Source organism: Mucilaginibacter gynuensis (genome assembly GCF_039541195.1).
Lineage (GTDB): Bacteria > Bacteroidota > Bacteroidia > Sphingobacteriales > Sphingobacteriaceae > Mucilaginibacter > Mucilaginibacter gynuensis.
In genome coordinates, this window is record NZ_BAABFT010000001.1 from 807,400 (window position 1) to 851,797 (window position 44,398).

A 44,398-nucleotide genomic window follows, 5' to 3' on the forward strand; every position below is an offset into this window, starting at 1 on the left:
CCAATACGGCCTGCAATGGCCAGCAGGTGGATCACAAAATTGGTTGAGCCGCCGATGGCAGCATTGGTGATAATAGCATTTTCAAAAGCCTGCCTCGTAAGGATATCAGATAGCTTTAAATTCTCTTTCACCATCTCCACAATACGTACACCCGACAGATGCGCCAAAACCTTACGTGCCGAATCTGCCGCGGGAATGGCCGCGTTGCCCGGCAACGATACCCCAAGCGACTCTACCATGCAAGCCATAGTTGATGCCGTGCCCATTACCGCGCAATGGCCGTTACTGCGGCACATGCCCGCCTCAATGGCAAACATTTCCTGCTGCGAAATATCACCGGTACGCTGCTCTTCGCTGAACCGCCAGAGATCTGACGTGCCGATACTTTTGCCGCGATATTTACCCGTAAGCATCGGGCCACCGCTTACTACTATGGTGGGCAGGTTTACGCTGGCCGCGCCCATTAATAATGATGGCGTGGTTTTATCGCAGCCACAAAGCAGCACCACCCCATCCAGCGGATTAGCGCGGATACTCTCTTCTACATCCATACTCGCCAAATTACGGTAAAGCATGGCGGTTGGCTTCATTAATGATTCGCCGAGCGACATCACCGGAAACTCTACCGGGAAACCGCCCGCTTCCAATATGCCGTTCTTTACGCTTTGCGCCAGTTCGCGAAAGTGCGAATTGCAAGGTGTAAGTTCGCTCCAGGTATTGCAAATGCCTATTACCGGTTTACCGCTAAAAAAATTGGATGGTATGCCCTGTTTTTGGATCCATGACCGGTAAATGAAACCATCTTTACCGGTACGGCCAAACCAATCGGCACTGCGAAGCTCGTTATTATCCATGTAGTAGCTTTATAATTTTGTCAGGACTTAAAATTAGTTAATGCAAGTTATGGCATATTATTAAATAATACCCATTGCTAAAAAATTGTTTATGCAAAAAGTGGAAAGGGAAAAATTAAAGATTGATGGGTGTTAAAGAATAGCGAATATAAAAAGTGTTTAAATAGGTCATCCTGAGCTTGTCGAAGGATCGTGCGCGGAGGTCATCACCCACGCACCCTTCGACAAGCTCAGGGTGATAGTCCTGGTCTTTAATCATTTCAGATCAAGCAATTACGAACATTAAAGAAACAGCATGTAGTTCACATGCTTCAATATTTTACGGAGTTTTTCGAGGGCGATACCCATGTGGCGTTCTACCGTTTTGGGGGAGATGTTGAGCTGATCGGCAATTTCTTTATAACGCATATCGCTAAAACGGCTCATCACAAATACTTCGCGGCATTTTTCGGGCAGGGTGCTTATGGCTTGTTTTATTTGCAGGGCGAGTTCTTTTTCTTCGTAGCCATTTTCTACAGCGCTCATTACCTCATCAAGCAGTTTGTTCTTTTCTAAATAGTTAACATAAAGGTTCTCTATTTTTTGATGCTTCAGATGATTTAAACATCGGTTTTTAACGGTAGTAAACAGGTACGATTTTAAAGAGGTGGTAAAAACTATCTCGTGCCCCCTCTCCCACAATAAGGTAAATACATCGGCTACAATTTCTTCAGCCACAGCCAAATCATTGGTAAAACGATTGGCAAATAAAGTAAGCCTGGTATAGTATAATTTAAAAAGCGCCTCAAATACCTTGGTATCTCCCTGGGCAAACTTGGCTTTAAATATACTGGCTTCTGTATTCATAAAAACCTATGGTTATAAAAGGTAGAGGTACTTAATAAAATTTTTAACAAGTTATTAATTATTTGAACACATTACAAATTAATGTTAAAGAATTTTGAACTAAATAACATCAAATCACCCAACCATACAGAAAGTATAATATTTCGCCATACCTTATTATACAGTTTCAAATAATTGTTTTTAATAAAAATATAAAATTTATCACTGCACATTGAGGGTAGGTCAGCTTTTAATTGTCTTAGGGGTATAAGAGCATGAGTAACGAGGATATTAAGACATTATTAGTAAAGTATATTACCGGCGAAGCTACCGCAGAGGAAGCCCAACAGGTAACATCATGGGTGAACGCACACCCCGAGAACGAGCAGTACTTTGCCCAGTTATACGAAACCTGGCAAAACATGCTTTACCTGGAGCCGGGCCTTATTGATGAAGACAAGGCTTACGAGCGTTTTGTAGAAAGCCACACACCTGTTAAAGAGGTAAAACCTAAAGAATATGTACGTTGGCTTAAGGTAGCCGCTATTATAACAATCGTCACTTTTTTAGGTATCAATGTAATTAAACACTATACCACCAACCAGCAAAATAAACGTTTGGTAGCGGCGAAGAAAGGTACCATCCGTAAGGTAACGTTAACCGATGGAACCATTGTTTGGCTTAACGCTGGCAGCACGCTTAATTATACAGCCGATTTTGGCGTTAGCAATCGCACCGTATACCTCGAAGGCGAAGGCTTTTTTGATATAGCGCCGGGTAAAAAAGACCTGCCTTTCATCGTAAATACTAAAAACTATACCATAAGGGACATCGGTACTAAATTCAACCTGAAGGCTTATCCGGAAGACCCAATATTTGAAGCCGCGGTGGTAAGCGGTGAGGTATCGGTAGAGAACAACGTTAACAGTAACGCTCACGATAACAGCCGCATCCATATTAAACAACGGCAGGTACTGCGCATATTAAACAAGCCAAAACCCGAAGGTTATACCTACAAGCAGGACGCTACGCAAAACTCCGACCTGAACGATATACAGGTTTTACAAATAGATTCGGCAAAATTGAACCGCTACGACGGCTGGAAGCAAGATCTGCTGGTGTTTGACGGCAACACCCTTGCCGAAATCACCAACATACTGGAGCGCAGGTACGATGTTAAGATAAACATGAAAGATGCAGAACTGCAAAACCTGCGCTATTACGGCAGCTTTAAAAATATAGATAGTATACAAAACGTGCTGGAGATAATAAAAGCCAATACACCTATCAATTACACCATCGATAACAACACTATTAACATTATAAAAACCAACGCTAACAACAAAAAATAAAATATGGAGAAACTTTAAAAGGCCGAAAAAACAAAACCCGGAATGCGCTAACACTCCGGGTAATTTAAAATTCTAATAGCTAATACCCTACGCTTGGGGAAGCATCGTATTAACTAATTAAAAAAACAAATTTATGATATTTTTTTACAGAACCTCTGGAAAGGCTACGCATACGTGGCAAAAAATAATCACCATTATGAAGCTTGTAACTATTCTGCTCTTTACAGGTATTTTGCAAATTCACGCAACGGCATTCTCACAGAATGTTTACAGCTTTAACCTTAACAATATAACCGTTAAGGAGATGTTTAAACAGATAGAAAAGAACAGCAACTATACTGTTTTTTATCGTCTCGACCAGGTTAATGTTGATCAAAAGATCCAGCTTACCGTACAGGATGCTTCTATTGAAACCGTAATGAAACAGGTACTGCAAAAACAGCATCTGGCGTTCAAGGTGATCGGCGATATCATTATTATAAAACCCGGCGACGATAAGGATATCTCGGCCTTAACGGTAACGGGCGCGGTAACATCCGAAAGCGGCGAAACCCTGCCCGGCGTAAGTGTATCGCTCAAGGGCAGCGAACTGGGTACCACCACCGATGCCAGCGGCAAATACAGCATTACAATACCCGACGGCAGCGGAACGCTCATTTTCACTTACATAGGTTACAGCAGTCAGCAAGTGGCGGTGAACGGGCAAACGGTGATTAACGTTAAGCTGAAGGAGGAAGCCAAGGCGCTTAATGAAGTGGTTGTGGTGGGTTATTCTACCCAGCGCAAAAAAGACCTTACCGGCGCGGTATCAGTGGTTGATGTAAAAAACTTAAATAAAACGGCCTCATCTTCAGTAAATACACAGTTACAGGGCCAGGCATCGGGTGTGTCGGTAATTGGTTCGGGGCAGCCGGGCGAAGAACCGCAGGTGCGCATCCGTGGGTTTAACACCTTTGGCAACAATACACCGCTATACGTGGTTGATGGCGTACCAACGCAGGATGTAAGCACACTGAACCCTAACGATGTAGAAACCTTTCAGATTTTGAAGGATGCCAGCTCGGCCTCTATTTATGGCGCGAGGGCATCAAACGGGGTAATTATTATCACCACAAAAAAAGGTAAAGGCAAGGTAAACGTACAATACGATGCCTATTACGGCTCGCAGGTACCTAAAGGCGGCAATGTATGGAACACTTTAAATCCGCAGGAAATGGCCGACCTTAAACGGGTAGCCAAAACCAACCACGGCGATACCGATTTCAGCGATGACCTTTACGGCAACGGAGCAAAATACGTACTGCCCGACTATATTTTCCCTACCGGGGCAATGGCAGGCGATCCGTCGGTTGATCCATCAAAATATTATGTAAACCCTTACTATACTTCGCCCGATGATTTGAACAGTTTTTACCGCATTGTAAAAGCCAACAAGGCCGGTACGGATTGGTACCATGCCATATTTAAAACCGCGCCTATTACCAGTCATAATTTGAGTGTAAGCGGCGGCAGCGACCAAGGCAGCTACTTGTTCTCGTTAAACTATTTTAACCAGCGTGGGACACTGATAGAAACTTATCAAAAGCGCTATACCCTGCGTTCTAACTCATCTTATAACATCAGCAAAAATATTCGCATTGGCGAAAATCTGGCTTACTCTATCACCAGCAACCCCAAAGTGGGCGGTAACGATCCGGATGGAGTGATCACCATGGCTATCAGGCAAATGCCTATTATTCCGGTTTATGATATTATGGGTAATTACGCGGGCAGCTACGGCAGTGGCTTGGGCGATGCCAATAACCCGGTAGCCATTCAACAACGTACACGCACCAGCGGCCAAACAGATTACAGGCTTTTCGGTAACATGTTCGCCGAGGCGGACATCATCAAAGGCTTAACCCTGCGTACCTCTTTCGGTGGTGAAACTTCTTCGGGTAACTCGCATTATTTCACCTATCCGTCGTACGAAAACGTGGAAAACCAATCGAGGAACGGTTATAATGAAGACTCGTACAGTAACTACGTTTACAACTGGACCAACACTTTATCGTACCATAAAACCATTGATAAGCACGATATAAAGATATTGGTAGGTACCGAATCGAACCAGGAAAACTACAGCTCGTTGGGCGGCAGCAGGCAAAATTATTACACTTTCGACCCTAATTACGTTAACCTTTCTACCGGTGATGCCGCCGGTCAGAATAACTATAGCGACCGCAGCTCTACCTCGCTTTTCTCGGAATTTGCCCGCTTAGATTATATTTTTAACGACAAGTATCTCTTCAATGCCACCATACGTCACGATGGTACATCTAACTTCTCTAAAAACAAGCAATACGGTTACTTCCCGGCATTCAGTTTGGGCTGGCGCATATCGCAGGAGAATTTTATGAAGAGCCTTACCTGGCTTAATGACCTGAAGATTCGCGGCGGTTACGGTATAATGGGTAACCAGCTTAACCTTACCAATGCTAACCGGTTTGATACCTTTAGCAGCACCATTGGTCAATCGTACTACGCCATTGGCGGCGATGGTGTAATTACCCCAGGCTACTACCAGGCACATATAGGTAATGCCGATGCCCGTTGGGAAAAGGATGCCAATACCAACATTGGTTTTGATGCTACTATTTTAAATAACGCCTTATCATTCACCATTGATTATTACCGCAAGGATATCCGCGACCTGTTATTTAACCCCGAGCTATTGGGTACGGCAGGTAACGGCGAAGTGCCTTACCGCAATATAGCCAAAATGAAAACCGACGGTTTAGATGCATCGGTAACGGGTAATTTTAAGATCAGTAAAGATTTCACTTTTAACTCTACCCTTACCCTTACCACCTACAACAATAAGATAATCAAGCTGTCGGATAATACGAACAACTTCCCATCGGACATAGCCCGCCGTTTCGGTACCAGCTTTGTGCGCAACGAGGTAGGCCATTCGGTAGGTGAGTTTTACGGTTACAAGATAGCAGGTTTTTGGAACAGCCAGGACGAAATTGACGCTGCCGACGCCCATGCTAAAGCGGTAACCGGTAACCCCGACGAGTTTTTTCAGCAGGATGTTAAGCCGGGTCGTTTCCGTTATGTGGATGTGAACGGCGATGGGCTGATCACCGATGCCGATAAAACCTTTCTGGGTAACCCCAGCCCTAAATTCAGCGGGGGCTTAAACCTGGGCGGCACCTATAAAAACTTCGATTTTAATATTTTACTGTACGGAACTTTCGGAAACAAGGTATGGAACAATGTGAAGTACTGGCGCGATTTTTACGCCAACTACGAAACTGCCAAAAGCAAAACCGCCCTCTACGATTCATGGACGCCCGATAACCACAATGCCAAAGCCCCTATCCAGGAGTTAGATGCCTCGTTCAGCAGTGGCTCGGTGCCTAACTCCTACTTTGTAGAGAACGGCACTTACCTGCGTGCACGTAACGCGCAAATTGGCTACACCTTTGGCGGCGAGTGGTTAAAGAAAGCCAACATTCAAAAATTGCACGTGTATGTATCGGCTACTAACTTGTTCACCATTACCGGCTACAGTGGTATCGATCCCGAGCTTAATGGCGGCGTAACCAATTTTGGTATTGACGAAGGCTCTTATGCCACTCCGCGCACCTTCTTATTTGGCGTTAACTTTTCATTATAAATGATATTAAAAAAGATCAAGATGAAAGCAAGAATATATATCACCTTAACGATAGTAACTGCACTGGCATTAGCATCATGTAAAAAATCGTATTTAGATAAACCGCTCACCGGCGCGCTCGAAACACCCTTACTTGAAACCAAAGAAGGCGTTAAGGGTGTACTGATAGGCGCGTATGCCGCGCTCGACGGGCAACAGGGCGGAGACGCGGCCATTGGCGGCGGTAATGCCTGGGAAACCCCGCCCGATAACTGGATATATGGCGGCCTTACCGGCGGCGATGCCTCAAAAGGCAGTAATGCCGGCGATATTACCGAGATCAACTCTATATTAAAATTCACCAGCGATGCCAGCAACGGCTTTTATAACAGTAAGTGGAAGGCCGATTATGAAGGCCTATCCCGCGCTAACACGGTTTTAAAGTTGGTAGCCAAAGTAAGCGCCTTTACCGATGATGAGAAGAAGAACATTATTGGCCAAGCCCGCTTTCTGCGCGCGCATTATTATTTCGACCTCAAGAAGATGTTTAATAATGTGCCATATATCGACGAAACCACTACCGACTTTAATCAACCCAATACCGATGATATTTGGCCTAAAATAACAGATGACCTGAAGTACGCTTACGAAAACCTGCCCAATACACAACCTGATGCAGGTCGTGCTAATAAATGGGCGGCAGGCGCATATTTGGGCAAAGCTTATCTGTACCAAAAGCTATATGCCGAAGCAAGGCCGGTTTTTGATGCGGTGATAGCGCAAGGCGTTACCGCCAACGGCAAAAAGTATGACTTGAACGAACTGTTCGACGACAACTTCAGGGCGGCTACCAATAACAGCAAAGAATCTGTTTTCGCGGTGCAAACCGCTGCCAATGCCGATCCGGATGGGCCATCTAATGCCAATAACGGCGATATGCTGAACTTTCCGTATGGCAACAGCAGTCCGTTTAGTTGCTGCGGGTTTTACCAGCCGTCGATTGACTTGGTAAATCATTTCCGTACTGATGCAGCAGGTTTGCCATTTTTAGATGCCTATAATGATAATGCCATCAAGAATGACATGAATTTAGGATCGGACGACAACTTTACACCGGATACCAAAAACATCGACCCAAGGCTCGACTGGACCGTTGGCCGCAGGGGAATCCCTTACCTTGACTGGGGTATACACCCGGGTAACGACTGGATCCGCGATCAGGCTTACGGTGGTCCGTATTCGCCATTGAAAAATGTTTATGGCCAGGAGTTACAGGATACCGAGGGCGATAACCATTCCTGGGCGCCGGGCTCGGGTATTAACTATAACATTATCCGCTTTGCCGATGTATTGCTGATGGCCGCCGAGGTGGAAGCTCAGCTGGGTGATTTTGCCAAAGCCGAAAGCTACGTTAACCGGGTACGCGAACGAGCGGCACTACCCGAGGGCTGGGTGCATAAATACCTCGACGATGAAGACCCAACAGGTGGCTTTAGCGACGAACCGGCGGCTAATTATAAAATAGGTACTTATCCGCTTGGCTATTTTTCATCAAAGGAGCTATCGCTAAAAGCCATCTACTTTGAACGCAAGATAGAGCTTGCCATGGAAGGTCACCGCTTTTTTGATTTGGTGCGATGGGGTATTGCCGATACCGAGCTGAACGCATACTTTACCTACCAGGGCAAACTGACCAATGATGTGCGTGGCGGTCGTTTCACCAAAAATAAGAATGAGTATTACCCTATACCACAACGCCAGATTGACCTAAGCGCGGCGGGTGGTGCTGCTAAGTTAAAGCAGAATCCGGGGTATCATTGATTAAAAACTCGTCATTGGTGATGACGAGAGTGCAATAAGGGGCAATGTGCGATTCCCTCCCTTGGGAGGGTGTAGGGAGGGGTTTTATCAGCTATTTTGAAATACTGCATAAACCCCTCCCTGCCACCGCACTTTCCATCACACCCCTCCCCAAGGAGGGATTTGAAAAAAGTTCCGCTTATAGCGGGCATAATAAAAAGCTCGTCATTGCGAGGTACGAAGCAATCTCTACATATACAGAGCGGCTCTGCTAATTGGGGATTGCTTCGTTGCTCGCAATGACGTGAGTTAGTGGTGCGGTGATAACACCGACCACAGGCTAAACAGGCTGAAACATTAATGAACAATTTTTCGCCGGCTTTAAACCGGCTTCGTATAACCTATTATAAACTAATATGACTCAATCCTCATCGCGGTTTTTATCGCTGGATGTGTTTCGCGGAATGACCATTTGTTTTATGATCATCGTGAACACCCCCGGAAGCGGCGCTACGCCTTTTGCTCCGCTGGAGCACGCGGCATGGCATGGCTTCACCCCTACAGATCTTGTGTTTCCATCGTTCCTGTTCGCGGTGGGTAACGCCATGAGCTTTTCAATGAAACGTTACCAGCAAATTGGCAACGCGGCTGTGTTAGGTAAAATATTTAAACGCACCCTGCTGATATTTTTGATAGGCTACCTTATGTACTGGTTCCCCTTCTTTAATTTTGGCGGCGATCACATTACCTTGTCGCCTATAGGCAACACACGTATTATGGGCGTATTACAGCGCATCGCGTTGTGCTATTGCTTCGCTTCGCTCATGATCCATTATTTATCCAAACGCAGTGTTATCATCGCATCGGTATTGTTATTAGTAGGCTATTGGGTATTGCTGCTTATCTACGGCAACCCGGTTGATCCGCTGAGCATGACGGGCAATGCGGGCATCTATCTTGATAAATTTATACTCGGCGATAGTCACCTTTACCATGGCGAAGGCATCGCTTTCGATCCGGAAGGAATATTGAGCACCTTGCCTGCAATTGTAAACGTGGTGGTAGGCTATTATGCGGGCAAATTTATTCAGGATAAAGGCAAGGGTTATGATACCATTGCCAAACTGCTGCTTGTGGGCTGCCTGTTTATCTTTTTAGCCCTATGCTGGAACATGGTATTCCCTATCAATAAAAAATTATGGTCGAGTTCATTTGTACTGGTTACTACCGGGCTTGATCTGGTTATCCTATCGACCCTTGTTTACGCCCTTGAAATAAAGGCGTGGAACAAATATAACTGGACAAGCTTCTTCATCACCTTTGGCAAAAACCCCTTGTTTATTTACCTGCTCTCCGAAATACTGGTGCAATTCTTCTGGATGATACATGTAAGAAAGGGGCTTAACCTGTATAGTTGGATAAATGACACCATTTACCAGGTAATAGCTCCGGGTGCCATAGGTTCGCTGTTATTTGCTTTAAGCTATATGCTGATATGCTGGCTGGTGGGTTTGGTGCTTGATAAAAAGCACATTTATGTGAGGGTTTAATTTTATACGATAACGATTTACAGCATGAAACTAATAGCTGACAGCGGCTCAACTAAAACAAGCTGGTGCTTAATAAACAATAACCAACCCGAGATTTACTTTGACACAGAGGGCTTTAATCCGTACTATGTAGATAGCGAATACATAAGGGCCTGTATTATTGAAAAGCTCCCGGCTGTTATAGCCGCGAAAAACATAGCCGAAATACACTTTTATGGCGCAGGGTGTAGCGGCGATAAAAACCATATTGTAAGCACCGCCTTAAAAAGCGTATTCCCTGCAGCAGCTATTACGGTGGACCACGACCTGCTGGCCGCCGCAAGGGCGGTATTGGGCCGATCAGCGGGTTTTGTAGCTATACTGGGCACCGGCATGGCCAGCTGCATTTACAACGGCGAAAATATAACACACCAGATAGATTCATTGGGTTTTATATTGGGCGATGAAGGCAGCGGTGCTTACATCGGTAAAAAACTGCTGATAGATTACGGCCGCGACAGGATGCCAAAAGATTTGAAAACCGAGTTTTTTGAAACCTACAAACTATCGCCCGATGATATTATTAACGAGGTATACACCAAGCCAATGCCTAACAGGTTTTGCGCAGGATTTTGCCGCTTTATTATACTGCATATCCAGCATCCGTATATATCGGCCTTAGTAAAAAGCGCTTTTGCCGATTGCTTCAACAACCTGATCAGTTTATATCCGGCTTACAAAACTTACACCTTGAACTGTGTGGGTTCTATAGGTTACAAATTTTCGGACTTATTAAGTACAGTGGCTGCCGGTTACGGCATGCGTACCGGCAATATTATTAAAACACCTATTGAAGGGCTGGTGAAATACCACAGCCAAAATAATTGATAGAACTATGAAAAAAACACCATTATATATCCTGTTGCTGTTATTGTTCGCAGTAAATACATCGGCCCAGAACAAAACACCTTTTAATGTTGCCGATCTTAAACTCACCTGGCAATCAGCCGAAGAAAACCATTTGAACAGCGGCGATACCCACGTAATTTTAACCTTGAGTAATAAAGGCAAAAAGCCTATCCCCGCTTCGGGATGGTCAATTTACTTTAACACCGGCGGCGCAAAAAGCGCGGGTATTGATAGCAACATTATTGTAAAGCAGGTAAACGGCGATGTGTTTAAATTATCGCCGGGCAAAAGCTTCGCGCTGCGGGCAGGCGGAGTTTTAAAGTCAGACCTGCGGACCGGCAATATTAAAAACGCCACTGATTTCCCGAAAGGTTTTTACCTCGTTTTTGATAAGCAACCCGGCAAAGGCTTCCCCATAAAAACAGAATTTGACAATACGGCCAATATTGATGAGCGTGAAAAGCAACTGGCCGAAAAGGTATACAATCAAAACCAACTGATTAAAAGCGTGCCTGAAAACGAATTGCCACCGGTATTGCCCACACCAGTAAAATACACCCGGGAGCTGGGGACGTTCAATCTTACATCAGCCGTTAAGATCAGTACGGCAGCGGTGTTTGCAAAAGAGGCCCGTTATTTGGCAAGCGAATTAAGCAAAGTATTGGGTAAAGCCCCGGCAGTTGCCACAGGTGATAAATCTGCCGGGATTATGATTGAGCAGGATAAAGCTATTGCGCCGGAAGCTTACGAGTTAAAGGTAACCTCATCGCAAATCACCATTATGGCATCAACCGCTACAGGTGCTTTTTATGGCATTCAATCGTTAAAACTTTTGTTACCGCCAACTGCATGGGCAAGTGTGCAGCAGGATCTTAAGATATCCAACGTAATCATAACGGATGCCCCGCGTTTTGGTCACCGTGCGTTTATGATGGATATAGCCCGTAATTTTCAGCAAAAGCAAGAGGTTATAAAACTGATAGACCTGCTATCGCTATATAAGTTCAATGTGCTACACCTCCACTTAAACGATGATGAAGGCTGGCGCATACAAATCCCCGGTTTGCCTGAACTGACCGAAATAGGATCGCAAAGGGGACATACCATAAACGCTAAAAACCGCCTGCATCCATCCTATGGTTCGGGGCCCGATGCCGCCAACAAAGCCGGAAGTGGTTTCTATACCCGTGCCGATTATATCGAGATCTTGAAATACGCCAATGATCGCCATATTAAAGTGATCCCCGAATTTGAAACACCGGGGCATGCACGCGCGGCCATCAAATCAATGGATGTGCGGTATGATCGCCTGATGAAAGCCGGGAAAGCTGCCGAGGCCAATAAATATTTGCTGCGCGATGTAAACGATAAATCAGTATACCGTTCGGTACAGGGCTGGGATGATAACGTGATCAATGTGGCGCTGCCATCGGTATACACCTTTTTAACTAAGGTGACCGACGAAATTATTGCCATGCACAAGGAAGCAGGCGTACCGCTGGAAACTATCCACTTTGGCGGCGATGAAGTACCGGCGGGTGTCTGGGAGAAATCGCCCGCTGTGGCCAATGTGCTGAAGCAGGATACCTCTGTAAAAAATGTAGACGAAATGTGGCATTACTATTTTTCAAAGATCAATACCATGCTAAAAGCCCGCAAACTGTATTTATCTGGCTGGGAAGAAGTTGGCTTGCGAAAAGTAACGATCGACGGTAAAAAACAAATGATAGTTGATACCCGCATGGCCGATCAAAATATCCATGTAGATGTATGGAACAATTTATCGGGCAACGAAGAGCTGGCTTACAAACTGGCCAATGCCGGGTATAAGGTGGTGCTTACCAATGTTACCAACCTGTATCTCGACCTTGCCTACAACGAAAGCATCAGCGAACGCGGGCAATATTGGGGCGGCTATGTAGATATGAATAAACCATACGCGTTTATCCCCTACAATTATTATAAAAACCAAAAGGAAAACGAGGAGGGCAAACCCATCCCGGCAGGGTATTTTGATAATAAGCTGCAACTGACAGATGCGGGACGTGCCAATATATTGGGTATACAAGCCCCTTTATGGAGCGAAACCCTTATCAGCGCCGATAAGTTTGAATACCTGCTATTGCCCAAGCTATTTGCCGTAGCCGAACGTGCCTGGGCTGTTGACCCTGATTGGGCGACCGAAAAAGACGTGGCGCTAAGCGAAAGCATGTATAATACGGCATGGTCGACGTTTGCTAATAAAGTAGCCCGTGAGTTACCAAGATTAAACAATTATGCCGGAGGTTTCAACTACCGGGTGCCTACACCGGGCGCTATAATAAAAGACGGAAATATTGAGGCCAATATGCAATTACCGGGCTTTGTTTTACGTTATACAACCAACGGAAGCATACCCACCAACACCAGTAAAATATTTTCAGGCAAGATACCTGCCGCCGGCAACACCATTAAGCTAAGGGCTTTTGGCGCCAACGGCAGGAGCAGCAGCGTATTAAAGCTTAATTAAAAACAGGTGATGCTTTTGTTATATAATTTTGTTGATACATAACAAAAGCATCGTTTGTATTATTTAGTTTTGCATCACCACGCCGGATCATTATCCAACAGTACTAAACCCGATATGTTCAATACAAATAAGAAAACCGCGAAGTTGTATGCTGAAATTATTCAGCAATTGTATTATGGTGAACAACTTTCAAGTGTTGAATTAAGCATCAGAATTGATAAAAGCATACCACTGGTAACCAAAGCCATCAATCATCTTATTGAGGCTGGTTTTGTTATTGAGCAGGGTTACGCCCCTTCAAGCGGTGGCCGCAGGCCGCTTATTTATTCGGTAAGGCACGATAGGTTGTACATTGTAACCGTGGCGATGGATCAGCTAAGCACCCGCATAGCCATAGTTGACCTGCTGAACAATTATGTATCGCCGGTAGAGATCATCAACCTTAAACTAAAGGATAATCCTGATGCTTTAAATACGCTTACCGATCTATTGGTTAAGCATATTGCCAACTCGGGCGTTGATAAGGAGAAAATTATTGGCGTAGGTATTGGTATGCCCGGCTTTGTAAATGTACACGAAGGCATAAACTACACCTACCTTGATGCAGGCGATAAAAGCCTTACCCAGCACATAAGCGATGTTATTGGTTTGCCTGTATATATCGATAACGATTCGAGCTTGATCACCCTATCCGAACTGAAATTTGGTGTGGCCAAATCAATTAAAGATGTAATGGTGATCAATATTGGCTGGGGTATTGGTTTGGGTATGATATTGAACGGGCAGATCTTCCGTGGTGAAAACGGTTTCGCAGGTGAGTTTAGCCATATACCGATCACCGAAGATGGCACCCTTTGCGCCTGCGGTAAACAAGGCTGTTTAGAAGCCGAAGCTTCTTTACTTGCTGTGGCCGAAAAAGCCATAGATGGCGTTAAGAACGGACAAAAAACAAGTCTGCAATTCATATCAGACGACGACTCAAAACTGGCTGTTGGCGATGAAGTAATGGACGCGGCCAACAAAGGCGATCAGTTTGCTATCGAATTACTGTCGGATGCCGCTTATAAGATAGGTCGCGGATTGTCAATCCTCATCCATATACTTAACCCGAAAGCTATTGTACTAAGCGGCCGTGGTGTTAAGGTTGGTAAGTTGTTGCTTGCCCCTATTCAGCAGGCCTTAAATAAATACTGTATCCCCCGCTTGGCTGGTGGTACCGAGATCTTTATTTCAGATATCGGTTTTGATGCCGAACTGATAGGCGCGGCTGTACTGGTTATGGAAAACTTCAACAACGAACAACAAAATGTACCCGCTCACGCTTAATTAAACTTCCGCATTACTTAGTTTTACGCACGGCGGATGGTACAACAGGTAAGCTCTCGTTACCATCTTCGCTTACGGCTTGCACAGCAAAAAAGTAATTATCTTTTGAGTATGGCAGCGTAATGCTTTTATCCGTAGTAAATATCTTTTTTTGCCAAACCGGGCTGGTGGTTTCGCGCATCATTACATAGTATCCTTTTACCTTGCCGGTTACCGGTGCTTCCCAGCTTAAAGCGGTAGAATTGCTAAGATTAGCCAGCAGCATGTTTATCTGTTGCGGTACAGCCGGGGCTTTAGCCAAATTAGCCAGGTTGCTCAAATTCATGCAGGTATTTTTGCGCAGGTATTCAAAGTCCATAAATTCGGGCAGGTCGCCATATTGTATACCATTTTCTTTGCGCACATCCTGGTGCTGGTGGTAAAAATTCTCGTTCATCTCCGTGATTCGCACCGCGGTAAAACCTTGCTGCTGATAAGGCAGGTGATCGCCGCCGCGTAAAAAACGATCCGGACGATAGATCATCACCACATCCAGATTATCTACATAACGCTCCCCTATTTCTTTTACATAACGCGCCAGTTGGCGCGATGGCCCGTCGTTCTCTAAACCCAAACTGCGAATTGCTGCCGCTTTCTTTTCATCAAGGCCAAAGGCAGGCAGCCCCTCACTGAATACTCGCACTTTAGTATTTTCAATGATATTGGTTTCGTTGCTGTTATTGCTGCCCATAATATCGTTATTAAGCACAGCGGTAATTTCAATATTGTTCTTTTTAGCGTTAGATGCCATGAACGACGCGCCTAACAAACCCTGCTCCTCGCCGCAAACGGTAACAAAAATTATAGTACCTGGAAAGCTGTGTTTACTCATTACCCGCACACATTCAATAACCGCGGCACTGCCGCTGCCATCGTCATTAGCGCCGGGCGCGTCGCCGGTTCTGTCCATTACGCTGGTACGCATGTTATCCATGTGTCCGCTAATAACAAACACACGATGGTCTGCCGGGTCGGTACCTTTTAGCGTAGCTACTACATTGGTTAGTACGGTAACGGCATCTATTCTTTTACCATCAGGCTGATAGATACTGGTATCAAAATTAACCGACAAACGGCCATTACTGCCAGCCACATAACTTTGCATTTTATTGAGCAACCACTGCCTTGCCGCGCCTATGCCCCGCTTTTTATCGGTAACGCTGCTTAGCGTATTACGCGTACCAAAGGAAACCAGTTTATTTACATGCGCGTGCAGGGAATCTGCCGATACCTCGCTTACCATTTTTTCAATCACAGGGTCGCGATGTATGGTGGTTTGGGTAAACCCGGCAAAAAATAATGAAGAAATAAGCGTAGTAAGTAGTAATTTTTTCATGAGGCGGCTTTATGTGCTGATAAAAATAGCTTGAAATGAACTTACAAACTTGTTTTACATGTAACAATTTAATTATCGGAATTTAAAACGGCATTTATTAGCTCCGAAATCCAGCTGCTACAAATTCACCATAGATAAACACGCTAACAATTGCGTTATTTACAAAATTGTCAAACAAATAAAACAATATCAGTTTTAAATATTTAAAACAGGTTTAAACATGCATAATTCAGCTATTTATGTTTTATAAATTTTAGCAATTTTATCAAAAGCACTAAAATATATTATCAATACAATAATTAAATTGTCTTTTTTATAAATTATATTGATTTATGAATAAATAATATCGCTAAATTTGAGCTTTTAACTGACAAATGATCAAAAAAAATTCACCTTGCGATTTAAACAGTTGCTATTTAACAAAAAACTGTTTACCCGAGTGGCTTCCGGCTATTGAAGCACACAAAAAGAACTTTAAAGTAAAAAAGGGAGAAGTAATTTTTAGAGAGGGCGATCCTGTTACAGGTGTATACTTTGTTCATTCGGGCAATTTCAAGGTGTACAAAAAATGGGATGCCGACAAGGAGCTCATCATCCGTTTCGCTAATGAAGGATCGATATTTGGCCACAGGGGTTTAGGCAGCGATGGTGTTTACGCCATATCTGCATCAGCACTCGAACCCGGTGTAGTTTGCTATATCGACCTCGCGTTTTTTGAGGCCACACTTAAGGTAAACCCCCAGTTTACCTACAACCTGCTGATGTTTTTCGCCAAAGAGCTTGCCCAGTCCGAAAAAAAGATGCGTAACCTGGCCCACATGCCTGTTAAAGGCCGTGTAGCCGAAGCGCTTATTTTACTGCAAAATCAATTCGGCGTTACAAAAGATGGGCTTATCAATATCGACCTGAGTCGTCAGGATCTTGCCTCCTACTCTGGTGCCACTTACGAAACAGTTTTCAGAGTGATCAACGAACTGGTTAAAGACAAACTCATTAAACTATCGGGCAAAAGCATCGCCATTGCCAACCAAAAAGGGCTTGAAAAATTGACACAGGAAGCGGGTGCGTAGGGTTTGGTGCAAGTTAGGTTACTTTGAGTTATGAAACACGGGGCATTATGGCGGCGAGATGCTGTTATGATGCTTAATTAGTAACAGCTTATAAATCATCGTCATTGCGAGGCACGAAGCAATCTCTACGTAGGTTTGTGCTTATGCTATGATTAACGTTAGCCTGCTCTTGGGCGCTTGCCCCATTACTTTTGAGGGCAAAAGTAACAAAACCCTTTGTCCAGCAATAGGCTTCTTTGCCGCACAAGGCCATTGCCCTGCAAACCGAACAGAACTTAGGGCTGGAACTTTTGCCCCGACGCGCTATCCCCACCCCATGCAACAAGTTCCTATGCCCGCCTTTGCGCTCATGGCCCAACACAGTTCTGCCCGCTTTCGTCCGAAGCTGTTTGCTGACGGTGGGAGTTTAGCATAGCGTGACTCGTGATACAGCATGACGTAAACCTTTCAGCTTACACTATAAATACATTAATTGACATAGTACGGCCGGAGGCCGCGTAATAGTTGCCACTTGGCCGGAGCCAAGCGGCTGCGGAGGCGGCGGAGTGATGGGCTAACGTAATGCAAAAGCACAAACGTAAATAACCGACAAAATGCGGCATCGTAAGGAACGGGGAGCACAGACCCTGCCCAAGCACAACCTTTAATAGTTCCTTGCGCAGCCGCGACTTTTTTCTTTGGTGACTTTCTTTTTTGAGAGAAAAAAGAAAGTTACATCCACTAACGTTCAATAAAGCAAAAACATTCCTAACGAAGAACTAACTAAAAAAATGCCCCTCCCTAATTGTATCGCTTGCGAACAAATAATTGTTCGATAGCGAACAGTTTTATCACATATTAAAATCACAAAATACTAATTATCAATATTTTACAATTCTGGTATTAATATTATACTCTTCAGCATGAAAACCATCACTATCATTGATTACTATGCTGAAGAATTACATAATTATTGCCTGGCGAAACCTGCTCAACAATAAACTATACAGCGCTATAAACATTGGCGGTCTTGCCTTGGGTATGGCCATTAGCTTTATGTTGCTGCTGTATGTGTATAACGAGTTTAGTTACGACAAGTTCCATGCTAATAATGATCGCCTTTACCGGGTAATGAACAACCAACCGGTTGATGGCGAGGTGCGTACCGGTTCTTCAACACCTAAACCACTTGCCGAAGCTTTACTGAAAGACTACCCCGAGTTTGACAAGGTTGCCCGTACTACCGGCCCTTACCCTACCCTTGTAAATTATAAAGACAAAGCTTTAAAGCTGGCCATCATGTCGAGCGATCCGTCGTTGTTGGATATGTTTAGCTTTGAGGTTGTTAGCGGACCAAAAGGCAGCAGCGCGCTGGCCGATATTTCATCGGTAGTGATTACCCAATCGGCAGCAAAATCATTGTTCGGCGATGCCAATCCTTTAGGCCAAACCATAAAAATTGATAACGACCGTAGCTACAAAGTAGGCAGTGTAATAAAAGATCAGCCATTAAACTCATCATTCAGGTTCAAGGTTTTAATGTCGTGGAAAGCGCTCGAAGCAAAAATGCCGTGGTTGGTTACTTCAGGTTGGGGCAACTATTCGTTCAGCACATTTGCCATGCTGAAGCCTGGTGTAAGCGCCGATGTGGCAAACAACAAAATAAAAGGCCTAATAGCCAAATATGATCCTAATAACAAGGCCAACAATGTATCGTTATACCCATTCGCGTCACTGCATTTGTATAATGAGTTTAAAAACTATAAGGCTGTAGGCGGTCGTATTGAGTATGTGCGCTTGTTCCTGATGCTGGCCATTGGCATATTACTGGTAGCTTGTATCAACTTCATGAACCTTTCTACCGCGCGGTCAGAACGCCGGGCGCGTGAGGTGGGTGTACGCAAGGCTATCGGCGCAGGCAGGTTCTCGCTCATCATCCAGTTCATGGGCGAATCTTTAATGATGGCTTTCTTCGCGTTAGGCTTATCACTGATTATCATCAGCCTGTTGCTAACTTCTTTTAGTCAGATAATAGGGATAAAACTAACCATGCCCTACACTAATACATGGGCTTGGGTTGGCGCACTCGCACTTACCTTGGTTACCGGCCTTGTAGCGGGCAGCTACCCTTCACTTTTCCTGTCGTCGTTTAAACCGGTAAAGGTTTTAAAAGGGCAGCTGATAAGCACTAAAAGCGCGGTACGCCCAAGGCAGGTTTTGGTTGTGGTACAGTTCACTTTTGCTATATGCCTTATTCTGTCGAGCATATTTATATATAAACAGATCAGCTTTATAAAGGACAAACCCGTTGGTTACGAACAAAACGGACTGGTAGAAATTGAGGTGGAAGGCAGCATTGATAAAAACTTTGACGCCTTCAGGCGTGATGCCATCAGCAGCGGAGCCATTACGGATGCCGCTTTAACATCGGGCAGTATTACCAATACCAATGGTAACTCCTGGGGTATTGTATGGCCCGGCCAATTACAGGGCGAGGATAAGATCCCTATCGACCAGATGGTGGTTAATTACAACTTTGTGAGCACTTTTGGTTTGACGTTGGCACAAGGGCGCGATTTTGACCGCGGCCGCCCGGCAGATAGCCTTGGCCTCATCGTTAATGAGGCAGCGGTGAAACTGATGCGCATGAAAGAGCCGCTGGGTCAAATAGTAAAATGGCAGGGCGAAAACCGCACCATTATTGGTGTAGTAAAAGATTTTGTGTGGGGCTCCCCTTTTGAACCTATTAAACCCGCTATGATGGGCCAGGTTAAAGGATGGGTTGGCGGCATAACCATGCGCCTAACCCCTAACGCTTCCGTATCAAAAAGCATGGCGACCGTGCAGGCCATCTACAAAAAATATAATCCCGACTACCCTTTCGAATATAAATTTACTGATGAAGTATTCGGCGAAAAGCTAAACACCGAGCAGTTGCTGGGTAATATGGCAACCGGTTTTACAGCGCTGGCCATTGTTATTTCATGCCTGGGCCTGTTTGGGTTGGCATCATTCTCGGCAGAGCAGCGCAAAAAAGAGATAGGTATACGTAAGGTATTAGGGGCAAGTACGGCCAATATATGGTTCAAGCTATCGCAGGAGTTTGTTAAGCTGGTGCTTGTATCTTTTGTTATCGGCGCGTGCATCAGTTATTATAATGTAGATAACTGGCTATCTAAATACACCTATCATACCGAAATAAGTGGCTGGGTATTTGTAGTAACTATGCTATTGAGTGTGGTGATATGCCTGCTTACGGTTAGTTGGCAAGCCATTAAGTCGGCTTGGACCAATCCTGTGAAAAACTTACGCAGCGAATAAAACCATCATCACATATCGTTTAAATCCATTCCGCCTGCGGCTCAACTCCGCAGGCGGTTTTTTATGCGATTATTTATCGTCATCCATTTTCATTTCAGTTAAATACATCGTAATATTGATGTTGTAAACCAATTATACCTGATACAAAATGAGAGCATTTACCTGTATCATAATTTTATTTATCATGAGCTTTAACGCCATCGACCAGGATGCCCTTGCGCAAACACCTGCAAAAGAAACTGCTTTAACATGGGTTAAGGGTAAAACCTGGGCCAACGGGCTTACCATAAAACTTAGCCCCGATGTGGATGTTGTAGCGTTTTATAAACAATACCACGCTAACAAGGCGCTTTGGGACAAAGCATTCGCTTACCTGAAAAATACAGACCTGGGTACCATCGCTCCCGGCAAATACCCTATTGATGGCGACGACGTGTACGCTGCAATTACCGAAGGTCCATCAAAAGAACCCGACAGCGCCCGTTGGGAAGCACACCAAAATTACATCGACCTGCAATATGTAATTAAGGGCAAAGAACAAATTGAGGTGATGCCACTTAAAAGCGCCACGGTTACTGTGCCTTACGATGTTGTTAAAGATGTAGCCAAATACTCCGGCAATGGCAAATATTACAATGCCGAACCAAGCATATTCTTTTTGTTTTTCCCTAATGATGTGCACCGCCCAAGTATTAAAGTAGATGGTGTTGACGTAGTGAAGAAACTGGTAATTAAAGTAAAAGCCGCGAAATGAGTTACAGAGGTGTAATAACCGGCGTACTGCTTGGCCTCGCCATTGGCGGATACGCCCAAAACCAAACCAAAAGCGGCTTTGCCTTTGCCGAAGATCAAACCCGGCTGATACTGAAAAATATAGACAGCGCGCAGAAGGCCGGTGATAAGAACAGTATCCCGAGGTCGTTAAAGGAAGATGGCAGCCTGAAACTTATACCGTCGCCGGATTGGTGCAGTGGATTTTTTCCCGGCGAACTTTGGTTTTTGTATGACTACACCAAAAATGACCAGTGGCTTAAAGAAGCCAAACTATATACAACTATAGTTGAAAAAGAGAAAACCAATGGCGGCACGCACGACCTGGGTTTTATGCTATATTGCAGCGTGGGTAATGCCTACAAAGCAACTAAAGATCCGCATTACAAAGAGGTAATTATTGAATCGGCCAAAACGCTCATCACCCGCTTTAACCCGAAGGTAGGCTGCATTAAATCGTGGGATGGCAGGCCCGAATGGAAGTACCCGGTCATTATTGATAATATGATGAACTTGGAATTGCTTTTTGAAGCGACCAAGCTCACCGGTGATTCTACCTATTACAAAGTGGCCGTTACGCATGCCAATACTACACTTAAAAATCATTTCAGGGCTAATAATAGCTCGTATCATGTAGTTGATTACGATACCGAAACCGGGAAGGTAGCGCACCGCCAAACGCACCAGGGTTATGCTGATGAATCGGCATGGGCACGCGGACAAGCATGGGGCTTGTATGGGTATACCATGAGCTACCGCGAAACCAAAAATCCGGCTTATTTACAACAGGCCGATAAAATCGCGGCATTCATTTTCAACAACCCATCCGTAACTAAAGACCTTATACCCTACTGGGATTACAACGCGCCCGATATTCCGAATGCCCCGCGCGATGCTTCTGCTGCAGCCATAGCAGCATCGGCATTGTATGAGTTATCAACCTACAGCAAAAACTGGAAGCAGTATCGAGCCTTAGCGGATAAAATTGTAAAGAACCTGCACGACCATTACCAGGCACAACCCGGAACAAACAAAGGCTTTATTTTACTACACAGCACCGGCCATAAACCCGCCAAAAGCGAAATAGATGTACCGATAATTTACGCGGATTATTATTATTTGGAGGCGCTGCTACGTCAGCAACGTTTGCAAAAAGGGTTGTCGCCTTTGTTGTAGGCAGTTGTAGAAAACATGGCTGTTAATGAAAAGCGGCTATATCGACTCACCCCGACATCGCTTTGCTCGTCACCCCTCTCTCCGCAAGCGGAAAGAGGGGTTTTGAAGATATTTACTTTGCAAGATTCTCCAACCCTCTTTGCGAAGCAGAGAGGGTGGTCCAGCGAAGCGTAGACCGGGTGAGTTGACTATACGATTACTTAAATATCGAGACTATACCTCCTGTTGCAATTCCGCATCCATCCAGTTTTTGCCATGCGTAAAGCGGGCTACCAACATGGCGGCTACGGTATCGCCAGTGGCATTGAGCAAAGTCGCCAACGGATCCACCAGCGTGCCGATGATCATTGCCGGAGGTAGGGCTTCGGGTGGGAAACCATAGGCGGAGATGAATAATAGTTCGCCCACATATCCGCCGTTGGGGATGCCGCCCTCAACCATACTTACCAGTACCGTCATGGCTAAGGCGATGAGTACTGCTTCGGCACTGTCAAAACTTTTACCGAACATGGCAAACACCACCGCCATCTTAACGATGGATGAGATACTTGATCCATCCTTATGCAAAGTAGCCCCTAAGGGGATGGTTACATTGGTGATAATATCCGGGATACCAATTTTTCGGGCGGCATCTAAATTGGCCGGGATGGTGGCAATACTGCTGCAAGTTCCTACCGCCGTAGCAGATGGTATAATGTTGTTTCGCCAGTATTTTCTTACACCTTTTACTCCGCCTGCAATAAAAGCGTATACGCTGAACAGCGCAACAAAATAAAAGGCGCCCACGCCATAGTAAAGCCCCATAGCGTGCGCGTAAGTACCAAACAATTGCGGACCAAATACGCCTACCTGGTAAGCAAAATAAGCACCTAAACCTATCGGTCCGAGTTTCATTATAAGGGTAAACAGGTTTTTAAACACCTCGTTACCTCCATTTAAAAAACGAGCGAACGCTGCTCCCTTTTCACCCGAACGCAGCGTAGCGAAGCCGATGAGTACCGAGAATACCATCATGGCCATCATGCTTTTGCGCGATAGCAGATCGAAAAATTCGCTGGTGGTAAAAAGTAGCACCAATTGGTCGCCGAATGGTTTTTTAACTATATTTTCGGTAAGCGGGGTTACTGCCACCTGCTGATGTACCGGGAAGATCCAAACGGCTACAATGGTTAAAAATGCCGATATCAGCACCGTACATAAAAACACCAGCGACATGGCTCCCATTATCCGGCTCAGTTTATTAGAGCCGCTCAGGTTGGCAATGGCCGATGATATAGCGAAAAACACCAAAGGAATTACCGCTGTAAACAACAGATTCAGGAAGATATCGCCGATAGGTTTTAATACTTCGGCTTGTTTGCCCAGTACGGCGCCGGCAATACTGCCTATGATAATACCCGTTATTAACCAAATTATCCCTTTGTAATTTTTAAACCAACTATTCATGTATCTGTGTATAGTAAATGCGATAAACGGTAATAATACGCATTAGTTTATTGTATCGGCGTCATTTAAAACCAATATAAGAACATTAAATTTACGGGGTTGCAAAATCTTTCAGTATTATCGCAATATCAACACAAAAGCTTTATGGCCGAACGCACTTTTAAACCCGCTAAAAACTCTGAAACCGTTATCACCGAACTGATGATTCCCTCCTACACCAACTTTGGAGGTAAGATACACGGAGGCGTGCTGCTATCTATGATGGATAAGGTGGCTTATGCCTGCGCCATGAAACATACCGGTTATTATTGCGTAACCGCTTCTATTGATGAGGTGAATTTTATTGCCCCGGTGGAGATCGGTCAGCTGGTATCAATGCTGGCTTCGGTGAATTACACGGGTAATACCTCGGTTGTGGTGGGCATCAGGGTACAATCTGAAGATGTGCGTACCAATATCATCACCCATACTAACACGAGTTATTTCACCATGGTGGCTATGGACAATAACAAAACCGTACCTGTGCCCGGCCTTATACTGGAAACCCAAACCGAATTGAGACGATACTTTGAGGCAATGCAGCGCAAGGTGCTTAAAAAATACTATCGCGATGAATTTGCCCGCATTAAAACACCCGACGATATTGCCGAATACAAGAACCTGATGGAATCGGAAAATTGCAGGATAAAATTCTGATGCTGAAACTTATCAGGCGCTGTGTAGTTTTACCAAGCGTATACAATTGCAATACCATTATATAGTACCTTTGCTCATCATTTGATATTACATGCTATCTGAACCTACATACCTGGCTGCGCGAATGGTAGCTTCTACTATTGAGAACCATTTTGCCAAGCATATTACCGCCGCAAGGGTTTTCAGCGACCTTAATTTGTCGCGGGATTTGAGCGCGCGCATTATTGAGGCAGTTATTGATGTAGCATTTTGGGCCAGCCTGCGCCGAGAAGAAGGCAAACCACCTAAAATATCAATGGCACTGCTGCACCCTTCACAATCAGAACAACCGCTTTTATTTGAGAACCGCATCAGGCTAACACCGCAAAACTTAATAAAACTTGCCCCCGCTGTTGAGCAGCCGGGCATACATTTAGGCATTTGGCACGAGGAAGATGACATTTACATCTGGGGAACTACCAACTCTATACCGGGCATTTGCTTTGTGCTGGAAGTGGTGGAACCGGGTCTGCTGGTAATAAAACATAAACGCATTGATGGCTTTGGCAAGTTTGTAAATATTGCCATTTTAAAAGGCGACGAGATAAAAATTGTTGACGAAGAAACATCCGGCGTGGGCGATTGCCCGAGCTTATTGACTTCGTTGCTTGGTTTGCCCCTGCCCTCATCTACCGAAGAAGGTGTAAACGTATTGGTTGAGCTGGCTTCATCTATGCGGAGCCATGGCCGGGGCGGTATATTACTGATAGTACCGCAGGGTTCGGCAACCTGGCGCAATTCTATTGTGCAGCCTATGAACTATCCTGTTACGCCTGCGTATACGGTGATCACTAACCTGATGCAGATGGACTTGGAAGAACGTGATACACTGGAATGGCAGGAAGCTTTACTGGATGCCATAAAGGTGATCGGTGGTTTTACCGCTGTAGATGGCGCTACCGTAATTACCGACCAGCACGAGCTAATGGCCTTTGGCGCAAAGATAGCCCGATCAGAAAACAGCGTGCCGGTAGAACAATTAATTGTTACCGAACCTGTTGTGGATGGCAAGGCTACCCGCCGCCACCCTGCTCAAAACGGGGGTACAAGGCATTTGGCCGCGGCACAGTTTGTGCACGATCAGCATGATGCATTGGCTTTGGTTGCCTCACAGGACGGGCATTTTACTGTCTTCTCCTGGTCGAACCAATTAAACTTGGTGCACGCCCATAAAATTGATATCCTGCTGTTATAAATTTATCCCCTACTGTTGTTATTATAATGGACGATCACGACCCGCTAAGCGCTTCGCTGTACGAGATGAAGCTTGAAGAAATTTACCACAAGCACGATTGGTTGAGCTACGAAATATCCCTCAAAGGTTTCATCGATCTTTTCCCGGTTTATTACAAAGAAGACACGCCGCTTAAACCCGAAATGCCCGAAGATTTTGGCTTGGGTAAAAATATATTTCTCGAAGTGCTTGTCGCTTTTAATCAAACATTCCGTTAACGGGCAATTAGCCCATTAACTCTTTCATCAGTTTGTTAAAGGCTTCTTTAAGTTCGGCAAGCTCCTGCTCTAATATAGCTACTCGGTTTTCCAGTTCGCCTGACGATCTGCGTACGGGTTCGGCAAAACTTTCCTCATCGTTCACGTCAAACGAACCGCCTAATAAGTGCATGTAACGCGCCTCCTTTTGACCGGGGCGTTTGGGCAACTGTTGCAGGTAATGCGGTTCTTCGGTAGCTAATTTATCCAGTATTTCCTGTACTTCGTCCAGCGTTTCAAACTCGTATAAACGGCCCGAATTGGTATTCAGTTCGCCGGGCGTTTGCGGTCCGCGGAGTATCAATAAACTGATAATGGCCAGTTCTGCAGGCACTACCGGGAATACAATGGCAAAGTTATGCTTGTATTTAGTAGCACGGCTTGAACCACCTGTTGCGGTAGAGATCAACCCTTTTCTTTTTAATGTATCAAGTGCTGTTATAACCACTTCATCGTCATAATCAACTACCGGCTTACGGGCAGTTTTTTGGTTACAGGCAATGGTAAGGCTATTCAAAGTAAGCGGATAATATTCGGGCGTGGTACGCGATTTTTCTATCAGTACGCCTAATACCCTAAGCTCGCTATCATTTAATACAGGTAAGGTTTGTGTTTGATCCATGGTCAAATATAACATTCCGGTTAAATGTGTAACAAAAAAGCCCGGATGAAATTTTTCAACCGGGCCAATATATGTTTGGATTTTTATGGGGCTTAATAAACCTTAACCATGAAAATATACTTTTGCAGTTTTGCAAGCTGTTGCGTGCGGCTTAAACCTGCCAGTGAGCTTTTGGTTTTATTTTTAGTGTTAAGGCTGAGCTTACGTTTCAGCGAGTCAGAAGGAATATCCTGAATAGCTTTCAACAAATAGTTTGATTTAATGGCGTAAGCAGAACTTTCGTATTGCGTTTGTTTACCGCTGATAATACCGATCAGGTTGCCTTTGCTATCCAGTAACGGACCACCGCTATTACCCGGACGTGCCGCTATAGATACCTCGTAAGCAGTAGTATCGCCGTTAAAGCCTGCTGCCGATGTTAAAAAGCCCGGTCCGAAAGCGATAGCATCACTTGGATAACCTATAGTATATACATCCTCACCTAAATCACTTTTTGATTTTTTGAAGTTGTACGGTACAGCGCCTAAATTTTTAAATTCCGAATCGTTGATCTCCAATACTGCAATATCATGTTCCGGCTCGCTGTATACCACCTTTGCATGGTACGAATCGCCGTTTACATTTTGTACATAAAGCGAATCGGCACCTTTAATTACGTGGTAATTAGTAACGATATAACCGTTTGATGTAAGCGCGAAACCGGTACCCCGAAAATTACCCGGGTTAATAACAGGTTTCGGCTTGTCCGATTTATTGATATTATTAAGTATGCGGTTATTGGTAGCGTTAATTCTTGCGGTTGAAGTTTGCAAACTACCTATCTTATCGCGCAGTTCGAGGTATTTCGAATCCTTATTGTTGAACTTACCGGTAAAGAACAAAGTGCTCAACATAGCAAAAATAGCTATAGACGCCGCTACAGAGATTTTTGAGTGATGATGGCGCCACATGCTCACAATCCACGACGGATGAACCATCAGTTCTTCCTTCAGTGTATTTACATCAATTTCATCATGAATAGCGTTCAGCCTGGTCTCCAGGTCTAAACGTTCGCCGTAATGTTTTAACAGGCCAACAAAAGCCTGGTGCTCAACAACCTGACTATCGATAACCGCGTTCTCTTTACGCAATTGCTCAAACTGCGCGCGTTCTTCAAGGCTCATTTCGCCGTTGAGGTAGCGTTCAATCTGTTCTAACATTTTAGTATCGCTCATCACTTTAATCTTGCTGAAAAAATAATTTCTTTAACCGTTGTAAACATTTATACTTCTGGGTTTTGGCATTATCGGCATTGGTATAACCAAAGCGTTCGCAAATTTCCTGCATAGACCGGTTATGGATATAAAAATCTTCCATAATGGTTTTGCAGGGCTCACCCAGCAGTTTTAAGGCATTTTCCATTTTGCTGAACTGTATATCCCTGTCGCTGTGTGCTTCCGCCTCATCTTCCTCAACCGGGGCATACTCCTGAAAATCCTTTATATCGCCTCCGTAACGGCTCATTTGCGTTAGGCGTTTAAGCCATAAGCGCCTGCTTACCGAGTATATATAGGTTTTAAGCTTACTGCTCAGCTCAAAATTACCTGCCTTAACCTTATTATAAAGAACGATAATGGCTTCCTGATAAATATCTTTAGCGTCATCAGCGCTGCCATTGTTATTTATGATCAACTGCAACACCATCGGGAAATACGCCAGATACAGCTTTTTTAAAACCGTTTCCGAATTATTAAGGATACCGAGAATCACCTCGCTATCTGTTGGTGTTGAACTGTTTAAATGTTTATTCACTACTTAATACAATTTATATTAAAATGTAACCCATACCCGCAAAAAATATTTTTATTATCGGCATTACATAATACAGGCAAACATAACGTTCAAAAACACAAGTATAGCATTAAAATATAAATCATTGATTTATAAACGATTGTAATATTTTTCTCATTATTTTCTAATTTAGTGGGTTACCTTTTTCATTTACCGGTATAAAAGGCTCACAACTAACAATTAAAAAGATATTAACATGAAAAATGCATTCAAATTCGGTTTCTTGGCTTTAGCTATCTCTGTTTCTTTAGCTGCTTGCGGTGGTAAAGGTGGTGCTGCTAATGATTCAGCTGCTGCTGATTCTCCAGCTGTTGATACTGTAGTTAAAACTGACTCTCCAGCTGTTGATACAACTGTAGTTAAAGTTGACACTACTAAAGCTGATACAACTAAAAAATAATTATCTCCCTTAGGGGAAATAATCTTTAAAAAAGGTAATCTTATTTTTTTTCAAAAAAATTGGGTTACCTTTTTTAGTTTCCGGTATTAAGGGTGAAAACTATTAAATCACTTAAAAAAAATTCAACATGAAAAATGCATTCAAATTCGGCTTTTTAGCTTTAGCTATCTCTATCTCAGTTGCAGCTTGTAAAGGTTCTGGTTCAGGTTCAACTGATTCAGCTGCTGCTGATTCTCCGGCTGCTGATACTGTTAAAGTTGATTCTCCAGCTGCTGACACTGTTAAAGCTGATTCTCCAGCTGCTGATACTGCTGCTAAAATGTAATTTTTGCGCAAGCAAAATACAAAGCATAAAAAATCCGGATCAAATATTTGATCCGGATTTTTTATTGTTACTCTTTTCTAACTTCTATTCTTATTGCACATGATCGCGCAGGGCTTTTACCTCATCGTGCGCGGCCTGTAAAATTTCCTGCTGTTTGTATAATATATCTTTTATATAAGCAGGCAGTGCTTCATCTTCAATCGCGCTTCTGTAAGCCAACTTTATGGCATCTTCGCCAAATTCGCATTCTTCTAATACGCTTTTTGTATTATGGCCGGTAAAGGTGGCTTTAACGCCCAACCATGCACGGTGTATTTTACCGCTGGCCGATGTTGTATTGTCAATATCCTTACCTAAAACCTGTACCTCGGTACCCAGTTCCAGCTTAAACTGATGGCTCTCGCCTACCAGGTTGGTAAAAAGATACTTGATATCGGCATCTTCTTCTTTCAATTCTTTTAATGCCAGTTCGTAACCGGCAATACGGTCATTGTTGATCTGGATCAGATCGTTCAATATTTCTATTGTTGCTTGCGTGTTTTCCATTGTAATAGTTTTAACAGTAAATATTTAGCGCCCTCTAAATAAAGAGAATAGCCATAAAATAATTCCTAATACTATAACTACAACGATGATGCCAACATAATATCCGGCCTTAAATATGTCCACAATAAGCGAACAACTGTTTAAAGTCATCATAGCCAGCGCCAGTAACAATACGTTTAACTTTCTCATAATTTTATAAAACGCATACTCATAACTATTTAACAAAATGCCAAGCAGTATAATTATCGGCTTTGCAGCTGTATACATATTAGCAAACATTAAAAAAGCAAGGTATTTAGGTTAATTACAACTTGGTGTTGGTACACCGATAAAAGATTTATTAAAAATACATTTTTTTCAATAAAAAGGCGCAATTATTATAATACATTTATTTATAGCTATAATTTAACTTAAAGTTTTAATGAAATGAAATTTAAGGTTAATTAGGGCAAGCGAATTTGCTTCAGGCTGCTATCGCCTATCAGCATAGTTACACAGGGCTGCTTTTCAATTTGCCGATAAGTTATGTAGTTTTAGCGGCAACTATTTTTATTATGCTACAGCCCATTCTATCTATAAAAAACGCGTTGGTACGCTCACAAAACAAAACGCTTTTTGGTAATCTTAACTTTAGTGTAAACAAAAACGAACACTGGGCACTCATAGGCAAAAGCGGATCGGGCAAGAGCGTGTTGCTGCAAACCATAGCGGGTAAGTTCAGCGTAAGCGGCGGCGAAGTTCATAATTATTTTTTCGACGATTTTATAGCGCAGCACCCGCCCAAAAAAGATGGACTGACCACCTTTCATAATTTAATATCGCTGGTAGAAGGCAAGCATCATTTCAAAAATAAATCAAACACTACCAATTTTTATTACCAGCAGCGCTATAACTCGTCTGATTCTGAAGACGCGCAAACCGTTGAAGAATACCTGCATGATATTGTATCGTTCACCGGCTTGCAGCATTGGCAATACGAAAATGTTGTTGAGTTGCTTAACCTATCCCAATTAACGGGTAAAGAACTCATCAAACTCTCCAACGGCGAAACCAAACGGGTAAGGTTGGCCTCTGCCCTGCTTAAAAACCCACTGATATTGTTGCTCGATAATCCGCTGACCGGGCTTGATGTACAAACCCGTGCTGAGTTTAATGGCATCATTGGTAAGATCATCGCTTCGGGTATTAACGTAATTATGGCTACCTCTCCACGCGAAATACCTGATGCCATAACCCACATCGCGGTGATTGATAACGGGGAAATAACCGAGGTGATGGCTAAAAACGATTTCGACCCGGTAAAATTCGCGTCGAACATTCAGGACGATATTGATGCAGCCGAATTACAGGAACTGCTTAACAATACCGAAGCCGTAGTTTATAATGATATAGTGAAGATCAATAAGGCTCACATTCGTTATGATAAAAATATCATCCTGGATGATGTTAGCTGGCACATTAAACCCGGCGAACGCTGGGCATTGCTGGGTGCTAACGGCGCAGGGAAATCAACCTTGTTAAGTTTAATTAATGGTGATAATCCGCAAGCTTATGCGAATGACATTGTATTATTTGATAAGAAGCGCGGTACCGGCGAGAGCATTTGGGATATAAAAAAACGCATAGGCTTTGTTTCGCCCGAGCTTTACCAATATTTTCCTACCGATAACAGCTGTTTACAGGTGATCGAATCGGGTTATTATGATACGTTGGGATTATTCAGGCCAAGCGATGCGAAAAGATCCGCGACCGCTTTACGCTGGATGAAAGCTTTACAAATAGATCAATATGCCCGTACCCTGCTTAAAAACATACCGGCCAGCGCGCAACGCTTATGTTTACTGGCCCGTGCGTTAATCAAAAATCCGCCCCTGCTCATTTTTGACGAACCCTGCCAGGGCCTCGATGAATTTCAGCAACTGCATTTTAAACACCTTACCGATACCATCTGCAACCTGAGCAATGTTACGCTTATTTATGTAAGCCATTACCAGCATGAAATTCCGGATAGCGTTACCAGGGTTTTAAAGCTGGATAAAGGACGGGTGGTTTAAAATGATGGTACAATTCTTCTTTTAACGTTGAGGATTACTAAGTAAAACATTACACCCCATAATGCTAATATGAGGTAAAATGATTGTGCTACAGGGCTGCTCTTTATTAATGTATATACGGCTGATAATGAACTATAGTCAGCAGGTTCACTACGTGGAGTGAACTGCAAACCGGCGCATGGCGGTATCATTCCAACTTCAGGCTTTGGGGTATTAATATGTTGTATTAAACACTTGTCGTCCTGAAAGGTGCATATTACGTTATTTTCCTTGTAACCGTAGCAAATGTTAATTACTTCAACCATATCAGCATATTGTGTTTTGCCGCCAAATGTGATTGCTATACCATTAACGGTATCCTTATTTGCTATGAGGTTAAGTATAGCCTTATTAGTATGTGAAATAACCAGCCCAATGTCTTCGTGCGATAAACCATTGCTAATTACCTTGTAATTGCTTAACAATTGTGATTCTTTAGGTAACTCATACGTTTTCACCGAAACTTTACTTCTGTATGCAACATCAGTACCGTACCTTATGTTGCCTGTCTCCTGATATTGAATATAGATCACACACAGCAACGGCAATATCAGCAGGCTTAATAAACCCGGGTAATATAATTTGGTAAATTTTCGGCGGATTAACATGGTGGTATAATTTCGATATGTATTTCTATAAATCTTACCTGCATCAATAACGCAAAAGTTTATACGGCTTAGCTATGTACTTGGATGAATGTCCCTTAATTTGCCAAATAGAGCATATTAATAATATTAGCCATGAAATTAATATGCATGCCAAAATTTCCGTGCTCAACTTCAACTCTTTTATAAATCGAACAATCACTGTTGTTAAACTTTCAGATGCTTTTACATATAAACTACCACCACATATGAAAATATAAGACAGGTTTTTTATTTTGGCAACACCTTTAAATTCCTTCATTGAACTATAATAAATGAGGCATTTGTCTTGATCAATAAGGTGAACTATTTTATCGTTCTCATACCTGTCGCAAAGATCAATAACTTTAATAACATCATCATATCGGGTATTCTTACCAAAACCAATCGCGATGCCTTTTATTGTATCCTTATTTGCTATTAAATTAGCAATTGCACTATTGGTTTTTGCAATAACTTGCTCAGTTTTACCGTGAGATAAATCATTACTTATAACCTCATATTCTCTTGATTTTAATACTTTATTTTTAGATACTGATCCGTAAGGGAGTTTTAAAGTTGTATCGTTTGCATCTGCCCAAACCACCTCATGGCCATACTTTATATTACTTATATTTTGGTAATACAAATACCCTACACACAGCAATGGCAACACCAGCAGGCTTAATAAACCCGGATAATATAATTTGGTAAATTTTTGGCGGCTTAACATGGTGGTATAAATATAGTTATCTGTTTTGATGCATTTATGTGTGTACCGCTATTGTCAATTATTTTACAGTAATTTTAAATGAGCATTAAATAGACGTATTTTTGTTATATGAATACAGCCGATCTTTTGCAACGCGCGTTGCAGTTTGATTTCTTGAGTATTGAAGAAGGTGTTTATTTATACAATAACGCCCCTACCGCACAACTGATGCATGTGGCCAACGAGCTGCGCAAAATACAGGTGCCGCACAACAAGGTTACCTGGCAAATAGACCGGAATGTTAACACTACCAACGTATGTATAGCTAACTGTAAGTTTTGTAACTTTTTCAGGCGACCAGGTCATGAGGACAGCTATATTACTGATATAGAAACTTATAAGCAAAAGATAGAAGAAACCTTCAGGTATGGCGGCGATCAGCTACTGTTACAGGGCGGTCACCACCCCGATCTTGGGCTGGCTTTTTATACCGATCTGTTCAGCAAACTGAAAGAGCTATATCCAAAATTGAAACTGCACTCTTTAGGTCCGCCGGAGATTGCGCACGTAGCCAAGTTAGAGGGCATCAGCCATTACGAGGTGCTGAAAGCAATGAAAGAAGCCGGGCTCGACTCCTTACCCGGTGCAGGAGCCGAAATACTGAACGACCGTGTACGCCGACTGATATCGAAAGGTAAATGCGGTGGTAAAGAATGGCTGGATGTAATGCGTGCCGCACACCAGTTGAACCTGCCAAGTTCGGCTACCATGATGTTTGGCCATATCGAAACCATTGAAGAACGCTTTGAGCACCTGGTTTGGATACGCGAAGTACAAGCCGAAAAACCGGAAGGACATTATGGCTTTATCGCCTTTATACCATGGCCATTTCAGGACGACGGCACCTTGCTGCGCAAAGTACGTGGCATAACCAATAATGTAACCGGCGACGAATACATCCGGATGATAGCACTGAGCCGTATTATGCTGCCCAATATTAAAAACATACAGGCATCGTGGTTAACGGTGGGTAAACAGGTAGCGCAACTATGTTTACATGCAGGCGCTAACGATTTTGGCTCTATCATGATAGAAGAAAATGTGGTATCTGCCGCAGGCGCGCCGCACAGGTTTACCGCCAAAGGTATACAGCAATCAATTATTGAAGCCGGTTTTGAGCCGCAATTACGCACCCAAAAATATGAGTGGCGCGATATTCCTGTTCAAATAGAAGAGCAGGTGATCAACTACTAAAAAACACAAAGGCCGGATGCTTACACACCCGGCCTTTTAATTTATATTCAACTTTAACTTAAGCGGGTTTAATAAATGAACCTACTAACAGGGCCTCAACTTTGGCTCTTTCCAATGGTTCATCAAACGATGCGGTAGCTGATTTTTTGCTGTTACTTGTACCTACAGCCGGTAAGCTGGTAAGTGTAACACCACCTTGTATAATATTATCTTCACCTGCGTAGTTAGCGTCAACGGCTGCAATACCGGTATCATTACCTTTAGTATCGCTGGTAATCCAAGGTTTAAGACCAAGGTTAAGCTTTTTGTTGATCAGATAACGTACAGCAGAAGCGTGTCTTGCCTCTACAGCGTGAATTGCCAATGCAGCACCTAATACTACTTCATTTTTCAATAAAAATGGAGCCTGTCCTTTGTAAGCACGTACACCAGTGTCTTCAAACGCAACCGATACTTTCAAAAAGGTATCATAGTTGGTTAACACATCGGCAAAAGCACCGCCGCCGGTTACATCAAATACGTACGATGATTTTGAAATAGCAGCGGTACCTAATACACCTTGTAAAAAGGCAACGTGGTTGTTTTCGTCTCTCGCTATTTTAGTAAAGTAGTTAGCTTTATCGTTAGCGTTGATCAGGCTACTTGCAGCCAAGCCTTTGTTATAAAATTCGGCCTCTAAAAACTCCAGCAATAAAGCAAAGTTCAATACCGAGTTAACATCAGTACCCGGGGTTTGTCCGTAAGCCTTTTTAAACAGTGTTGCAAAAGCGAAAGGCATTGCTGCAACAGCTACTTTTGAACCAAAGCTCGTTATATTTTTTATCGCGGCACGGCGCGGATTGATACGATCGTTAAATTCCGGATCGATCTTTTCTATTTCTTCTATTACATTAAATAAATTCATGGCGATGTTTGGTTAAAAGGTGAAACTTTTGGCACTAACTTTAGTTTTCAGGAAAAGATTGGCTGTTGCCAGTACTTTAGTAGGTGTGTTTGAAATATTCAAACCTGTTGTAGCACTTACCTGGTCGCTGTCAACAAAACTACCTTCAGTGATCAGGTTACTGATCAAAGCGGCGTGCCTTGCTTCCACCGATACAATTTTACCGGCAAGGGTTAAATAATCGGCATTTTCAATTTTGAAGGCGATACCATCATACGCGGTTACACCTAAATCTTCAAATGCTTTTGCAGCACCTAAAACGCTTGTTTTTTTACTGAAATCAATCTTGCTGAAATCAGGTGTTAAGCCTTTAATAGCTTTTGCACCTAACGCTGCTTTAAAAAATTCGCGGTGTAACACTTCGTGATCGCGGATGTCGGTAAATAAGGCTCTTTCGTCTGTAGTAAATTCAGATGAGAAAGAGTTTACTACCTGGATGTAAAACGCGGCCTCTAATTGTTCAAGCGCGTAAGCGTAGTTTAATATACCAATGTCGCCTGAGCCTATATCAGTAATATCTGATCCGCCATTGTTGTTGCCGCCTTCAATTACGGCGTCATTAGCATTGTCCTTTGTGCATGACTGCATGGCCAAAGCTCCCACAACTGTAGCCGCCCCTGCATAGCGCAAAAACGACCTCCGGGCGATGTTCACATTACCCATGTTTTGTTCTGTTTCTGTTTTCATAAATAAGAAGTTGATATTGTTTATAAATTATACCAATAGATACAATATTTTTGAGCCGGCAGTTTCGCAATTACAACAAACTTGTTACAACTTAAAAGAGTAGCTGAATTTGGAGTAAAAGAATATATTTAGTATACATGGCAGAGAGCATTGAATTATATGTAGAGGCACTGATATTTTCATCAGAACAAAGCCTTCGGCGCGAAGAGATCAACTATTGTTTGCAGGCCGCTTTTGAACGCGACTTTGATAACCAGGAGATAGAAACTGCCCTGGTGAATATTAAAACCAAGTACCTTGACAATAACTTTGCCATAGAACTGGTGCAACTGAATAACGGCTACCAGTTTCTCACCAAAAAACAATTTCACCCGGTGATAAGCCTGTTGCAGGCACAAAAAGCGAAAAAGAAACTAAGCCAGGCGGCTTTAGAAACCCTCGCTATTATTGCCTATAAGCAGCCAACTACTAAAACAGATATTGAACAAATACGGGGCGTAAACTGCGATTACTCCATTCAAAAGCTGCTGGAGAAGGAATTAATAAGCATTGTAGGCAAGTCGGAAACTATTGGCAAGCCTATACTTTACGGCACAAGCGCGCTTTTTATGGATTACTTTGGCATTAACAGCATACAAGAATTGCCTCATATAAAAGAACTTACTACCGGGGCATCAGCCATTGGCGATGTAACAGAATAATTTTTTAAATGTCTTTTATAAAAAAGCGTTTTTTAATTATTTTTACCAATACAATTAAGCTCATTTAAGAAGGATCAACAACACAAGATTCTTTTAATTTTATATAGCAACTAAGTATTACCATAAAATTTGCAAAATGGGAACTCCTAAAAAACCTGTAAAGAAACCGGCAGCAAAGCCTACGGCCAAAAATACGCCCGACCCTGCTGAAGAAACTAAGCCGAAGAAAAAATTTGTTGATGACGATGATGATTTTGACGAACCGTTAGACGACGCGGGTTACGAGTCGTTCAACGATTATGATGATGACGACGACGACGATTACAAATATTAATTAACCATATAAATGCAAAAAGCACCCGGCAAGAGCACACCGGATGCTTTTTGTGAGGGATACGTGTAAATGATCATTACTGAAGTTACTGATAAAATTACCCGTAATGATTTTTTAAACACAGCCCGCATCATATACCGGCAATATCCAAACTGGGTATGCCCGCTCGATAATGATATTGAGGCTGTTTTTGATCCTGAGAAGAACAGTTTTCACCAGCACGGTAATAGTACCCGCTGGATCCTTAAAAACGACACAGGCCTGCTTATAGGCCGTATAGCAGCATTTATTGATACCAACAAAGCTTACAAACACGAGCAGCCAACCGGCGGCGTGGGCTTTTTTGAGTGTATTGATAATGAAGCTGCCGCTTTCCTTTTGTTTGATACTGCTAAACAATGGCTGGCAAACCAAGGCATGCAGGCTATGGATGGCCCCATCAACTTTGGCGAAAATGATAGCTTTTGGGGATTACTTACCGAAGGCTTCACCCCGCCATCGTACGGCATGAACTATAATCCGCCGTATTATAAAAACCTGTTTGAAAAATATGGCTTTACGGCATTATACGAACAGATCACCAATCATTTCGACCTTAGGAAACCGCTACCTGACAGATTGAGCCGTATTGCCGAACGCACACTCAAAAAGCCGGGCTACAGGTTTGAATATTTAAAGAAGGCCCAGATACAACGTTTCGCTGCCGATTTTATGGAGGTGTATAACGATGCCTGGAAAGATTTTGAGAACTTCACCCCTATCAGCTTCGATACCATTTTACAAACCTTTGAGAAAATGAAGATGGTACTGGATGAGCAACTCATATGGTTTGCATACATAAATGATGAGCCTGTTGCCTTTATAGTAGTATTGCCCGATGCCAACCAGCTAATAAAACCGATGAACGGCAAAATGGACCTGGTAGGCAAGCTGAAATACTTATATCAAAAATGGAAAGGCGCTACCCGCATGCGCGCTATTGTAATGGGCACCAAACAAAAATATCAAAACCACGGTATTGAGTCGGGGATGTTTTATTTGCTTAAGAAATATATATCGACGGTGAAGCAATACGATGAGCTGGAGCTATCGTGGGTGGGCGATTTTAATAAGAAAATGCTCGCGTTAAATAAAGCGATAGGCGCTACGTTTGGCAAAAAGCACGCCACTATGCGCTACAAATTTTAATTAACCCGGTACAAGGCCGGGTTAATATTATGCGGTAACTTTCTTTACTCTAAGTTCTTCAAACAGTTCAATTACCTTCTTTTGCAAGTCGATAACCTCTGTTTCGCGTTCGGTTAACTTTTTGTGGATGGTTTCCAACTCGTTAACAAACTTTTGTTCTTCTTCTGTATTGTTGAATGTAAGCAGTTGCACTACCGACATTTCAAACAAAGTAGCTATTTGTTCAAGCCTTGACAGGTTGATATCGGTAATACCGGTTTCAATCTTAGAAAAAGCGGGAATTGAAATATCCAATTTTTTAGCGACATCTTCCTGGCTCCACCCTTTTTGGTGACGCAGCAGCCTGATCTTTTTTCCCAGTGTTTTCATTTAGTTAAAATTTAATTAAGGATGTTAGGTTTCTCAATAGTTAATAAAGTTATAATTTATTTTTATTAAAAACCAATATTTTTTAAACTACTTACAATAATTTGTTCGTTATTTCCTGCAAATCTATTCCGCCGAAATTTCCGGAGCTCATCATCAATAAGTTACAGTTTTTTAGTTTGATATTTTCTAAATATTTTAATAACAACGCGGGGGCGTTAAAGAAAATAATACTTTCGTCGGCAAAGGCTGTCTTTACAACTTCGGCTGGATATGGCTCCAGTTTCTTTTGCTCAAAGGTTTTTTTATCAATAAAAACAATGGCTTCATCGGCTTCCTGCATGGTGCCGGCATACTCCGCCAAAAAATCTTTATTCAAACTACTGAACGTGTGCAGTTCAATGCAGGCAATTAACTTTCTATCAGTAAATTGAGCCCTTACAGCCTGTATGGTAGCCTTCAACTTTGAGGGCGAATGCGCGAAATCTTTATATATCGCAGCTTCATCATTACGGCCAAGCAGCTCTAACCGGCGGGCCGCGCCTTTAAATGTAGTTATGGCCGAGTAAAAACTTTCGGTATTAATATCCAAACTTTCGCAAACCAGGCGGGCAGCTTCAATATTTAATAAATTATGCTCGCCAAATACTTGCAGCGGATATATTTTATCACCCGAAATAATATTTGTGATACCTTTATCAATAGTGTATTGCGGCAAAGCGTAAGGCAGCTTATCAGCACCGGTATTTGTTTCAGAAACGGCCTTATTTAATACTTCGTCAGTTTTACTATAAATTAATTTACCGCCCGTTTGTATGGTATCAATGAAGATCTTAAACTGATCAATGTAGTTATCAAACGTAGGGAAAACGTTAATATGATCCCAGGCGATGCCGCTTATAACGCCTATATCGGCTTTGTAGATATGAAACTTTGGTCGCCTGTCGATAGGTGAAGCAAGATATTCGTCGCCTTCTATAATGATTACTGGGGCTTCTTCGGTAAGCTTTACCATGGTATCAAAACCGGCCAGCTGCGCACCTACCAGGTAATCAAAATCTTTACCGGTTTCCTGCAAAACATGCAGTATCATAGAGGTTATGGTAGTTTTGCCATGGCTGCCGCCAATTACAACACGTTTTTTGTTTTTTGATTGCTCGTAAATATAATCGGGATACGAGTAAATTTTGATACCAAGTTCCTGGGCTTTTAATAATTCGGGATTATCAACGCGTGCATGCATGCCTAAAATAACGGCATCGAGCCCGGTGGTCACTTTCTCCGGGAACCAGCCTTCTGTTTGCGGCAGCAAACCATAACGTGCCAGCCGCGATGAGGATGGCTCAAAAATATGGTCGTCAGAGCCGGTGACTATAAACCCTTTTTTATGTAAGGCGATAGCAAGATTATGCATAGCGCTTCCGCCTATCGCTATAAAGTGAACCCTCATTTATATCAAGAAATCATGGTAATTAAGGATTGCAATATAAATAAAAAACGCACTTTTTACAGTACGTTTTTTAACAATTATTTAAAAAGCTGTGCTACTAATTTAAAAATTTTGCAGCAACCCAATCCTTATCTTTCTTATGGCCAACATATTTAAGTCCCAGTTTAACAGCAGCTTCTGTAATTATTTCAAGATCAGGACTTTCATAAAATCCGCTGAAATAAATTTCGCCGCCGGGCTTTAATACTTCCACATAGCGCTCCATTTGATCGAGGAGTATATTACGGTTAATATTGGCTAAAATAGTATCGTACTGCTCATCAGGAATCACTTCTTTAGAGCCACATATAGCCGTGATATTAGCGGTATTGTTAAGTGCCGAATTTTCTACCGTGCTATCATAACAGATAGGGTCATAATCAATTGCCGTAACAGCACTTGCGCCTAATTTTGAAGCCATTATAGCCAGTATACCGGTACCGCAGCCCATATCCAGCACATTTTTATAGGAATATTCATTCTCCAGCATCAGCTCCAGCATCATTGATGTGGTTTGGTGATGCCCCGTACCAAATGCCATTTTAGGGTCAATTACAATTTCATACGGGAACTCGGGATGTGGCTCGTGGAAAGTAGCGCGCACAAATATTTTATCCTGTATCTGTATCGGGCTAAAGTTACCTTCCCATACCTCGTTCCAGTTTTTTTGAGGGATAATGTTTATCCCGTAATGGAAACTAAACATGGCAGCATAAGGCTCCAATTGCGTGTCCATTAATTCCTGGTTAAAAACAGATTCGGGAACGTAGGCTTTAAAGCCCAGATCTGTTTCTTCAAAAGTATCAAACTCCAAAGCCGCCAGTTCGTTAATCAGCAGATCTTTTTGATATTCTTCAACGGTATCAACCGTAAATATTAATTCGCAATAATTCATTTATTTCAAATATGGATTCAGTTCCAGTGATATTATTTTCAGCAAGAAATCTATCGGCAAAACTATAAAGAATTTCGTTGGCTTCGCTAAACTAAACTTCTTTCTGAATGGTATTCTCTTCCGCCTTTTTCAATCGTGTAGCAAGTAAAAACATTACCGATAAATTCATCGCCCAGTACGTAAGCTGTATCATGGTTAATTTGCTGAAAAGACTAATGTAACTATCTAAGCCATCAATAGAATCCCAAATAGCGTAAGCGAAAGTGGCGGCGGCAAATAAACATGCCGTGAGCAGATCTGTAATACCTAGCAGCTTAGCGGTTACAGTATCAAATCCGTTAAATAATGGAACAACAATAAGCCACTGGGTAAGTAAGGCCACCACGAAAAAGAGCGGGCCGAAGTAATAAAAACAGGCCATAAAACTATGCAGATTACCTTCGCCCATATCAGCTATTTGATATGGCTGTACCAGGGAACTGCATAATACAATTGCGGTAAAAACAGCAAAAGCGATAATTACCGGCAAAAAAGTTTTCAATGTGCTGTTGATAGATCTGAGGTTTTGAGATGTTAGACTTGCGAGATGTAATTTAGTTACATAACTCTTTGGCCTAACATCTCAATACTCAAAACCTATGCTTAGTTAAATACCTTAACGATATCAGCGAAATCGCGCGATTTAAGCGACGCGCCGCCAATAAGGCCGCCATCAATATCCGGTTGCGCGAAAAGTTCGGCAGCGTTTTTGGGGTTACAGCTACCGCCGTAAAGTATAGTTGTTGCTTCGGCAGTTGCCTCGCCATATTTAGCCGCGATTTCTTTACGGATAAAAGCATGAATTTCCTGTGCCTGATCTGATGATGCAGTAACACCTGTGCCAATAGCCCAAACCGGCTCGTAAGCAATTACCAATTTAGCAAAATCAGTTTCGCTTAGGTGAAAAACACCTTCTTCCAATTGTGCTTTGATAATACCGAAATGCTCGTTAGCTTCACGCTCCTGCAAGGTTTCGCCAATACAGAAAATTGGTTTTAGTTCGTTTTTTAAAGCAGTATCAGTTTTTTGAGCCAATAACTGGTTGGTTTCGCCAAAATACTGACGACGCTCTGAGTGACCTAATATTACATACTGGGCACCAACTGACTTAATTTGTTTAGCAGAAATTTCGCCTGTGTAAGCGCCGCTTTCGGCCTGATGTGCATTTTGCGCACCTACCGATACTTTATCGTATCCTTTTGCCAATTGCACAAGGCTATGTAAGTGGATGAACGGACTGCAAACTATGGCTTCCTGAGTACCGGTAATTTCATCTTTAACGATGTTGATCACTTCAGAAAATAAGCTTAAACCTTCGTTATAGTCCAGGTTCATTTTCCAGTTTCCGGCAACAATTTTTTTTCTCATTGTATTAAGTTATTATTTGATAAATATTTAATTGTTTGGCTGCAAGCTTTTAAAAGGGCCTGTAACCTTCAGTCAGTTCAAATACTTTTTTCAGGATGTCTTTTTCCACCTCGTTGTAAACGCGGTCATCCTTGCGGGCAAATACCCTTTCGGTGGTTTCTAATGCTTTATCCAGCTGGTAGGTTTGAAAACCCTCTGCCCCGCCCCACGAAAAATCGGCCACGTAGTTAGGCGGATAGCCCGCGCCAAAAACATTAGCGCTTACGCCAACCACGGTACCAGTATTAAACATGGTATTGATGCCGCATTTAGCATGATCGGCCATAATTAAACCGCAAAATTGCAGGCCTGTTTTACGGAAACGCTGTGTTGGATAGTCCCAAAGCTTCACCTCGGCATAGTTGTTTTTAAGGTTAGAGTTATTGGAGTCGGCGCCGATATTGCACCACTCGCCCAATACCGAATTACCCAAATACCCTTCATGTCCTTTCGAGGTATACCCCCATATAACGGCATTATTAATTTCGCCGCCCACACGCGAATGAGGGCCTATAGTAGTAGCGCCATACACCTTAGTACCCATCTTAACCTGCGAATTTTCGCAAAGCGCGAAACCGCCGCGGATGTTGGTGCCTTCCCAAACTTCGGTATTGGCTGCCAGATAGATCGGTCCGTTTAAAGTGCTGAATGTACAGCATTCGGCAACCGCGCCTTCTTCGGCAAAAAACCTGTCGCCTATAATGGTATTGGTACTGCTCATTACCGCGCTGGTATGCCCGGCTGTGATCAAGTCAAAATCTTTTTGCAGCTCGATAGCGTTCAGCCTGAAGATATCCTCGGGCTTACGAATATTTATAAAAAGCTTTTCATAACTGATCACACGATCATAAACCGCATCGAACTTAAAACCGGCAGCATCAGCTGCTGAAAGTTTTACTGCCAATAGTTTATCGCCTGCTTTTAGGGCTTCGCCGGTTTGCAGCTTATCAATTGCTTCTGCAAGGTCTTTATCGGGGCAAATAGCGCCGTTAATAAATATATTTTCGACCGCGGCAACTAAAGGAAACTTAGTTTGCAGGTATGGTTGTGTATGAAAAGAAAAGTCGCTTTTTAACCAACGCCCCCATTTTTCGGCAATGGTTAAAATACCCAGGCGCAAATTGGCCACAGGGCGGGTATAGGTAAGCGGTAATAATGTTTGATGAGCAACGTCGTCAAATAGTATGATTGCCATGGCGCAAAAATAAAAAAAGTCCCGACTGCGAAGCCGGGACTTGTAAATATTTTACTAACACTCGATTACTTTTTGTTGTAACGGGTACGGAATTTATCGATACGACCAGCGGTATCAACCAATTTCATTTTACCGGTGTAAAAAGGGTGTGAAGTGTGAGAAATCTCTAATTTGATCAATGGATACTCATTACCGTCTTCCCACTTTACAGTTTCGCGGCTTTCGATGCATGATTTAGTTATGAAAGAGTAGTCGTTAGACATGTCTTTAAAAACAACTAACCTATAATTTGATGGGTGCAGATCTTTTTTCATTACGTTATACTTTCTTTTCTTATAAAAGAGGCGCAAATATAGTTTTTTATTCGGAAATAGAAAAGTGTTATTTGAAAATTTATTAACAGTGGTAAATGTGGATAAGTGAGGGGCAGTGATTTATTGCTGGCAGGTGCAGTTCTTCATTAGGAATGGCGGTACTTTAATCATTGTTAGTGGATGTTCTTTTTTCTTTTCGTGGCTGTTGCACAACTAACACAATGTTGAAAAGACATTAATAATGAAAGGCGAGGTGTTTCTTATCTTGTAATATGCAAGGGAAGAAAAGCCACCAGGAAAAGTTGTTCATCAGCTTTCAACTGT

At 42.9% G+C, this 44,398-nt stretch carries 41 protein-coding genes (1 of these 41 cut by a window edge); 21 read left to right on the forward strand and 20 right to left on the reverse strand.

Annotated elements, in window-relative coordinates:
* A protein-coding gene (locus ABD894_RS03250; RefSeq protein WP_345209546.1) for an IlvD/Edd family dehydratase crosses the window boundary here: on the reverse strand, window positions 1-854 show its start. 862 nt of this gene lie to the left of the window's left edge; 854 of the gene's 1,716 nt are visible here — the first part of the coding sequence; its start codon is at window positions 852-854; its stop codon lies beyond the left edge, outside the window.
* Window positions 855-1,136: 282 nt separating this feature from the next.
* Complete coding sequence (locus tag ABD894_RS03255) at window positions 1,137-1,700, reverse strand: RNA polymerase sigma-70 factor (RefSeq protein WP_345209547.1); 564 nt, start codon at window positions 1,698-1,700, stop codon at window positions 1,137-1,139.
* A gap of 254 nt (window positions 1,701-1,954) precedes the next feature.
* Between ABD894_RS03255 and ABD894_RS03260 the strand changes: the two genes are divergently transcribed.
* The 7 genes from ABD894_RS03260 to ABD894_RS03290 all read left to right on the forward strand — a co-directional run bounded on the left by ABD894_RS03260 (window position 1,955) and on the right by ABD894_RS03290 (window position 14,747).
* Window positions 1,955-3,031: a FecR family protein gene (locus ABD894_RS03260; protein WP_345209548.1), complete on the forward strand. Its 1,077-nt coding sequence runs from the start codon at window positions 1,955-1,957 to the stop codon at window positions 3,029-3,031.
* Between the two features lie 196 nt (window positions 3,032-3,227).
* Window positions 3,228-6,695, forward strand: coding sequence for a TonB-dependent receptor (locus ABD894_RS03265; RefSeq protein ID WP_345209549.1), 3,468 nt, complete (start codon window positions 3,228-3,230; stop codon window positions 6,693-6,695).
* Between the two features lie 21 nt (window positions 6,696-6,716).
* Window positions 6,717-8,495, forward strand: coding sequence for a RagB/SusD family nutrient uptake outer membrane protein (locus ABD894_RS03270; protein ID WP_345209550.1), 1,779 nt, complete (start codon window positions 6,717-6,719; stop codon window positions 8,493-8,495).
* 395 nt (window positions 8,496-8,890) lie between these two features.
* Window positions 8,891-10,024: an acyltransferase family protein gene (locus ABD894_RS03275; protein WP_345209551.1), complete on the forward strand. Its 1,134-nt coding sequence runs from the start codon at window positions 8,891-8,893 to the stop codon at window positions 10,022-10,024.
* 24 nt (window positions 10,025-10,048) lie between these two features.
* Complete coding sequence (locus ABD894_RS03280; RefSeq protein ID WP_345209552.1) at window positions 10,049-10,891, forward strand: N-acetylglucosamine kinase; 843 nt, start codon at window positions 10,049-10,051, stop codon at window positions 10,889-10,891.
* A 7-nt stretch (window positions 10,892-10,898) separates the two neighbouring features.
* Window positions 10,899-13,421, forward strand: coding sequence for a family 20 glycosylhydrolase (locus ABD894_RS03285; protein WP_345209553.1), 2,523 nt, complete (start codon window positions 10,899-10,901; stop codon window positions 13,419-13,421).
* A 114-nt stretch (window positions 13,422-13,535) separates the two neighbouring features.
* Complete coding sequence (locus ABD894_RS03290) at window positions 13,536-14,747, forward strand: ROK family transcriptional regulator (RefSeq protein WP_345209554.1); 1,212 nt, start codon at window positions 13,536-13,538, stop codon at window positions 14,745-14,747.
* 13 nt (window positions 14,748-14,760) lie between these two features.
* Here the strand turns inward: ABD894_RS03290 and ABD894_RS03295 are convergent, their stop codons facing one another.
* Complete coding sequence (locus ABD894_RS03295) at window positions 14,761-16,122, reverse strand: M28 family metallopeptidase (RefSeq protein WP_345209555.1); 1,362 nt, start codon at window positions 16,120-16,122, stop codon at window positions 14,761-14,763.
* A 374-nt stretch (window positions 16,123-16,496) separates the two neighbouring features.
* On the opposite strand from ABD894_RS03295, the gene ABD894_RS03300 reads away from it, so the two are divergent.
* From ABD894_RS03300 to ABD894_RS03315, 4 genes are all read left to right on the forward strand, one after another.
* On the forward strand, window positions 16,497-17,192 hold the full coding sequence (locus tag ABD894_RS03300) for a Crp/Fnr family transcriptional regulator (RefSeq protein WP_345209556.1): 696 nt from the start codon (window positions 16,497-16,499) through the stop codon (window positions 17,190-17,192).
* Window positions 17,193-18,122: 930 nt separating this feature from the next.
* Window positions 18,123-20,492: an ABC transporter permease gene (locus ABD894_RS03305; protein ID WP_345209557.1), complete on the forward strand. Its 2,370-nt coding sequence runs from the start codon at window positions 18,123-18,125 to the stop codon at window positions 20,490-20,492.
* A 184-nt stretch (window positions 20,493-20,676) separates the two neighbouring features.
* Window positions 20,677-21,246: a NanQ anomerase/TabA/YiaL family protein gene (locus ABD894_RS03310; RefSeq protein WP_345209558.1), complete on the forward strand. Its 570-nt coding sequence runs from the start codon at window positions 20,677-20,679 to the stop codon at window positions 21,244-21,246.
* Window positions 21,243-22,439 (forward strand): glycoside hydrolase family 88 protein, encoded by a 1,197-nt coding sequence (locus ABD894_RS03315; RefSeq protein ID WP_345209559.1) that lies wholly within the window; start codon window positions 21,243-21,245, stop codon window positions 22,437-22,439. The genes ABD894_RS03310 and ABD894_RS03315 overlap by 4 nt, the downstream gene beginning before the upstream one ends.
* Window positions 22,440-22,652: 213 nt before the next feature.
* On the opposite strand, the gene ABD894_RS03320 is transcribed toward ABD894_RS03315, so the two are convergent.
* Window positions 22,653-23,885, reverse strand: a complete 1,233-nt coding sequence (locus ABD894_RS03320) for a dicarboxylate/amino acid:cation symporter (protein WP_345209560.1) — start codon at window positions 23,883-23,885, stop codon at window positions 22,653-22,655.
* A gap of 144 nt (window positions 23,886-24,029) precedes the next feature.
* Here ABD894_RS03320 and ABD894_RS03325 point away from each other — a divergent pair, with 144 nt between their 5' ends.
* From ABD894_RS03325 to ABD894_RS03335, 3 genes are all read left to right on the forward strand, one after another.
* Window positions 24,030-24,581 (forward strand): acyl-CoA thioesterase, encoded by a 552-nt coding sequence (locus tag ABD894_RS03325; protein WP_345209561.1) that lies wholly within the window; start codon window positions 24,030-24,032, stop codon window positions 24,579-24,581.
* Window positions 24,582-24,672: 91 nt separating this feature from the next.
* The gene (locus tag ABD894_RS03330) at window positions 24,673-25,815 is read left to right on the forward strand and encodes a putative sensor domain DACNV-containing protein (protein ID WP_345209562.1); all 1,143 of its coding nucleotides are present in this window, start codon (window positions 24,673-24,675) and stop codon (window positions 25,813-25,815) included.
* A gap of 26 nt (window positions 25,816-25,841) precedes the next feature.
* Window positions 25,842-26,072 (forward strand): hypothetical protein, encoded by a 231-nt coding sequence (locus tag ABD894_RS03335; protein ID WP_345209563.1) that lies wholly within the window; start codon window positions 25,842-25,844, stop codon window positions 26,070-26,072.
* 7 nt (window positions 26,073-26,079) lie between these two features.
* Here the strand turns inward: ABD894_RS03335 and ABD894_RS03340 are convergent, their stop codons facing one another.
* The 3 genes from ABD894_RS03340 to ABD894_RS03350 form a co-directional block, all read right to left on the reverse strand.
* Window positions 26,080-26,733 carry a YceH family protein gene (locus ABD894_RS03340; protein WP_345209564.1) on the reverse strand — a complete coding sequence of 218 codons (654 nt, stop codon included), beginning with the start codon at window positions 26,731-26,733 and terminating at the stop codon, window positions 26,080-26,082.
* Between the two features lie 92 nt (window positions 26,734-26,825).
* A complete protein-coding gene (locus tag ABD894_RS03345; RefSeq protein WP_345209565.1) occupies window positions 26,826-27,947 on the reverse strand; it encodes a S1C family serine protease in 1,122 nt (373 codons plus the stop codon).
* Window positions 27,948-27,951: 4 nt separating this feature from the next.
* A complete protein-coding gene (locus tag ABD894_RS03350; RefSeq protein ID WP_345209566.1) occupies window positions 27,952-28,524 on the reverse strand; it encodes an RNA polymerase sigma factor in 573 nt (190 codons plus the stop codon).
* A 235-nt stretch (window positions 28,525-28,759) separates the two neighbouring features.
* Here ABD894_RS03350 and ABD894_RS03355 point away from each other — a divergent pair, with 235 nt between their 5' ends.
* Window positions 28,760-28,963 (forward strand): hypothetical protein, encoded by a 204-nt coding sequence (locus ABD894_RS03355; protein WP_345209567.1) that lies wholly within the window; start codon window positions 28,760-28,762, stop codon window positions 28,961-28,963.
* A gap of 127 nt (window positions 28,964-29,090) precedes the next feature.
* Window positions 29,091-29,288, forward strand: coding sequence for a hypothetical protein (locus ABD894_RS03360; RefSeq protein WP_345209568.1), 198 nt, complete (start codon window positions 29,091-29,093; stop codon window positions 29,286-29,288).
* Window positions 29,289-29,378: 90 nt separating this feature from the next.
* Here ABD894_RS03360 and ABD894_RS03365 read toward each other — a convergent pair whose 3' ends face one another.
* Window positions 29,379-29,834, reverse strand: a complete 456-nt coding sequence (locus tag ABD894_RS03365) for a PA2169 family four-helix-bundle protein (RefSeq protein ID WP_345209569.1) — start codon at window positions 29,832-29,834, stop codon at window positions 29,379-29,381.
* 24 nt (window positions 29,835-29,858) lie between these two features.
* Entirely contained in the window at window positions 29,859-30,101 is a 243-nt protein-coding gene (locus ABD894_RS03370) for a hypothetical protein (protein WP_345209570.1), read from the reverse strand.
* Window positions 30,102-30,388: 287 nt separating this feature from the next.
* Between ABD894_RS03370 and ABD894_RS03375 the strand changes: the two genes are divergently transcribed.
* On the forward strand, window positions 30,389-31,888 hold the full coding sequence (locus tag ABD894_RS03375; RefSeq protein ID WP_345209571.1) for an ATP-binding cassette domain-containing protein: 1,500 nt from the start codon (window positions 30,389-30,391) through the stop codon (window positions 31,886-31,888).
* On the opposite strand, the gene ABD894_RS03380 is transcribed toward ABD894_RS03375, so the two are convergent.
* Together ABD894_RS03380 and ABD894_RS03385 are read right to left on the reverse strand one after the other, a co-directional pair.
* The gene (locus ABD894_RS03380; protein ID WP_345209572.1) at window positions 31,885-32,535 is read right to left on the reverse strand and encodes a hypothetical protein; all 651 of its coding nucleotides are present in this window, start codon (window positions 32,533-32,535) and stop codon (window positions 31,885-31,887) included. The genes ABD894_RS03375 and ABD894_RS03380 overlap by 4 nt on opposite strands.
* A 43-nt stretch (window positions 32,536-32,578) precedes the next feature.
* Complete coding sequence (locus ABD894_RS03385) at window positions 32,579-33,283, reverse strand: hypothetical protein (protein WP_345209573.1); 705 nt, start codon at window positions 33,281-33,283, stop codon at window positions 32,579-32,581.
* 108 nt (window positions 33,284-33,391) lie between these two features.
* Between ABD894_RS03385 and mqnC the strand changes: the two genes are divergently transcribed.
* Window positions 33,392-34,516 (forward strand): cyclic dehypoxanthinyl futalosine synthase, encoded by a 1,125-nt coding sequence (gene mqnC / locus ABD894_RS03390; RefSeq protein ID WP_345209574.1) that lies wholly within the window; start codon window positions 33,392-33,394, stop codon window positions 34,514-34,516.
* Between the two features lie 58 nt (window positions 34,517-34,574).
* On the opposite strand, the gene ABD894_RS03395 is transcribed toward mqnC, so the two are convergent.
* Both ABD894_RS03395 and ABD894_RS03400 read right to left on the reverse strand, forming a co-directional pair.
* Window positions 34,575-35,420, reverse strand: coding sequence for a ferritin-like domain-containing protein (locus tag ABD894_RS03395; RefSeq protein ID WP_345209575.1), 846 nt, complete (start codon window positions 35,418-35,420; stop codon window positions 34,575-34,577).
* Between the two features lie 12 nt (window positions 35,421-35,432).
* The gene (locus ABD894_RS03400; RefSeq protein ID WP_345209576.1) at window positions 35,433-36,146 is read right to left on the reverse strand and encodes a ferritin-like domain-containing protein; all 714 of its coding nucleotides are present in this window, start codon (window positions 36,144-36,146) and stop codon (window positions 35,433-35,435) included.
* Window positions 36,147-36,283: 137 nt separating this feature from the next.
* On the opposite strand from ABD894_RS03400, the gene scpB reads away from it, so the two are divergent.
* The 3 genes from scpB to ABD894_RS03415 all read left to right on the forward strand — a co-directional run bounded on the left by scpB (window position 36,284) and on the right by ABD894_RS03415 (window position 38,369).
* A complete protein-coding gene (scpB, locus tag ABD894_RS03405) occupies window positions 36,284-36,847 on the forward strand; it encodes an SMC-Scp complex subunit ScpB (RefSeq protein ID WP_345209577.1) in 564 nt (187 codons plus the stop codon).
* Window positions 36,848-36,983: 136 nt separating this feature from the next.
* Window positions 36,984-37,181 (forward strand): hypothetical protein, encoded by a 198-nt coding sequence (locus ABD894_RS03410; RefSeq protein ID WP_345209578.1) that lies wholly within the window; start codon window positions 36,984-36,986, stop codon window positions 37,179-37,181.
* A gap of 69 nt (window positions 37,182-37,250) precedes the next feature.
* A complete protein-coding gene (locus tag ABD894_RS03415; protein WP_345209579.1) occupies window positions 37,251-38,369 on the forward strand; it encodes a GNAT family N-acetyltransferase in 1,119 nt (372 codons plus the stop codon).
* Between the two features lie 27 nt (window positions 38,370-38,396).
* Here ABD894_RS03415 and ABD894_RS03420 read toward each other — a convergent pair whose 3' ends face one another.
* The 7 genes from ABD894_RS03420 to ABD894_RS03450 all read right to left on the reverse strand — a co-directional run bounded on the left by ABD894_RS03420 (window position 38,397) and on the right by ABD894_RS03450 (window position 44,074).
* Window positions 38,397-38,738: a helix-turn-helix domain-containing protein gene (locus ABD894_RS03420; protein WP_345209580.1), complete on the reverse strand. Its 342-nt coding sequence runs from the start codon at window positions 38,736-38,738 to the stop codon at window positions 38,397-38,399.
* A gap of 91 nt (window positions 38,739-38,829) precedes the next feature.
* Window positions 38,830-40,185 carry a UDP-N-acetylmuramate--L-alanine ligase gene (locus ABD894_RS03425; RefSeq protein ID WP_345209581.1) on the reverse strand — a complete coding sequence of 452 codons (1,356 nt, stop codon included), beginning with the start codon at window positions 40,183-40,185 and terminating at the stop codon, window positions 38,830-38,832.
* 97 nt (window positions 40,186-40,282) lie between these two features.
* Window positions 40,283-41,119 carry a 50S ribosomal protein L11 methyltransferase gene (prmA, locus tag ABD894_RS03430; protein WP_345209582.1) on the reverse strand — a complete coding sequence of 279 codons (837 nt, stop codon included), beginning with the start codon at window positions 41,117-41,119 and terminating at the stop codon, window positions 40,283-40,285.
* A 91-nt stretch (window positions 41,120-41,210) separates the two neighbouring features.
* Window positions 41,211-41,660: a hypothetical protein gene (locus ABD894_RS03435; protein ID WP_345209583.1), complete on the reverse strand. Its 450-nt coding sequence runs from the start codon at window positions 41,658-41,660 to the stop codon at window positions 41,211-41,213.
* A gap of 101 nt (window positions 41,661-41,761) precedes the next feature.
* Window positions 41,762-42,526, reverse strand: coding sequence for a triose-phosphate isomerase (gene tpiA / locus ABD894_RS03440; protein WP_345209584.1), 765 nt, complete (start codon window positions 42,524-42,526; stop codon window positions 41,762-41,764).
* A 49-nt stretch (window positions 42,527-42,575) separates the two neighbouring features.
* A complete protein-coding gene (locus ABD894_RS03445) occupies window positions 42,576-43,760 on the reverse strand; it encodes a putative sugar nucleotidyl transferase (protein WP_345209585.1) in 1,185 nt (394 codons plus the stop codon).
* A 65-nt stretch (window positions 43,761-43,825) separates the two neighbouring features.
* Window positions 43,826-44,074, reverse strand: a complete 249-nt coding sequence (locus ABD894_RS03450; RefSeq protein ID WP_345209586.1) for a type B 50S ribosomal protein L31 — start codon at window positions 44,072-44,074, stop codon at window positions 43,826-43,828.
* Between the last annotated feature and the right edge of the window lie 324 nt (window positions 44,075-44,398).

What these genes read in the sequence shown, in the direction of transcription:
- ABD894_RS03255 (WP_345209547.1), bottom strand. Translation starts at nt 1,700, where the DNA reads ATGAATACAGAAGCCAGTATATTTAAAGCCAAGTTTGCCCAGGGAGAT.
- ABD894_RS03260 (WP_345209548.1), top strand. Translation starts at nt 1,955, where the DNA reads ATGAGTAACGAGGATATTAAGACATTATTAGTAAAGTATATTACCGGC.
- ABD894_RS03265 (WP_345209549.1), top strand. Translation starts at nt 3,228, where the DNA reads ATGAAGCTTGTAACTATTCTGCTCTTTACAGGTATTTTGCAAATTCAC.
- ABD894_RS03270 (WP_345209550.1), top strand. Translation starts at nt 6,717, where the DNA reads ATGAAAGCAAGAATATATATCACCTTAACGATAGTAACTGCACTGGCA.
- ABD894_RS03275 (WP_345209551.1), top strand. Translation starts at nt 8,891, where the DNA reads ATGACTCAATCCTCATCGCGGTTTTTATCGCTGGATGTGTTTCGCGGA.
- ABD894_RS03280 (WP_345209552.1), top strand. Translation starts at nt 10,049, where the DNA reads ATGAAACTAATAGCTGACAGCGGCTCAACTAAAACAAGCTGGTGCTTA.
- ABD894_RS03285 (WP_345209553.1), top strand. Translation starts at nt 10,899, where the DNA reads ATGAAAAAAACACCATTATATATCCTGTTGCTGTTATTGTTCGCAGTA.
- ABD894_RS03290 (WP_345209554.1), top strand. Translation starts at nt 13,536, where the DNA reads ATGTTCAATACAAATAAGAAAACCGCGAAGTTGTATGCTGAAATTATT.
- ABD894_RS03295 (WP_345209555.1), bottom strand. Translation starts at nt 16,122, where the DNA reads ATGAAAAAATTACTACTTACTACGCTTATTTCTTCATTATTTTTTGCC.
- ABD894_RS03300 (WP_345209556.1), top strand. Translation starts at nt 16,497, where the DNA reads ATGATCAAAAAAAATTCACCTTGCGATTTAAACAGTTGCTATTTAACA.
- ABD894_RS03305 (WP_345209557.1), top strand. Translation starts at nt 18,123, where the DNA reads ATGCTGAAGAATTACATAATTATTGCCTGGCGAAACCTGCTCAACAAT.
- ABD894_RS03310 (WP_345209558.1), top strand. Translation starts at nt 20,677, where the DNA reads ATGAGCTTTAACGCCATCGACCAGGATGCCCTTGCGCAAACACCTGCA.
- ABD894_RS03315 (WP_345209559.1), top strand. Translation starts at nt 21,243, where the DNA reads ATGAGTTACAGAGGTGTAATAACCGGCGTACTGCTTGGCCTCGCCATT.
- ABD894_RS03320 (WP_345209560.1), bottom strand. Translation starts at nt 23,885, where the DNA reads ATGAATAGTTGGTTTAAAAATTACAAAGGGATAATTTGGTTAATAACG.
- ABD894_RS03325 (WP_345209561.1), top strand. Translation starts at nt 24,030, where the DNA reads ATGGCCGAACGCACTTTTAAACCCGCTAAAAACTCTGAAACCGTTATC.
- ABD894_RS03330 (WP_345209562.1), top strand. Translation starts at nt 24,673, where the DNA reads ATGCTATCTGAACCTACATACCTGGCTGCGCGAATGGTAGCTTCTACT.
- ABD894_RS03335 (WP_345209563.1), top strand. Translation starts at nt 25,842, where the DNA reads ATGGACGATCACGACCCGCTAAGCGCTTCGCTGTACGAGATGAAGCTT.
- ABD894_RS03340 (WP_345209564.1), bottom strand. Translation starts at nt 26,733, where the DNA reads ATGGATCAAACACAAACCTTACCTGTATTAAATGATAGCGAGCTTAGG.
- ABD894_RS03345 (WP_345209565.1), bottom strand. Translation starts at nt 27,947, where the DNA reads ATGAGCGATACTAAAATGTTAGAACAGATTGAACGCTACCTCAACGGC.
- ABD894_RS03355 (WP_345209567.1), top strand. Translation starts at nt 28,760, where the DNA reads ATGAAAAATGCATTCAAATTCGGTTTCTTGGCTTTAGCTATCTCTGTT.
- ABD894_RS03360 (WP_345209568.1), top strand. Translation starts at nt 29,091, where the DNA reads ATGAAAAATGCATTCAAATTCGGCTTTTTAGCTTTAGCTATCTCTATC.
- ABD894_RS03365 (WP_345209569.1), bottom strand. Translation starts at nt 29,834, where the DNA reads ATGGAAAACACGCAAGCAACAATAGAAATATTGAACGATCTGATCCAG.
- ABD894_RS03370 (WP_345209570.1), bottom strand. Translation starts at nt 30,101, where the DNA reads ATGTATACAGCTGCAAAGCCGATAATTATACTGCTTGGCATTTTGTTA.
- ABD894_RS03375 (WP_345209571.1), top strand. Translation starts at nt 30,389, where the DNA reads ATGCTACAGCCCATTCTATCTATAAAAAACGCGTTGGTACGCTCACAA.
- ABD894_RS03380 (WP_345209572.1), bottom strand. Translation starts at nt 32,535, where the DNA reads ATGTTAATCCGCCGAAAATTTACCAAATTATATTACCCGGGTTTATTA.
- ABD894_RS03385 (WP_345209573.1), bottom strand. Translation starts at nt 33,283, where the DNA reads ATGTTAAGCCGCCAAAAATTTACCAAATTATATTATCCGGGTTTATTA.
- mqnC (WP_345209574.1), top strand. Translation starts at nt 33,392, where the DNA reads ATGAATACAGCCGATCTTTTGCAACGCGCGTTGCAGTTTGATTTCTTG.
- ABD894_RS03395 (WP_345209575.1), bottom strand. Translation starts at nt 35,420, where the DNA reads ATGAATTTATTTAATGTAATAGAAGAAATAGAAAAGATCGATCCGGAA.
- ABD894_RS03400 (WP_345209576.1), bottom strand. Translation starts at nt 36,146, where the DNA reads ATGAAAACAGAAACAGAACAAAACATGGGTAATGTGAACATCGCCCGG.
- scpB (WP_345209577.1), top strand. Translation starts at nt 36,284, where the DNA reads ATGGCAGAGAGCATTGAATTATATGTAGAGGCACTGATATTTTCATCA.
- ABD894_RS03410 (WP_345209578.1), top strand. Translation starts at nt 36,984, where the DNA reads ATGGGAACTCCTAAAAAACCTGTAAAGAAACCGGCAGCAAAGCCTACG.
- ABD894_RS03415 (WP_345209579.1), top strand. Translation starts at nt 37,251, where the DNA reads ATGATCATTACTGAAGTTACTGATAAAATTACCCGTAATGATTTTTTA.
- ABD894_RS03420 (WP_345209580.1), bottom strand. Translation starts at nt 38,738, where the DNA reads ATGAAAACACTGGGAAAAAAGATCAGGCTGCTGCGTCACCAAAAAGGG.
- ABD894_RS03425 (WP_345209581.1), bottom strand. Translation starts at nt 40,185, where the DNA reads ATGAGGGTTCACTTTATAGCGATAGGCGGAAGCGCTATGCATAATCTT.
- prmA (WP_345209582.1), bottom strand. Translation starts at nt 41,119, where the DNA reads ATGAATTATTGCGAATTAATATTTACGGTTGATACCGTTGAAGAATAT.
- tpiA (WP_345209584.1), bottom strand. Translation starts at nt 42,526, where the DNA reads ATGAGAAAAAAAATTGTTGCCGGAAACTGGAAAATGAACCTGGACTAT.
- ABD894_RS03445 (WP_345209585.1), bottom strand. Translation starts at nt 43,760, where the DNA reads ATGGCAATCATACTATTTGACGACGTTGCTCATCAAACATTATTACCG.
- ABD894_RS03450 (WP_345209586.1), bottom strand. Translation starts at nt 44,074, where the DNA reads ATGAAAAAAGATCTGCACCCATCAAATTATAGGTTAGTTGTTTTTAAA.